The organism is Borrelia puertoricensis, from assembly GCF_023035875.1.
GTDB lineage: Bacteria > Spirochaetota > Spirochaetia > Borreliales > Borreliaceae > Borrelia > Borrelia puertoricensis.
This window is the reverse complement of record NZ_CP075398.1, coordinates 1-45,938: the sequence shown is the minus strand read 5'-3', so window position 1 is coordinate 45,938 and position 45,938 is coordinate 1. Positions and strand designations below refer to the sequence as shown.

31 protein-coding genes and 10 pseudogenes are annotated in these 45,938 nt (G+C 31.5%); 36 read left to right on the top strand and 5 right to left on the bottom strand.

What is annotated here, in order from left to right; translation table 11 throughout:
- Positions 1–208: 208 nt before the first annotated feature.
- A complete protein-coding gene (locus tag bpuSUM_RS09070) occupies positions 209–7,216 on the top strand; it encodes a BTA121 domain-containing protein surface lipoprotein (RefSeq protein ID WP_247068109.1) in 7,008 nt (2,335 codons plus the stop codon).
- A 346-nt stretch (positions 7,217–7,562) separates the two neighbouring features.
- On the opposite strand, the gene bpuSUM_RS10120 is transcribed toward bpuSUM_RS09070, so the two are convergent.
- The 5 genes from bpuSUM_RS10120 to bpuSUM_RS09045 all read right to left on the bottom strand — a co-directional run bounded on the left by bpuSUM_RS10120 (position 7,563) and on the right by bpuSUM_RS09045 (position 12,427).
- Entirely contained in the window at positions 7,563–7,700 is a 138-nt protein-coding gene (locus bpuSUM_RS10120; RefSeq protein WP_430644690.1) for a variable large family protein, read from the bottom strand.
- 1,739 nt (positions 7,701–9,439) lie between these two features.
- The gene (locus bpuSUM_RS09060) at positions 9,440–9,982 is read right to left on the bottom strand and encodes a chromosome replication/partitioning protein (RefSeq protein WP_247068107.1); all 543 of its coding nucleotides are present in this window, start codon (positions 9,980–9,982) and stop codon (positions 9,440–9,442) included.
- Positions 9,983–10,013: 31 nt separating this feature from the next.
- Positions 10,014–10,775, bottom strand: coding sequence for a ParA family protein (locus bpuSUM_RS09055; protein ID WP_247068105.1), 762 nt, complete (start codon positions 10,773–10,775; stop codon positions 10,014–10,016).
- A complete protein-coding gene (locus tag bpuSUM_RS09050; RefSeq protein WP_247068102.1) occupies positions 10,751–11,311 on the bottom strand; it encodes a DUF226 domain-containing protein in 561 nt (186 codons plus the stop codon). Before bpuSUM_RS09050 ends, bpuSUM_RS09055 begins: the two co-directional genes overlap by 25 nt.
- Before the next feature lie 9 nt (positions 11,312–11,320).
- Entirely contained in the window at positions 11,321–12,427 is a 1,107-nt protein-coding gene (locus bpuSUM_RS09045; protein WP_247068099.1) for a plasmid maintenance protein, read from the bottom strand.
- 198 nt (positions 12,428–12,625) lie between these two features.
- Here bpuSUM_RS09045 and bpuSUM_RS10115 point away from each other — a divergent pair, with 198 nt between their 5' ends.
- The 35 genes and pseudogenes from bpuSUM_RS10115 to bpuSUM_RS08870 all read left to right on the top strand — a co-directional run bounded on the left by bpuSUM_RS10115 (position 12,626) and on the right by bpuSUM_RS08870 (position 45,907).
- Positions 12,626–12,763, top strand: coding sequence for a hypothetical protein (locus bpuSUM_RS10115; protein WP_430644689.1), 138 nt, complete (start codon positions 12,626–12,628; stop codon positions 12,761–12,763).
- Positions 12,748–13,008 (top strand): annotated as a pseudogene (locus bpuSUM_RS09040) (variable large family protein); the annotation flags it as partial. The gene bpuSUM_RS10115 and the pseudogene bpuSUM_RS09040, both read left to right, overlap by 16 nt.
- Positions 13,009–13,296: 288 nt before the next feature.
- Positions 13,297–13,851, top strand: a complete 555-nt coding sequence (bdr, locus tag bpuSUM_RS09035) for a Bdr family repetitive protein (RefSeq protein ID WP_247068097.1) — start codon at positions 13,297–13,299, stop codon at positions 13,849–13,851.
- A 180-nt stretch (positions 13,852–14,031) separates the two neighbouring features.
- Positions 14,032–15,099: a variable large family protein gene (locus bpuSUM_RS09030; RefSeq protein ID WP_247068135.1), complete on the top strand. Its 1,068-nt coding sequence runs from the start codon at positions 14,032–14,034 to the stop codon at positions 15,097–15,099.
- A gap of 117 nt (positions 15,100–15,216) precedes the next feature.
- Positions 15,217–16,279, top strand: a pseudogene (locus tag bpuSUM_RS09025) (variable large family protein).
- A gap of 288 nt (positions 16,280–16,567) precedes the next feature.
- Positions 16,568–17,263, top strand: coding sequence for a Bdr family repetitive protein (gene bdr, locus bpuSUM_RS09020; protein ID WP_247068095.1), 696 nt, complete (start codon positions 16,568–16,570; stop codon positions 17,261–17,263).
- Between the two features lie 198 nt (positions 17,264–17,461).
- Positions 17,462–18,094: a Vsp/OspC family lipoprotein gene (locus tag bpuSUM_RS09015; protein WP_247068093.1), complete on the top strand. Its 633-nt coding sequence runs from the start codon at positions 17,462–17,464 to the stop codon at positions 18,092–18,094.
- Positions 18,095–18,318: 224 nt separating this feature from the next.
- Positions 18,319–19,377, top strand: a complete 1,059-nt coding sequence (locus bpuSUM_RS09010; protein WP_247068091.1) for a variable large family protein — start codon at positions 18,319–18,321, stop codon at positions 19,375–19,377.
- Positions 19,378–19,645: 268 nt separating this feature from the next.
- On the top strand, positions 19,646–19,804 hold the full coding sequence (locus tag bpuSUM_RS09005; RefSeq protein ID WP_247068089.1) for a hypothetical protein: 159 nt from the start codon (positions 19,646–19,648) through the stop codon (positions 19,802–19,804).
- Positions 19,792–20,124, top strand: a complete 333-nt coding sequence (locus bpuSUM_RS10110; protein WP_430644693.1) for a variable large family protein — start codon at positions 19,792–19,794, stop codon at positions 20,122–20,124. Before bpuSUM_RS09005 ends, bpuSUM_RS10110 begins: the two co-directional genes overlap by 13 nt.
- Before the next feature lie 410 nt (positions 20,125–20,534).
- Positions 20,535–21,047, top strand: a complete 513-nt coding sequence (gene bdr, locus bpuSUM_RS08995) for a Bdr family repetitive protein (RefSeq protein ID WP_247068086.1) — start codon at positions 20,535–20,537, stop codon at positions 21,045–21,047.
- A 218-nt stretch (positions 21,048–21,265) separates the two neighbouring features.
- Positions 21,266–21,895 carry a Vsp/OspC family lipoprotein gene (locus tag bpuSUM_RS08990; RefSeq protein ID WP_247068084.1) on the top strand — a complete coding sequence of 210 codons (630 nt, stop codon included), beginning with the start codon at positions 21,266–21,268 and terminating at the stop codon, positions 21,893–21,895.
- A gap of 178 nt (positions 21,896–22,073) precedes the next feature.
- Positions 22,074–23,055, top strand: a pseudogene (locus bpuSUM_RS08985) (variable large family protein).
- A 117-nt stretch (positions 23,056–23,172) separates the two neighbouring features.
- Positions 23,173–24,282, top strand: coding sequence for a variable large family protein (locus bpuSUM_RS08980; protein ID WP_247068134.1), 1,110 nt, complete (start codon positions 23,173–23,175; stop codon positions 24,280–24,282).
- A gap of 117 nt (positions 24,283–24,399) precedes the next feature.
- Positions 24,400–25,476, top strand: a complete 1,077-nt coding sequence (locus tag bpuSUM_RS08975; RefSeq protein WP_430644688.1) for a variable large family protein — start codon at positions 24,400–24,402, stop codon at positions 25,474–25,476.
- 59 nt (positions 25,477–25,535) lie between these two features.
- Positions 25,536–26,576 carry a variable large family protein gene (locus bpuSUM_RS08970; RefSeq protein ID WP_430644692.1) on the top strand — a complete coding sequence of 347 codons (1,041 nt, stop codon included), beginning with the start codon at positions 25,536–25,538 and terminating at the stop codon, positions 26,574–26,576.
- 117 nt (positions 26,577–26,693) lie between these two features.
- A complete protein-coding gene (locus bpuSUM_RS08965) occupies positions 26,694–27,743 on the top strand; it encodes a variable large family protein (protein ID WP_430644687.1) in 1,050 nt (349 codons plus the stop codon).
- Between the two features lie 300 nt (positions 27,744–28,043).
- Positions 28,044–28,598 (top strand): Bdr family repetitive protein, encoded by a 555-nt coding sequence (bdr, locus tag bpuSUM_RS08960; RefSeq protein WP_247068082.1) that lies wholly within the window; start codon positions 28,044–28,046, stop codon positions 28,596–28,598.
- 213 nt (positions 28,599–28,811) lie between these two features.
- Positions 28,812–29,429: a Vsp/OspC family lipoprotein gene (locus bpuSUM_RS08955; protein WP_347343316.1), complete on the top strand. Its 618-nt coding sequence runs from the start codon at positions 28,812–28,814 to the stop codon at positions 29,427–29,429.
- Positions 29,430–29,599: 170 nt separating this feature from the next.
- Positions 29,600–30,652 (top strand): annotated as a pseudogene (locus bpuSUM_RS08950) (variable large family protein); the annotation flags it as partial.
- A 98-nt stretch (positions 30,653–30,750) separates the two neighbouring features.
- Positions 30,751–31,755: pseudogene (locus tag bpuSUM_RS08945) on the top strand (variable large family protein); the annotation flags it as partial.
- A 105-nt stretch (positions 31,756–31,860) separates the two neighbouring features.
- Positions 31,861–32,501 (top strand): annotated as a pseudogene (locus bpuSUM_RS08940) (Vsp/OspC family lipoprotein).
- A gap of 124 nt (positions 32,502–32,625) precedes the next feature.
- A pseudogene (locus bpuSUM_RS08935) lies at positions 32,626–33,678 on the top strand (variable large family protein).
- Between the two features lie 125 nt (positions 33,679–33,803).
- Positions 33,804–34,847, top strand: coding sequence for a variable large family protein (locus bpuSUM_RS08930; protein WP_430644686.1), 1,044 nt, complete (start codon positions 33,804–33,806; stop codon positions 34,845–34,847).
- A gap of 59 nt (positions 34,848–34,906) precedes the next feature.
- A pseudogene (locus bpuSUM_RS08925) lies at positions 34,907–35,601 on the top strand (Vsp/OspC family lipoprotein).
- A gap of 188 nt (positions 35,602–35,789) precedes the next feature.
- Entirely contained in the window at positions 35,790–36,887 is a 1,098-nt protein-coding gene (locus bpuSUM_RS08915; RefSeq protein WP_430644691.1) for a variable large family protein, read from the top strand.
- A gap of 122 nt (positions 36,888–37,009) precedes the next feature.
- Complete coding sequence (locus bpuSUM_RS08910) at positions 37,010–38,068, top strand: variable large family protein (RefSeq protein ID WP_430644685.1); 1,059 nt, start codon at positions 37,010–37,012, stop codon at positions 38,066–38,068.
- A 124-nt stretch (positions 38,069–38,192) separates the two neighbouring features.
- Positions 38,193–38,828 carry a Vsp/OspC family lipoprotein gene (locus tag bpuSUM_RS08905; RefSeq protein WP_430644684.1) on the top strand — a complete coding sequence of 212 codons (636 nt, stop codon included), beginning with the start codon at positions 38,193–38,195 and terminating at the stop codon, positions 38,826–38,828.
- A 130-nt stretch (positions 38,829–38,958) separates the two neighbouring features.
- Positions 38,959–39,996 carry a variable large family protein gene (locus bpuSUM_RS08900; RefSeq protein WP_247068111.1) on the top strand — a complete coding sequence of 346 codons (1,038 nt, stop codon included), beginning with the start codon at positions 38,959–38,961 and terminating at the stop codon, positions 39,994–39,996.
- Between the two features lie 129 nt (positions 39,997–40,125).
- Positions 40,126–41,182 (top strand): annotated as a pseudogene (locus tag bpuSUM_RS08895) (variable large family protein).
- A 124-nt stretch (positions 41,183–41,306) separates the two neighbouring features.
- Positions 41,307–42,374, top strand: a pseudogene (locus tag bpuSUM_RS08890) (variable large family protein).
- 950 nt (positions 42,375–43,324) lie between these two features.
- The gene (locus tag bpuSUM_RS08885; RefSeq protein WP_247068000.1) at positions 43,325–44,212 is read left to right on the top strand and encodes a P12 family lipoprotein; all 888 of its coding nucleotides are present in this window, start codon (positions 43,325–43,327) and stop codon (positions 44,210–44,212) included.
- 160 nt (positions 44,213–44,372) lie between these two features.
- Positions 44,373–45,197 carry an FAD-dependent thymidylate synthase gene (thyX, locus tag bpuSUM_RS08880; RefSeq protein WP_247068007.1) on the top strand — a complete coding sequence of 275 codons (825 nt, stop codon included), beginning with the start codon at positions 44,373–44,375 and terminating at the stop codon, positions 45,195–45,197.
- A gap of 88 nt (positions 45,198–45,285) precedes the next feature.
- Complete coding sequence (locus tag bpuSUM_RS08875) at positions 45,286–45,492, top strand: hypothetical protein (RefSeq protein WP_247068078.1); 207 nt, start codon at positions 45,286–45,288, stop codon at positions 45,490–45,492.
- A 256-nt stretch (positions 45,493–45,748) separates the two neighbouring features.
- Entirely contained in the window at positions 45,749–45,907 is a 159-nt protein-coding gene (locus tag bpuSUM_RS08870; protein WP_247068076.1) for a hypothetical protein, read from the top strand.
- Positions 45,908–45,938: the final 31 nt, after the last annotated feature.

Below are 45,938 nucleotides of genomic sequence, written 5' to 3'. Positions count from 1 at the left end.
AATTAATTATTAATAGTACAAATCTCTTATTACTTATCTCCAATACCAACAATTTATCTCAATTGATCGTCTTAATGCTTACACTTAAATTATATTATCAATAAAAGGATCATAAATATTCCTCCAACCTATTTACTTATTTATTTATATGGTTTAATATTATCTTATATAATTAAATTGTTAATTTAAAAATTTAAGGAGTATATTTATGCAACAAACCAAAATTTTAAAAGGACTATTAAACGACGAAGAAAAAACGGCTCTGGCTTTTCTTCAATACTCTATCACAAAACCTAACCCTGATAACTATCAATTTCTGACTCTTGCACATGGAATACCTAGTAAGGTAATACTAAACTTAAATATTGATAAACTCAAATCAATACTATCAAATATCATACCAACATTAAAAGCAAAAAAAGAAGCAGAAGACTTTCTTGCAAATTACAATGGATTATTAAAAGACAAATTTATACAAATATTAAAAATTGCAACAACACAATATATCTATTTTGTAAAAACAACTTGTAGCAATCCAAATTTTGATGAAATATACCATAAGTTGACAACAATAAACAATTCGGATACATTTGAAAATATTATAAACACCATAAAAGATTATAATAACGTCACAGAACAATTAAGCAATGACGAAAAAGAGGCTTTAACTTTCCTTAACTCTATCACAAAACTTAATCCAAACAACCCAAATGATCAGAGCATTATAACTAATATAAATGAAAATCTTAATAAACTAATATTAAACCTAAGTACTGATCAACTCAAATCAATACTATCAAATATCATACTGACGTTAAAAGCAAAAAAAGAAGCAAAAGACTCTCTTGACAATTACAATAACCCATTAAAGGACATACTTACAAAAATATTAAAAGACACATCAATACAATTTACAGATCTTCTTATAAGCATATGTAACACTCCAAATTTTGATGAAATGCACCATAATTTGTCAAAAATAAATAATGCGGATACATTTGAAAATATTATAAATACCATAAAACATTATAATAACGTCACAGAACAATTAAGCAATGACGAAAAAGAGGCTTTGTCTTTCCTTAAATACTCTATTATAAAACCTAATCCAGATGACTCAAGTAACCATAGTATCATAACTAATGCACAAGTAAACTTACATAAGTTAATATTAAACACCGATATTGATAAACTCAAATCAATGCTGTCAAATATCATACTAATACTAAAGACAAAAAAAGAAGCTGAAAACTCTCTTGCAAATTATAATGGAACATTAAAAGACACATTTATACAAAGATTAGAAAATGCATCTACACAATTTACATATCTTCTTATAAACATATGTCACACCTCAAATTTTGATGAAATACATCATAATTTGTCAACAATAAACAACGCAGACATATTTGAAAATATTATAAACACCATAAAACATTATAATAATGTTATAAAACAGCATTTAAACAACGACGAAAAAGAGGCTTTGGTTATCCTTGGAAACTCTATCGAAACACAGATAAAAAGGATCAATAAAATTACAACTACAGAACAAATAAGTCTTAGTAAGTTCATAATAAACTTAAGTACTGATCAACTCAAATCAATACTATCAAATATCATACTAATACTAAAGACAAAAAAAGAAGCAGAAGACTCTCTTGAAAATTACAATGGGCCATTAAAAAACACATTTATAAAAAAATTAGAAAATGCATCAATACAATTTATAAAGCTTTTAAAGGGAACATATAATGCTTCCAATTTTGACACAATGTACCATCACTTATCGATAACAAATGCATATCTATTTAAAGATATTACAAGCAATATAGAAGGCTACAATAACGTCATAAAACAATTAAATAACGAGGAACAAGAAACTTTAACTTCCCTTGCAAATTTAATCACAAAACCTAATCCAAATGACCCAAATGATCATAATGTTATAACTAATACACAAGCAAGCCTTAATAAGTTAATACTAAACTTAAGTATTGATAAACTCAAATTAATACTATCAAATATCATACCAACATTAAAAGCAAAAAAAGAAGCAGAAGACTCTCTTACAAATTACAATGACCCACTAAAAAATACACTTACAAAAAAATTAGAAGATGTCACAACTCAAGTTATAAACACTTTAAGAAGTATTTATAATACTCCCAATTTTGATGAGATATACCATAATTTATCAACAACAAACAATACAGCACAACTATTTGAAAGTGTTGCAAGCGATATAAAAAACTACAATAACATCATAAAACAATTAAACGACGACGAAAAAGGGGCTTTAACTTTCCTAGAAAACTCTATCACAAAACCCAATCCAAATGACCCAAATGATCATAATATTATAACTAATACACAAGCAAGCCTTAATAAGTTAATACTAAACTTAAGTATTGATAAACTCAAATTAATACTATCAAATATCATACCAACATTAAAAGCAAAAATATATGCTGAAAACTCTATTATAAATCACGATGACCCATTAAAAAATACACTTATAAAAGTTTTAGAAGATGCAATAACACAATATACAAATACTTTAAAAAATATTTGTAATACTCTCGATTTTGATGAAATATACCGTAATTTATTGACAACAAACAATACAGCATACCTATTTGAAGCTATTGCAAGTGATATAAAAGATTACAATAACGTCATAAAACAATTAAACGACGACGAAAAAGGAGCTTTAATTTTCCTTCAATACTCTATTATAAAACCTAATCCAGATGACTCAGATGACCATAATATCACAATTGATGAACAAGAAAAGTTCGATAATCTAATACTGAATTTAAATGTTGCAAACATTAAAGTAATACTATTGAATATGATACCAACATTAAAAGCAAAAAAAGAAGCGGAAGACTCTCTTACAAATTACAATAGACCATTATTAAAAAATACTTTTATACAAATATTAAAAACTGTAACAACACAATACATACAGTATTTAAAAAATATGTGTTACTACACCGGTCTTAATAAAATGCACTGTAATTTATCAACAATAAACAAAACAACATACCTATTTGAAGCTATTGCAAAAGCTATACAACATTACAACAATAATATAGAACAATTAAGTGACGACGAAAAAGAGTCTTTAATTTTCCTTCAATACTCTATCACAAAACCTAATTCAGACGATTTAGATGACTATAATAGCACAATTGGTGAAAAAGAAAAGTTCAATAATATAATACTAAATTTAAATATTGATAGACTCAAACCAATACTATCAAATATCATACTAACATTAAAAGCAAAAAAAGAAGCAGAGGACTCTCTTGAAAATTACAATGGACCATTAAAAGACACATTTACACAAAGAGTAAACACTGCAACAACACAATACATCTATAATTTAAAAAATATGTGTTCCTACACCGGTCTTAATGAAATACACTGTAATTTACTAACAATAAACAATGCAAACGTATTTAAAAATATTGTAAATGATATAAAAAATTATAATAACATTATAGAACAATTAAACGACGACGAAAAAGAGGCTTTGTCTTTCCTTAAATACTCTATCACAAAACCTAACCCAGTTGACCCAGATGAATATAATATCACAATTAATGCACAAGAAAATTTACATAAGTTAACACTAAACTCCGATATTGATAAATTCAAATCAATATTGTCAAATATCATACTAACATTAAAAGCAAAAAAAGAAGCAGAAAACACTCTTGAAAATTACAATGGACCATTAAAAGACACACTTACAAAAATATTAGAAAACGCAATAGCATTATATGAAAATCTTTTAAAAATCATTTTCAATACTCCCGATTTTGATGAAATGTACAATAATTTATCAATAACAAACAATGCAAACACATTTGAGAACATTATAAATGATATAAAAATTTATAATAGCACTACAGAACAATTAAACGATGACGAAAAAGGGGCTTTGTCTTTCCTTAAATACTCTATCACAAAACCTAACCCAATTGACCCAGATTACGACAATTTCATAATTTATGCACAAATAAACTTACATAAGTTAATACTAAAATCCGATATTGATAAACTAAAAAAAGCTATATCAGACATTGTAACAACATTAGATTCAAAAAAAGATGTTGAGGATTATCTTAGGGTTTATACTGGACCATCAAAAGACACACTTACACAAATGCTAAAAGACACAATAGCATTATATGAAAATCATTTAAAAAGCCTTTGTAAAACTTCCTCTTTTGATAAAATGTACAATAATTTATCAACAACAAACAATGCAAACATATTTGAAAATATTGTAAATGATATAAAAAATTATAATAACATTATAGAACAATTAAATGATAACGAAAAAGGGGCTTTAACTTTCCTAGAAAACTCTATCACAAAACCTAATCCAGATGACCTAAGTGACCATAGTATCATAATGCATGCACAATCAAACTTACATAGGTTAATAATAAACTTCGATATCGATAAACTCAAACAAGCTATAGCAGGCATTGTAATAACATTAAATACAAAAAAAGAAGCAGAAGATTCTCTTGAAAATTACAATGAACCATTAAAAGATACACTTACAAAAATGTTAAAAGACACAACAACATCATATGCAAATCATTTAAAAAACCTTTGTAAGGCTTCCTCTCTTGATGAGATATACGGTAATTTGTCAACAGCAACAAACAATGCAAACATATTTGAAAATATTGTAAATGATATAAAAAATTATAATAACACTATAGAACAATTAAACGTCGACGAAAAAGAATCTTTAACTTTCCTAGAAAACTTTATCACAAAACCTAATCCAGATGACTCAAGTGAACATAATATCATAACTCATGCACAAGTAAACTTACATAAATTAATACTAAATTCTGATATCGATAAATTCAAATCAATACTGTCAAATATCATACCAACATTAAAGGTAAAAAAAGAAGCAGAAGATTCTCTTCAAAATTACAATGGACCATTAAAAGATACACTTACAAAAATGTTAAAAGACGCAACAAAATCATATGCAAATCATTTAAAAAGCATTTGCAATACTCCCGACTTTAATGAAATGTACAATAATTTATCAACAACAAACAATACATCACACCTATTTGAGAATATTATAAGAATTATAAAAAATTATAATAACACTACAGAACAATTAAACGTCGACGAAAAAGAGGCTTTAACTTTCCTTAAATACTCTATCACAAAACCTAATCCATATGACCCAAATAACCATAATATCATAATTAATGCACAAAAAAAATTTGATAAATTAATACTAAATTTCGATACTGATAAACTCAAATTAATACTGTCAAATATCATACCAACATTAAAGGTAAAAAAAGAAGCAGAAGATTCTCTTCAAAATTACAATGGACCATTAAAAAACACTTTTACAAAAAAATTAGAAAAGTCAATAACATCATATGCAAATCATTTAAAAAACACTTTTAATACCGTAGATATCGAATGGCTTGATCTTTATCTTTATATTACACCCCCAAAAGATCATACTTCTACATTTGAACATATTGTAAGCAATATAGAACTTTTTAATAGCGTTACAGAACAATTAAACGTCGACGAAAAAGAGGCTTTGTCTTTCCTAGAAAACTCTATCATAAAACCTAATCCAGATGACTCAAGTGACCATAGTATCATAACTAATGCACAAGAAAACTTACATAAGTTAATACTAAACACCGATATTGATAAACTCAAATCAATGCTGTCAAATATCATACTAACATTAAAGGTAAAAAAAGAAGCTGAAAACTCTCTTGCAAATTATAATGGAACATTAAAAGACAAATTAACTCAAAGAGCAAACAGTGCAACAACACAATACATACAGTATTTAAAAAACTCTTGTAATACTAGTCTTGATAAGATACACAGTAATTTGTCAACAATAAATAACACATCCCTATTTCAAGATATTATAAACAACATAAAACTTCTTAATAGCGTTACAGAACAATTAAACGACGACGAAAAAGAGGCTTTGTCTTTCCTAGAAAACTCTATCATAAAACCTAATCCAGATGACTCAAGTGACCATAGTATCATAACTAATGCACAAGAAAACTTACATAAGTTAATACTAAACTTAGATATTGATAAACTCAAATCAATGCTGTCAAACATCATACTAACATTAAAGGTAAAAAAAGAAGCTGAAAACTCTCTTGCAAATTATAATGGAACATTAAAAGACAAATTAACTCAAAGAGCAAACAGTGCAACAACACAATACATACAGTATTTAAAAAACTCTTGCAATACTAGCTCTCTTGATAAGATACACAGTAATTTGTCAACAATAAATAACACATCCCTATTTCAAGATATTATAAAAATTATAAAACATTATAACAACGTCATAGAACAATTAAACGACGACGAAAAAGGGGCTTTGTCTTTCCTAGAAAACTCTATTAAAATACCTAATCCATATGACCATAGGACCATAATTAATATGCAAGAAAAATTACATAAGTTAACACTAAAAACCGATATTAATAAACTCAAATCAATGCTGTCAAACATCATACTAACATTAAATACAAAAAAAGAAGCTGAAAACTCTCTTGCAAATTATAATGGAACATTAAAAGACAAATTAACTCAAAGAGCAAACAGTGCAACAACACAATACATACAGTATTTAAAAGACTCTTGTAATACTAGTCTTGATAAGATACACAGTAATTTGTCAACAACAAACAGTACATTATTCATATTGCAAGATATTATAAGAATTATAAAACATTATAACAACGTCATAGAACAATTAAACGACGACGAAAAAGGGGCTTTGTCTTTCCTAAAAAACTCTATCAAAAACCCTAACCCAAATGACCCAAATGACCATAGTATCATAATTAATTCACAAGAAAACTTACATAAGTTAATACTAAACTTAGATATTGATAAACTCAAACAAGCTATAGCGGGCATTGTAACAACATTAGATGCAAAAAAAGAAGCAGAGGAGTCTCTTGAAAATTACAATGGACTATTAAAAGACATATTTACAAAAATGTTAAAAGATGCAACAACACAATACATACAGTATTTAAAAAACTCTTGCAATACTAACTCTCTTGATAAGATACACAGTAATTTGTCAACAATAAATAACACATCCTTATTTCAAGATATTACAAGCAATATAAAACTTCTTAAGAGCGTTACATAACAATTAAACGACGACGAAAAAGGGACTTTGTCTTTTCTTAACAAACTACAAATATATAAATTTATGGAAAAAATAAATCCATAAAACAAATAAAATGATGAACTTTTTTCAAGTATCTATTAACTACCTTTAATTATGAGGCTGTGTTAATAGATGCTAATTGATATACTGTTTCAGTTAATGATATTAACGCTTTACTATGTTTATCCAAAAATTTATTATTCCTAACTCACTTGATAGATAAATTTAGTAGCAAAGCTTTCTCTTTTATTAATCTCTAACCAATACCTTTTAATGTTATCCAATCTTAAATCTACTGTGATTCTTATTGCTATTGTTAGCATACTCAATATCTGCAAAACTTTTCTTTCCTTGCCACAGCTCTTAATGCTATACTTCCTGCTAGAGTTGCATCCTTAGGTGTAGCAGAATTACCAATTGTTTCTTTAGTTAGTTTAGCAAAATCACTACTCTCTTTAACCATAGCTTATAATATGTCAGTACTGATTACCGCTCCAACAGATTTTACTGCATTAACAGTGCCAGCATTAGCAGTAGCAAATAGTTTTCCTGATTAGACCATCTGTAGCTTTTTTATTATCGCCAGCATCATGTTTACCCTCACTTAATATTGCTAATTACCCCTCACTAATAGATTAAACCAAAACTTCTTCAACAGAAACACTATGGCATAAACTAAACAATTGGTTCATAAAGTAAAAAAATTAAATTTTGAAGAATAGTACGTATAACTGCAAGGAAGTAAACTACTAAAAGAAAATACCTAATTAATAAAATTTCGTATTCATTTCTAACTTAAATGATAAACTACTGCAAAACAATTTCATTCTTCAAACAACCTTCAACTACATTTTCTATGTAGTTCTTAAACAAGAGCAAATACATGATACAAATATATTGCTAAAGGATATACAGAAAATATTCAAAACTAAAAATTAAGAATTGAAAGAAAATCACCTCAAATAATGGCTTTTTTTTCAATTGCATAAAGGCCCATATTTACTGATAAATAAACTTAAAATTTCCATCACTTGCTATATAACTAAATAATTTCAGTGAACCTTTTACCATAGTTAGGCTCTCTATATACTAAAAATTTGAAAAAAACTCCTACTATTTCTGAATTAATTACAGTCTTTATCAAAGAATGATTTACAAGTACAATCCAATACTCAGATGTTATAAGTTTTAGTTCCCCCTTCAAAATAATCACGTATACTAAAATTATGATTTTTCTCTAATTAAAGTAAAAAATTACCTATAATTTCTAGACTATCAAAAGGTGTTTTTTTTAATCTCACACACATCCTCTTAGATACTTGAAGCAAATTCCTATAACAAGAATATTTATTGGTGAACTTTTAGATGTTTTATTATCAAAAAGAACAAATTCATAATTAACAAACTGTATTTCAATACTTGCTTTAATATTTGCATTCTTTATTTGTCTTAAACCTCATTCCGCTTGGATATTTCACTTTTTGTTATACTACTTATAGTCTTACAGTTTACATACACATATTATTTATCGTATTTCACAAAAATTAATTTTTAATAAGTCAATATATAAGAATACAAAGACTTAGAGCTTAATTAACTATTCTATTAAGAATAGTTAATTAAGCTCTAAAGCTTTATTCGAATGAACCTAAATTAAGGTAGTCCTAAAATGAATAGCACTACTAACAACAATTAAAATACAATAAATTTTAAATAAAATCAACCACCTTTATTTTTTAATATCATTATCTCTTCTCAAAATAGTTTGTCATTAATATATACAAAAATAGAAATAATTATGAAAATTTTTATCAATTAAACAAAATTTAACATTCTGTTATTTATTTTAAGTTTCTCTAACAACATCAGATTATCTCTTTTTATTTTTTCTCTTGAGATAGCATTGTTATTTTGTTAAGTAAATTGCATTATAAATTATGCATGTATTTTTACAAAGTATTCTATACATAATCTATTCTGAGATCTAAATCAAATACGTCTTTTTATAAATTCTTATCTATATTAATTATTTGTTGTTTTAATGAATTCATCTTTTTTTTTTAAGATTTCAAAAGTATAAATTACCATTATGAAGTAAAATGGAATCCTCTAATTTTTTAGTAAGCCGTTTATCTTAAGAATTCTATCTTTATTTTCTGTTTTATATATTTTATGTGCCAAATTGTTCATAACCATTTTTTGCTAATCGCCTTTCAAACCTCTAAATTCTTTCATGAAATCTTCTAACAAATCTTTTTTACTTAAAAAAAGTTTATCTAATATAAATCCTGTAAATTTGGCATTTTTTTTATAAAAATCATAACTTTCTTGATTCTTAAGCTGAAACCTTAATGGCTTTATTGTATTTTGTTTTGATTTTTTTAGTGTTAAATTATCATTGGTTTTAATGAAAAATAAAGTTTGATTAAACCCATTTTTTAAAATAAAATCATCATTTATTAACCCTTTTTCCATTGCTGAGGCTATTTTTAAGTAATTATACACTTGTGTTTTTGCTAAATTAAAATTTAATATAAAATCAACGAAATTTTTGTAGCCATCTAATTTATAATACCCTTTATCCTTGATCTCCTTTAAAACTTTCATTGTTTCTATTTTAGAATAAATTTCATCTTTAAAATTTATAATCAGTTTTTCTTTTAATTTATTATAATGAGTTAATATTTTTTCGTGATCTGATAAATTTCTACCTTCTAGAGCCCTCTTATTTAATTTTATTTTCATATAAAAACTCCTCTTTTACAATATACGTTCACTAGTGAACATTTATTTTTTGATATATTTCTTTTAAGAAGATATCCAATGCCTTTTGATATTCATGTATATAGTCTCTATTTAAATCAAAAGTACTATCTCCTGCTATCCTTTTATTCAAATCTTCTCTTTCAGATATAGTTCCTAAAAAATTACTCTTAGACTTTAAAATATCAAGAAGATATTTGTGTGTATTATTTTTTCTAAATCTAGTAACTAATAGAAAAACAGAAAGAGATAAATCCAATTTACTGACAAAAAATTCAAATAAATCCAAACTTTCAACTGCCCATTTTTCTGCTGTCATCGGGACTACTATATAATCACTACAAACTAAAGCATTGATTAAAGTAAAATCTAAACTGGGATTCGTATCAATTACTATATAGTCATAATCAATTTCTAATTGTTTCAATTGTTTTTTAAGTTTCATTTCTTTGAAAGGAATTGGTTCTATGTTAAACTGATGCAAGCTTAAGTAACTTGGTATTAAATCTAAATTCTCATCAATAACAAACCTTGCATTATTAATGCTCAAATTGGTCTTTAAAACTTCGTAAATATTTTTATCTATAAGACTTACATCCAATTTTGCAAGCTTACCAGAATAATAACTGGTAGTAGAAGCCTGGGTATCCATATCTATTAAAAGCACTTTATATTTTTGGGCAAGTAGTGTTGCAAATATAATTGAGCTCACACTTTTTCCAACACCACCTTTAATTGATGCTAAAGTTATTACTTTTGTCTTTTTTGTATCCATTTATTTATAAGGCTCCCATCTTTCGAATTTTTACCATAAAATTCATATATTTGTTTCTCTAACTTGGCAAGTTTTTCAATTAAAGATTTAGAATACTTTGTGTCCGATTTATCTTTTTTGAGTAAGTAAGATATTTCTTTTAAATAGCAAAACACACTTCCCTTTTTAAATCTAAATTCTATATAATAGGCTTTTGAAAATGTAGATGTTTTCATGACACCATTCTCCTCATACCTTGTTATAACATTCTTTATTGGTTTTCTATAACCATAAAAAATACCTAAGAATTTATCATCATTTCTTAAAGAAAACAGATGAAAAAATTCTATCCTTTCTTGATTAAATAATTCCCTAAATGAAATGAAAAATTTGTTCTTTTGATTTTTGTTAATGCCGAATACATATAAGTCCTTCATTATTTTTGTGTGATAAAAAGTTTTGTTGTTTTTATTCTCGATCTTAACAAAAATAGGTTTATCTCTTTTTTCTTTAATTTCTAACTTCTTCTTTTTAAGACGTTCTAATACACTATCCACCATTAATCCTTAACTGTAATTTCTCTCAAATTCCCCTGATTTTAAATAATCTTTATTATCGTTTAATATATCTAAAAGCTCATAGTAATAATGGTTATTAAATACCTTGCTATATGTTAATATATTTTGTTTATTTAAATAATCTTTTAGTATTGGTATTAATACTGATGTTTTTATTTTATGTTTCAATTGATCAAGAAGTATACTAAACACGTTGTTTTTAATGTCTTTCCCATCTTCTTTTATGTTTGCTTTAATAAGTTCAGCTGAATTTTTAAGTTTGTCTAATATCTTTTTTAAGTCATTGTATTTTTCATTTTCTATTATAAAATGTGGTTTATGCCTATATTGATAGTATACATTTTGTATTTGTGTTTCTAACTGTTCACTGTTATATCCTTCATTTTCCAAGCTAATCTTTGTCTCCTTTAGTATTTTACTTAATTCTTGTTGTTTGTTTTTAAATTTGCCTATTCTTAACTTGGTATCTTTTTGTTTTTTATATATACTTTTCTCGATAAAATTTTCCGTCCTTTTGAGTACTTTAAGTACTTCAATTTTGGTATTTTTTTCTATTTTTAAGTTTAAAATAGAAAAGAAAGTATTTGATTTGAAGTTGCACTTTTTAGCATACTTCCCTATTTGTAATTTTTCTATAGTTTTTTTATTCTTATCTTCTTCTTTATTATTATAAGTATTATAATAACACTCCTCTTTTTCTACACTGCTATTTTTAGTGCAAGTCTTTTCAAAATATGCACTAACACGTTTTTGATGTCTCTTCTCTTTTTTTTCTCTAAAGTGTTTATTGATTATGCGGTAACATTCTTTTTTGGAGTATTTAAGCTTATAATGAATTTCAGTTCCCATGTTAACACCCAAATGTCTGTGATAGTTAATTGTGACTCCTAATACTTTTTCTAATTTGTAAAGATAATTTTGTATTGTTTTAATTTTAGTGGGTTTGTATCCATTTTTTTTCATATTATTATTGAAATAATAAAGTATGTCACTTTGAATATATTTTTTAAACTTTAAGTTCATGTAATTTAATGTAGATATTAAAACGATTAATTTGTGTTGATGTTTGTTGGTAGTTTTTTTTGTATCTTTCATTTGACACTCCTTAATTTAGGTATTATTGCAATTTATAATAACACAATTATTACTGGAAAGCAAACTTATTTTTAGCAAAAATATTTTTATTAAATTAACAAAAAATAAATAAGAGGAAAATAACGGTTGTGACGTTATATATCTTATAGTTCAAGGATATAAGACTGTTTTAGTGATATTGGCTCAGACCTACTTGAAATGTTGGGTGCTACTAATGCTGTTGGGATTGGAGTTGATAGTCTAGTAAAAGAGATGAAAGGTATTGTTGATGTAGTATTTAAAGAAAAGGGTAATTCTGGTGCTGATCCTAAAGATGGAGTATTGCAAGAGGTGTAGCTTTAATAGTTGCTAAGGGTGGTAAATTTGCTGCTAAGATTGAAGAGAAATCTGTTCATGCAGTTAATGGTGTTGCTGCTAGTGCTGTAAACAAAACATTAAGTACTCTAATAATAGCAATAAGAAATACTGTTGATAATGGGTTAAAGTCAATAAGTGAAGCGCTAGCAGCTGTTAAACAAGAAGATAAGTCTGTAGATTTTACTACACCTACAGATGTAACAGCTAGTGGACAGCAACAATAAATAATTATTAATATCACTAAATAAAGTCATTTGAGGAAAACTCTTCTTTCCATAAGAACCGTTTTCCTTTTAGCTATATCTTGTAATCATACTCAGGTCTAAATAGTATTGATAGCAATCCTTTAACAACAGATTGATTGTAAGACTACATTTGAGCTTTTTGATAAACTAAAGCAAAATAGACTAAACATTTATGTTATAGTTAGTGCCCTCTTAAATCACATTTTGTTAATATAAGGTTCCTATAACAGTTAAGATATTATATAATAATTACATAAGGAGACTTTCATGAGACTTGCTCAACCAGTTATTACTCAACAAATGGTTATAGCTGAACTTACTAGAGCTGGTATAAATAGAGATATTGCTATTGATTTATCTTACAGATATTATAAAAATGAGCTTACTTACAAGGATATTGAGTATTTAGAGACCACTTTTAACCTTAAGCTTGAAAAAGTTGAATCACTCTTACAAGCTGAGATTAAATCTGTCAAAACCGAACTTGATACCAAGATTGATACTAAATTCAATGACCTTGATAACAAGATTGACATTGTTAGGAATGAATTAAAATCTGATATTAGAGACCTTGATACCAAAATAGATAATGTCAGAAGTGAATTAAAGTCTGACATTAAAGACCTTGATACCAAAATTGATTCTGTTGAGAATAATCTTAACATCAAGATTGATACTAAATTCAATGAACTTGATAATAAAATTGATGTTAACAAAATGGAACTTAAGAGTACATTAAGACTTCATGGTTGGATGTTTGGTACCCTTATTACCCTTAATATAGGAATATTCTTAGCGTTAATGTCATTATTAGTAAAGTAAATTTATTTAATTAGTCCTTATTTAATTGATTTTTTGTTAGAGACAATTAATATCTGTTAATTTTCTCATTGTATTTAGTCTCTACAAGGTTATATTATCTATTTTTTAGCTTTTTTATTTTGTTCAGAGCTTGTTAACTATCTTGCTTCTTGCCCCCCTGAGTAAAAAAAGAGGCACGTGATAATGAAAAGAATTACTTTATGTGCGTTATTTTTGACTTTATTTTTACTTCTTAGCTGTGGCAGTGGTACTACTAGTGCTGAGGATCCTAAAACCACTTTCTTAAATTCATTAGTTAATATAGGTCATGGGTTTTACGAGATTTTTGGTATTTTTGGTAATGCAATAGGAGACGCTTTGGGACTTACAGCAGTTAAATCTGGTGACAAGAGAAGTAAAGTTGGTGAACACTTTAAGACTATAGGAAATGGACTTACAACTACTAAGAATAAGCTAAAAGAGTTATCAGATGAAATATCTGGAACAAAGAATGCTAATAGCAGCACAATTGATACTGTTAAGGGTGCAATTAGCAGTGCTAGTGATGTCTTTGAGCAACTAATTGAAGCTCTAACTACACTTGCTAGTGTAACTAATGATAGTGCTGAGATTGGTGATACTTCTAATAATGCTGCTGCAGTTGCTGCTGATGAAAATAGTGTAAAAACTATAATTGAGAATGTAAAAACAATTATTGATGTAGCAGATAAGTCTGATGTAAAGATAGAAAAGGGCAGTGAAGGTAATGCAGTAAATGCTGCTGCTAATACTGACGCACCTGCTGTACTGACACATAATGCTGCTGCTGGTGCTAATGCTGGGCCTAAGCTAGCAGCTGAGGTATCTAAAGCGGATCCATGGGCTATGATTGATAAAATAAAAGATTCTACAGTTAATACTGGTGTTCTTACTGCTGCTACCAATTATGGTGCTGGGGAATTGGCAACTGGTGGTGTTGTTGCTAATGGTGCTGGAGCTAAAACAAATGCTGACTTAGCAGCTGCTGTTGCTCTTAAAGCTATGACTAAGACTGGTAAATTTAGTGCTGCTGCTAATGAAGATGGTGCAGTTAAAGCAGCTGCTGTAAGTGCTGTAAATAAAGTATTAGGAATACTCGATATAATAATTAAGAAAACAGTAGCAAGCGAATTAGATAAAGTAGGAAAAGCTGTTAAGGGAATACAGTACTCTGAGACTACTACTGAATCAACTGAAGCTAGTTCTACTCAACATACTGCTACTAAATAAATTGTCTATTAAATAATCTAAATAAAGTCATTTGAGGAAAACTCTTCTCTTCATGAGATTCGTTTTCCTTTTATTTGTATTTTTGCCCCTTTTAGGTTAATAAGGAGGCACGTGATAATGAAAAGAATTACTTTATGTGCGTTATTGATGACTTTATTTTTACTTCTCAGTTGTGGCAGTGGGAGTACTAATGCTGAGGATTCTCAGAGTAGATTCTTAAAGTCTGTTATTGGTTTAGGTAATGACTTCTTAAATGTTTTCACTTCCCTTAGTGATATGGTTGGAGGGGTTTTAGGTTTTAATACTACTACTAAAAAGTCTGATGTTGGGAACTACTTTAAGAAAGTCCATGATACTCTTTCATCTACTAAGATAGCTCTTGAGAAAATTGTAGAAGACATGAAAACTGAGAATAATCCTAATGCAGAGGCTACTGATACCGCTGTAAAAGCTCTAATTACTAATACTCTAGATAAAATAATTGCTGGTGCTAAGACCTCTAGTGAGGCTATTGGCGCTGATACTAATGACCTGCTTGGTAATGTTGCTGCTCAGAATAACGGTGGTGCTTCTGGTACCGAAGTCGATAAATTAGTAAAGGGTATGAAATCAATTGTAGACTTGGTACTTAAAGAAGGTAAACATGATGCTGGTGGATAATAAAGCTGAGGATCTTAGCGCAAGGACAGCTAATGGTAATGGTGAAGCAGGTAAATTATTTGCTGCTAATGCAGGGGCTGCAGATGCTGCTAAAGCTGTTGTAGCTGTACCTGGTGCTGACATCCTAAAAGCTATTGCTAGTTCTAGTGATGCTGACAATGACAAAAATATTGAGGTAGCTGCAGATGCTGCAAGTATTGCTTCGGCTAAGTTTGAACAGGGTAAAACCCTTGATGCAGCACAAAAGGATGCAGTTATTGCTGCTGGTATTGCCTTAAGGGCAATGGCAAAGGATGGTAAGTTTGCTGCTAAGGCTGAAGAGAAATCTGTCAATGCAATCAATGGTGCAGCATCAAGTGCATTAAGTAAGACTTTAAGTATTTTAATAATAGCTATTAGAAATATTGTTGATAGTAGTTTAAAGTCAATTAGTGAAGCACTAGCTGCCGTTAAACAAGAAGATAAATCTGCAGATTCTACTACACCTGCAGAAGCAGCAATCGGTAGCCAGAAACAATAAAAAATTATTAATATCACTAAATAAAGTCATTTGAGGAAAACTTTTCTTTTCATGAGAATTGTTTTCCTTTTTTACTATCTGTAATAGTACTCAGGTCTAAATAGTATTGATAGCAATTCTTTAACAGCAGATTGATGGTAAGATTGCATTTAAGATTTTTGATAAACTAAAGCAAAATAGACTAAATACTTTATTTTATATTTAGGGACTCTCTTAAATCACATTTAATTAACATAAGGTTCCTATAAGAGTTAAAATATTATATAATAATTAAATAAGGAGTGTTTTATGGGACTTGCTCAACCAGTAGTTACTCAACAAATGGTTATAGCTGAACTTACTAGAGCTGGTATAAATAGAGATATTGCTATTGATCTCTCTTACAGATATTATAAAAATGAGCTTACTTACAAGGATATTGAGTATTTAGAGACTACTTTTAACCTTAAGCTTGAAAAGGTGGAAGCAACTTTACAAGCCGATATTAGAGACCTTGATAATAAAATTGACAACGTTAAAAATGAATTAAAATCTGATATTAGAGACCTTGATAACAAAATTGATTCTGTTGAGAATAATCTTAACATCAAGATTGATACTAAATTCAATGAACTTGATAATAAAATTGAGACAGTCAGAAGTGAATTAAAATCTGACATTAGAGACCTGAATAATAAAATAGATGCAGTTGAGAATAATCTTAATAATAAAATAGATGCAATTGAGAATAATCTTAATAATAAGATAGATACTAAATTCAATGAACTTGATACCAAGATTGATAACGTTAGAAATGAGGTTTCTCTTGTTAGAAAAGATATGGAAATTAATAGGGTGGAGCTTGATAGTAAACTTGATAAAACCGCATCTGAATTTAAGAGTACACTAAGACTTCATGGTTGGATGTTTGGAACTCTTATTACCCTTAATATAGGAATTTTTTTAACATTAATGACCATAGTCTATTCATTGTTGAATAAGTAAATTTAAGTTAAGTAAACCTTTTCTTTAATTGATTACATATCAATTATTTTTTTATCAAAATCATTTAATTATTCATTAATAACAATTAGCAATGTTTATTGTTGTATTATGCTCAATCTCTGTAAGATTATAGTGCCTATACTTTTAGTTTTTGTTTTTATCTTGCCTTCCCTTGAGGTAATAAGGAGGCACGTGATAATGAAAAGAATTACTTTATGTGCGTTATTAATAACTTTATTTTTACTTATATCTTGTAATAGTTCAGGGAATGCTACTAAAGATGGACACGCGGCTAAATCTGATGGTACTCTTATTGACTTATCTGCAATAAGCTCAAACATTACTGAGGCTGTTGCTTTTGCTAAGAGTGTTAAAGAGGTTCATACTTTAGTTAAATCCATTGATACACTAGCTAAAGCTATTGGTAAGAAAATTCAAAACGGAGATACTCTTGGTACTGATGCTAATCATAATGGTTCATTGGTTGCAGGAGCATATAGTGTGATAGAAGCTGTAGAGACTAAATTGACATCATTAGAGAAGAAAGTTGGGCTTTCTAGTGATTTGAAGGGTAAAGTTACTGCTGCTAAGAATGAAAGTACATCATTTTTGACCAAAATAAAAGGCCAAAATTCTGATCTTGGGAAAGAAGGTGTTACTGATGTTCATGCAAAAAGTTCTATAGATGTAACAGATAGTACAAAGGATAAAGGAGCTGAAGAACTCGGTAAGTTGAATACAGCTATTGATGCATTGTTAAAAGCTGCTGAGACTGCAGTAACAGCTGCTATTAAGGAGCTTACAAGTCCTACTAAACCTTCTAACACCTAAGAGATAAACATTTTAATTATTTATTATAAGATTACTTTTTAGTTAATGGTAATTATCTGATAAAATAAAGTCTATAAATAATAAGCTAGGAGTTTGCTTCTCTTAGCTTTTTTTTCTTTAATTCTATTCTCTCTTTACTTGCTTTACTACTTTACTTTTACTTCTTTAAGATTTCTTATGATTTCTTTTATCTTTTAGACTTATTTTTATTCATTGATTTTACCTTGGTTTCTTACTTTTGCTTACTTTTACTTCTTAGTTGTGGAAGTGGACAACAATCTTTTGATTCTGCCAAGGGTGGCGGGGCAGCTACAGGAGGGAGAACTTTAAGTTCAGTTCTAATGGATGTAGGTAGAAGTGCTGAGAATGCTTTTTATTCTTTTTTAGAATTACTCTCTGGTACATTAGGTTTAAGAGTAACTAAAGATACAAAGAAGAGTGATGTAGGAGATTATTTTAACAGCTTGGGTGCGAAAATTGGAGAAGCATCAAAAGAGTTAGAAGAGGTAGCAAAAAAATCAGAAATAGGTGTTGATAAAGGTGATTCATCTAAAAATTTAATTAAAGAAGCAGTTGATGCTGCTAAAGCTACTTTAATTACATTAAAAACACATTTAGAGTCTTTAGGAACAGTAGGTGATAGTCAAAAGGTAGGTGATGCAGCAAGTAATCAACAAGGAGTAGCAGCAGCTGATGTTGAATTAAAGAAAGCCTTTAAGGCACTTCAAGGAATAGTGGATACAGCTGGTAAAGAGGGTGTTGAAAGGCCAAGAGCAGGAGACATAGCGGTAAAAGTAGGTAATGGAACAGATAATAAGGATGGTGCTAAGATATTAGGTACTGATTTAGCAGCAACAGCAACAGATGCAGGTAAAGCAGCAGCAATACTATCAACAGTAAGTGGGGAGGAAATGCTAGCATCAATAGTTAAATCAGGAGAAAGTGATGTAGCGTTAACAGCTAATGCAACTGCACAGACAAGTGCCATTTCCTTTGCTAAAGGAGGTAATGCAGCTCACCTAGCAGGTGCAAATACTCCAAAAGCAGCAGCAGTAGCAGGAGGAATAGCACTACGCTCATTAGTTAAAGATGGTAAACTAGCAGCAGCTGCAGCGGATGCACAAGGAGGACAAGGAGAAGTACAAGCTGTAGGAGTAACTGCAGTAAATAAATTATTAGTAGCAGTAGAAGAGCTAATTAAAAAGACAGTGAAAAATGTTCTTGGGAAATCAAAAGAAAAAATAGATGAAGCAAGAGAGCCAAAATCAGCAAATCAGCAGTAAACTAGATAGTTAGATTAATTACTTAAAAATAAGATTAGAAGGCAAGCTTAGAGATAAATCTAAGATGCTTTCTATATTGTTGTAATTAAACTTAAGAAGTTAAATTGACTACTAAGTCTAAAATTTCTTTCTTAGATTCATTAGTTAAGATAGGATATGGGTTTTACGAGATTTTTGGCATCTTTGATAATGTTTTGGACTTACAGCAGTTAAATCTGATGACAAGAGAAGTAAAGTTTGTGAACACTTTGAAAAAATAAAAAAAGGTTTGGAAGATACCAATGGGAAGTTAAAAGGGCTGTCAGGTGAAATATCTAATGCAAAGAATTCTAATAGCAACACAATTGAGGCTGTTAAGAGTGCAATTGGCAGTGCTGGTGATTTCTTTGAGCAACTAATTAACTCTGTAAACAAATATCCGGTGTAACTAATTATAGTGCTGTTATTGGTGATAATGCTGATAAACTTCCTGGTGCTGCTGAAAAGGCTGGGGTTGATGCTATTATTTCAGGAGTTCAAACAATTATTAAAGCAGCAGAGAAATCTGGAGTAAAGATTGAAGCTGGAGCTGCTGGTGCTAAAAATAATGCTGACCTAGTAGCAGTTGTTGCTCTTAAAGCTATGATTAAGAGTGGTAAATTTGCTGGTTCTAGTGATAATGCTCATGCTGTTGCTAAAAAAGCAGTAGAGGGAGCAGCTATAAGTGCAGTAACTTACTCTAACTATAGTAATAAGAAACACTATTGACAGAGGATTTAAGGCTGTTAAAGAAGTTATGAAATTTAATTCTACTGATACTCCTGTAACTATTGATAAGCAAACCTCTGAAACTAAGCAGAACTAATAGTCAAGACTAAAGAGTATTTAATAACAATATACAATATACATAACTAAATAAAGTCATTTGAGGAAAACTCTTCTCTTCATAAGAATTGTTTTCCTTTTAGCTATATCTTGTAATAATTCAGGTCTAAAGCTTAGTGATAGCAATCCTTTAACAACAGATTGTAAGACCACATTTGAGATTTTTGATAAGATAAAAAAAAATAGACTAAACATTTATGTTTATAGTTAGGGACTCTCTTAAATTACATTTTACTGATATAAGGTTCCTATAACACTTAAAATATTATATACTAATTACATAAGGAGATTTTATGCAAGATTCATCACTACATTCTGTTGAGAGTACACAAATTTTTAATGGGCATATTACAGAGGAGATTATATATCAAGAATTTGTAAAAATGGGTATGCAAGATTTTATTGCAAATGATCTCTCTAAAAGATATTACCGTAATGAACTGACTTACAGGGATATTGAGTATTTAGAGAGTAATTTTAACTTAAAACTTGAAATGTTAGAACGTAGTTTAAAATCTGAGATTATTTCTGTTAAAACTGAGCTTGATAACAAAATTGACATTATTAGGAATGAGTTAAAATCTGACATTAAAGATCTGGATAACAAGATTGATATTGTTGAAAGTAACTTAAATGTGAAGATTGATACTAAATTTAATGAACTTGATACTAAGATCGATGTTAACAAAATGGAACTTAAAAGCACATTAAGACTTCATGGTTGGATGTTTGGAACAATTATTACCCTTAATATAGGAATATTTTTAACATTAATATCCATAGTCTATTCATTGTTAAATAGATAAATTTAAATTAAGTAAACCTTTTCTTTAATTGATTACATATCAATTATTTTTATTACCAAAACTAATCAATTTTATTGATAACAATAGAAATTTGTTAATTGTTATATCATGCTCAATATCTTTAAGATTATAGTGCCTATGTTCTTAGTTTTTGTTTTTATCTTATCAAATGTTGTTAGTCATCTTTCTCCCTTGAAGTAATAAGGAGGCACGTGATAATGAAAAGAATTACTTTATGTGCGTTATTTTTGACTTTATTTTTACTTAGCTCTTGTAATACTTCAGGGAATGCTACTAAAGATGGGCAGGCTGCTAAATCTGATGGTACTGTTATTGACCTAGTTACAATAACTAATAACATCAAAGACTCTGTTGCTTTTGCTAAGAGTGTTAAAGAAATTCATACTTTAGTTAAGTCCATTGACGAACTTGCTAAAGCTATTGGGAAAAAAATTAAAAATGATGATACTCTTGATACTATGGATGGTAAGAATGGATCATTGCTTGCAGGGGCATTTCAGATAATATCAACTGTAAAGTCTAAATTAGGAACATTAGCAAAAACAAATGAACTTTCTGATGAATTGAAGCAAAAAGTTAATGCTGCAACGGCTGCAAATACATCACTTTTAAATAAGCTGAAAGAGAAGAATGCTGATCTGGGTAAAGAAGGTGCTAGTGATGCTGATGCTAAAGCAGCCATACTTGTAAGTAATGGTACTAAAGATAAAGGAGTTGATGAACTTATTAAGCTCAATACAGCAATTGATGCGTTGTTAACGGCTGCTGATGCTGCAGTAACGTCTGCAATTAAGGAGCTTACAACACCCGCTAAACCTTCTAACTAAAGATAAATTATTATTATAAGATTAGTTTTTAATCAATCGTTATTTTCTTATAAAATAAAGTCTATAAATAATAAGCTAAGAGTTTGCTTCTCTTAGCTTTTTTTTCTTCTTTAATTCTCCCTTTACTTGCTTTACTATTTTACTTTTACTTCTTAGCTGTGGCAGTGGGATTACTAAGATGGAAGATCCTAAAACCACGTTTTTAAATTCATTAGTTAAGATAGGTTATGGGTTTTACGAGATTTTTGGTATTTTTGGTAATGCTATTGGTGATGCTTTGGGACTTACAGCAGTTAAATCGGGTGACAAGAAAAGTAAAGTTGGTGGACACTTTGAGAAAGTAAAAAAAGGTTTAGGTGATACTAAGTAGAAGTTAAAAGAGATATCAGATAAAATATCTGAAGCAAAAAATGCTAATGTCAGCACAATTGAAGCTGTGAAAAGTGCGATTAAAGATGCTAGTAATGTCTTTGAACAACTAATTTCTGCTTTAACTAAACTTGCTGGGGGTAACTAATGATGGGAACCCAATTGGTGATGCTAATGTAGGAGCTGCTCCTGCTGCAGCTGATAAGGATGGAGTTAATACTATAATTAAAAGTGTAAATTCAATTATTGATGTAGCAAAGAAATCTGGAGTAGAGATTGAAACTGGAGATGCTGGTGGTCAAGTAGAAAATGCTAATGGACTTAAAGTAGTGGTTCACAATGCTGCTGCTGATGCTAATACGGGTTCTAAACTTGCTGAAGAGGTAGCTAAGGCAGATTCATGGGCTATGATTGATAAGATTAAAAATGCTAAAACCGATGGAAATGCTGTTGATGCTGCTGGTGCAGAATCTGGTCCACTTGCTCTTGGTGGTAATACTCAGAATGATAATGGAACTGCAAAAACCAATGCTGACCTAGCAGCTGCTGTTGCTCTTAAGGCTATGACTAAGGGTGGTAAATTTGGTGCTAATGCAGCAGATGCAGAAATAGTTAAATCAGCTGCTGTAAGTGCTGTAAATAAGGTTTTAGGAATACTTGATTTTATAATTAGGAAAACAGTATCAAGCAATCTAAATAAGATAAAAGAAGCTGTTAAGGGAATACAATATTCTGAAACTACTATTGAATCAACTGAAGCTGGTGCTGCTCAACCTACTGCTACTAAATAAATTATCTAATTAAATAATCTAAATAAAGTCATTTAAGGAAAACTATTTCTCTCTTTATGAGATTTGTTTTCCTTTTATTTGTATTTTTGTCCCCTTGAGGTAATAAGGAGGCACGTGATAATGAAAAGAATTACTTTATGTGCGTTATTAATGACTTTATTTTTACTTCTTAGTTGTGGCAGTGGCAGTGGCAGTGGCAGTGGCAGTGGCAGTGGCAGTGCTAGTGCTAGTGCTGAGGATCCTAAAACCACTTTCTTAGATTCATTAGTTAAGATAGGTCATGGATTTCAAGAGGTTTTTGGCATCTTTGGGAATGCTATTGGAGACGCTTTGGGACTTACAGCAGTTAAATCGGGTGATAAGAAAAGTAAAGTTGGTGAACACTTTAAGACTATAGGTGATGGGCTTTCAACTACTAAGGAGAAGTTAAAAGCGCTATCAGATAAAATATCTGAAGCAAAGAATGCTAATATCAGTACAATTGATGCTGTTAAGAGTGCAATTAGCAGTGCTAGTGATGTGTTTGAACGACTAATTAGCTCTGTAACCAAATTATCGGGGATAACTAATGATGGTGCTGACATTGGTGATAATGCTAATGCTGTTCCTGGTGCTGATGAAAAGGCTGGGGTTGAAGCTATTATTGCAGGAGTTAGAGATATTATTGGAGCAGCTGATAAGTCTGGTGTAAAAATTGAATCTGGAAATTCTGGTGGTCCAATAGCTACTGCAGCTAATACTACTGATGCTCTTGCTGTTCTTGGAGGTAATACTGCCAATGCTTCTGCTGGAGCTGGTGATAAGCTAGCATCTGAAGTAGCTAAAGCTGATCCGTGGGCTATTATTGATAAGATTAAAAATGCTAAGGCTACTGATGGTATTCAACTTGATGCTGGTGAGAAAGATGCTGGTATATTAGCCGCTTCTAATAATAATGCTTCTGCTAATGCTGGTGCTAAAAGTAATGCTGACCTAGTAGCTGCTGTTGCTCTCAAAGCTATTACTAAGGGTGGTAAATTTAGTGCTAATGCTGCAGATACTGATGCAGTTAAAGCTGCTGCATTATCTGCTGTAAATAAAGTATTAGGAATACTCGACTTGATAATTAGGAAAACAGTTGCAAGCGAACTAGATAAGATAAGAAAAGCTGTTAAGGGAATACAGTACTTTGAGACTACTACTGAATCAACTGAAACTAGTGCTATTCAACCTACTGTTGTTAAATAAATTATCTATTTAAATAATCTAAATAAAGTCATTTGAGGAAAACTCTTCTCTCTTTATGAGAACCGTTTTCCTTTTATCTATGTCTTACCCTCTTTAGTAATAAGGAGGCACGTGATAATGAAAAGAATTACTTTATGTGCGTTATTGATAACTTTATTTTTATTTCTTAGCTGTGGCAGTGGACATCAGTCTGCTATGGGTGGCGGGGCTGCTACAGGAGGGAGCAGTTTAAGTTCTGTTCTCATGGATATAGGTAGAAGTGCTGAGAATGCTTTTTATTCTTTTTTAGAGTTACTCTCTGATACATTAGGTTTTACTGCTAAATCAACTACAAAGAAAAATGATGTAGGAAGCTATTTTAACGGCTTGGGTGAAAAGCTTGGAGTAGCGTCAGAAGAGTTAGAACAAGTGGCAGTTAAAGCAACAGCAGGTGTTGATACAAGCGATGCATCTAAAGATCCTATTAGAGTCGCTATTGAGACAGCTAAGGCTACTTTAATCACATTAAAGACTCATTTAGAGTCCTTAAAAGATATAGGTGATGGTAATATAGTAGGTCATGCACATAATGCTCAAGGTGCGGGGACAAAAGCAGATGATGCTGAATCAAATAAATTCCTTAAGGCTTTGCAGGAGATAGTAAAAGTTGCAACAGATGTAGGTGTTACAGCCTTAAAAGCAGGAGCTACAACATTACAAGCAAATGGAGGCGAAGATAATAAAGATGGGGCTAAGATATTGGCTACAAGTGCTGGTAATCCAGCAGCAGCAGATGTAGCTAAAGCAGCAGCAATACTAGCAACAGTCAGTGGGGAGGAAATATTAGCTTCAATAGTTGCATCACAAGAAGGAGATGTTAAAGCAGTAACAGCAGCTGCAACTGCAAATACAACCTCATTGGAATTTGCTAAAGGAGGTACTGCAGATAATTTAGCAAAAGATACAGCTAAAGCAGCAGCGGTAGCAGGAGGAATAGCATTACGTTCTTTAGTTAAAACAGGTAAATTAGCAGCAGGTGCTGCTGATAATGCTACAGGGGGAGAAAAAGAAGTACAAGGCGTAGGAATAACCGCAGTAAATAAGTTATTAGTAGCAGTAGAGGATATAATTAAAAAGACAGTAAAGAATGTTCTTGAGAAAGCAAAAGGAGAAATAGATAAAGCAAGAGCACCAAAAACAGCAGCTCATCAGTAAAATAGATAGTTAGATTAATTACTTAAAATTAAGATTAGAAGGCAAGCTTATCTCTAAGTCTGCCTTCTTTTTTTCGTTGTAATAGAGCTTATGAAGTTAAATTAGATGCTGAATCTAAAACCACTTTCTTAAATTCATTAGTTAAGATAGGTCAAGGATTTCAAGAGGTTTTTGGTTTTTTTGGTAATGCTATTGGTGATGCTTTGGGACTTACAGCTGTTAAATCGGGTGATAAGAGAAGTAAAGTTGGTGAACACTTTGAGAAGATAAAAAAAGGTTTAGGAGATACTAATAATAAGTTAAAAGCGCTATCAGGTGAAATATCTAATGCAAAGAATGCTAATAGTAGCACAATTGAATCTGTTAAGAGTGCAATTAACAGTTCTAGTGATGCTTTTGATAAATTAATCGATTCCTTAACCAATTTGGCTGGTGTAACTAATGATGGTAACCCAATTGGTGATTCTAGTGCTGGTAATGCTGTTGCTGCCGATAAAGATAGCGTTGAAACTGTTATTAAAGAAGTTAGGAATATAATTGGAACTGCCGAAAAGTCTGGAGTAAAGATCGAATCTGGAGATGCTGGTGGTGAAGTGGCTAAAGGTGCTGCTACTGCACCTGCTATTATTAATGCTACTGGAGCAGCTGGACAGGGAGCTGGTCCTAAACTTGCTGAAGAAGTTGCTAAGGCTGATCCATGGGCTATTATTAATAAGATTAAAAATGCTACAATTAATACTGCTCAACTTAATGGGGATAATAATGATGCAGGAGTTTTAGCTACTGGTGCTAATGTGGGTGATGCTAATGGTGCTAAAGCTGCTACTAATGCTGACCTAGCAGCTGCTGTTGCTCTTAAAGCTATGATTAAAGATGGTAAACTTAGTGCTAATGCTGCTGCTAATGATGCTGAAGCAGTTAAAGCTGCTGCTGTAACTGCTGTAAATAAGGTACTGGGAATACTTGACTTGATAATTAGGAAAACAGTAGTAAGCAATCTAGATAAGATAAGAGAAACTGTTAAGGGAATACAGTACTCTGAGATTACTACAGAAACAACCGAAGCTAGTACTACTACTCAACCCACAGCTGCTAAATAAATTATCTAATTAAATAATCTAAATAAAGTCATTTGAGGAAAACTCTTCTTTTCATAAGAACCGTTTTCCTTTTATTTGTATTTTTGCCCCTTTAGGTTAATAAGGAGGCACGTGATAATGAAAAGAATTACTTTATGTGCGTTATTAATGACTTTATTTTTACTTCTTAGTTGTGGCAGTGGTACTACTAGTGCTGAGGATCCTAAAACCACTTTCTTAAACTCTATTGCTAATTTAGGTAAAGGGTTCTTAGATGTTTTTACTTCTCTTTCTGATATGGTTACTGGGGCTTTTGGTATTAATGCTGAGACTAAGAAATCTGATATTGGTAAGTATTTTACTTCTATTGAAAAAACTATGACATCTGTTAAAAAGAAATTAAACATTGTAGTGGCAGAGAATGGTAATTATCCAAAGGTAAAGGAAGTTGTTGATAACTTTATCACTGACACATTAGATAAAATTGCAGAAGGGGCTAAGATTGCTGCTAGTGGTGCTACAACTGATACTGATATTGGTGGTGCTCCTAAAGAAGGTCAAAATGCTGCACCGGCTGATACTTCAAGTGTCAACGCTCTTGTTAAAGGTATTGGACAAATAGTTGAGATCGTGCTAAAAAAAGATGAGGGTAAAGCAGATGCTACTAAGACTGGTGACACAGAGAAAAAATCAATTGGTAAGTTGTTTGGTACTAAAGACGCTGATGGTGCAGAAGCACATGCTGCTGCAGCTAGTGCTTCTATTGGGGCTGTAACTGGTGCTGACATCTTGAAAGCTATTGCTAGATCTGGAGAGACTGCTGATAATAGTAAAAATATTGAAGAAGCAAAAGACGCTGCAAGTATTGCTTCAGCTAAGAAGGAAGATGATAAAAAAGAGATTAAAGAGGCAGCAAGGAAGGATGCTGTTATTGCTGCTGGTATTGCACTGAGGGCAATGGCTAAGGATGGTAAGTTTGCGGCTAATCAAAATGCTAAAGATGCTGATGCAGTCAATGGTGTTGCTGCTAATGCTGTTGGTAAAACTTTAAGTACTCTTATTATTGCTATTAGAAATACTGTTGATAGTGGGTTAAGGTCAATTAGTGATGCTCTTGCTACAGTTACACAAGAAGATAAGTCTGCAGAAATTACTACACCTGCAGACTCAACAGCTAGTGGACAATAATAAATTATTATCAATAAAATATACATAACTAAATAAAGTCATTTGAGGAAAACTATTTCTCTATTTATGAGAACCGTTTTCCTTTTTTACTATCTGTAATCATACTCAGGTCCTAAATCATAGTGATAGCAATCCTTTAACAACAGATTGATTGTAAGACTACATTTGAGTTTTTTTATAAGATAAAAAAATAGACTAAACATTTATGTTATGGTTAGGTACCCTCTTAAATTACATATTACTAACATACGGTTCCTATAATACTTAAGATATTATATAATAATTACATAAGGAGATTTTATGCAAGATTCATCGCTACATTCTGTTGAGAGTACACAAATTTTTAATGGGCATGTTACAGAGGAGATTATATATCAAGAATTTGTAAAGATGGGTATGCAAGATTTTATTGCGAATGATCTCTCTAAAAGATATTACCGTAATGAACTGACTTATAGGGATATTGAATATTTAGAGAGTAATTTTAATCTTAAGCTTGAGATGTTAGAGCGTAGTTTAAAATCTGAAGTTATTTTTGTGAAAACCGAACTTGATAACAAAATAGACTCTGTTGAGAATAACTTAAATGCGAAAATTGACACTAAATTTAATGAACTTGATAACAAGATTGATACTAAATTCAATGAACTTGATAATAAGATAGATAATGTTAGAAATGAGGTTTCTCTTGTTAGAAAAGATATGGAAATTAATAGGATGGAGCTTGATAATAAACTTGATAAAACCGCATCAGAATTTAAAAGTACATCAAGATTACATAATTGGATGTTTGGAACCCTTATTACTCTTAATATAGGAATATTTTTAGCATTAATGTCATTATTAGTAAAGTAAATTTATTTACCTACCCCCTTATTTAATTGATTTTCTGTCAATTATTTTTTTACAAAACACTAAATTGTAAAATACAATTTAACTTCATTAATCGTTGAATCACACACAGCCTCTGCGATGTTAAAGTACTTATTCTTTTAGCTTTTGTTTTGTGCTTATCAAAGCTTGTTATCCATCTTGCCCCTTTTTGAGGTAAAAAGGAGGCACGTGATAATGAAAAGAATTACTTTATGTGCGTTATTTTTGACTTTATTTTTGCTTATTTCTTGTAATACTTCAGGAAAGAATCTTACAGATGATGAAGTGGCTAAATCTGATGGCACTGTTATTGATTTAGCTAAAATAACTAAGAACATCAAAGACTCTGTTGCTTTTGCTAAGAGTGTTAAAGAAATTCATACTTTAGTTAAGTCCATTGATGAACTTGCTAAAGCTATTGACCAAAAAGTTGATAACGCAACTCATCAACTTGTGGATGGTGCTGGTGAAAAAAATCATAATGGATCTTTAATTGCGGGAGCATTTCAAGTAATATCAACCGTAAAAGTTGCATTAATAGCATTAGAAACAGAAGTTGGAATCCCTGATACACTTAAGAAAAAGCTTGGTGAAGCTAAGGCTAAAAGTAATGAATTTTTAAATAAGTTAGAGGAGTCAAAAGATCAGGCTGATGCAGCAAAAGCTATAGATATAATTAAGGGTGATGGCAGTAAAGGTGGTAATGAACTTAAGGCTCTCAACCAATTAGTTGGCGAGTTGTTAAAGACCGCTGAGGATGCAGTAGAATCTGCAATTAAGGAGCTTACAACTTCTGTTAAACCCTCTAACTAAAGATAAATTATTATTATAAGATTAGTTTTAATTAATGATAATTTTCTTATAAAATAAAGTCTATAAATAATAAGCTAAGAGTTTTCTTCTCTTAGCTTTTTTTGTTTCTTTTATTCTTCCTTTACTTCCTTTAGCATTGATTTTATCTTGTTTTATCATTTAGTGATAATTTATATTGCTTATTTTTACTTCTTAGCTGTGGCAGTGGACAACAATCTGTTGATGCTGCTAATGGTGGCGGGGCAGCTACAGGAGGGAGAACTTTAAGTTCAGTTCTAATGGATGTAGGACGAAGTGCTGAGAATGCTTTTTATTCATTTTTAGAATTACTCTCTGGTACATTAGGTTTAAGAGTAACTAAGGATACAACTAAGCAACAGGTAGGAAATTATTTTAACAGTCTAGGTGATAAGCTTGGACAAGCATCAGACGAATTAGAAGAGGTAGCAAAAAAATCAAAAACAGAGCTTGATAAAGGTGATCTAAACAAGGTAATTAAGGAAGCTGTTGATGAGGCTAAGACTACTTTAAACACATTGAAAACACATCTAGAGTCTTTAGGTCAAGTAGGCAATGAAGATGTAGTAGGTGAGGTACCAAGTGCTAACAAACAGGGAGCCTCAGTGAGTATAAATGAATTAAAAGCAGCATATAAAGCGTTAAAAGGAATAGTGGACACAGCAGATAAAGTAGGTGTTGGAGAGCTAAAAGAGGGTAATGTTCAAATGAATGCAGGAATAATAGGAGTAGATAATCCAGAACACGGAGCTAAGGTCTTAACAACAGGTGCTGCCGGAGCAGCTGTGGGAGATAAAGCAGCATTAATAGTAGCAGCAGTAAGTGGTGAGGAAATATTAGCATCAATAGTTAAGTCACAGGAAGGAGATGCGGATAAAACAATAGGAAATAATGCAGATGTCAACACAAGTGCATTAGAATTTGCAAAAGGAGGAAATAATTCAGCTCATTTGGCCCAAGGTGCAGTAAAGCCGAGTGCAGTGAGTGGAGGAATCGCATTACGTTCATTAGTTAAAGGTGGTAAATTAGCTTCACATAATGCAAATAATGACGAAAAAGCAGTACAAGCGGTAGGAGTTACTGCTGCAAATAAACTATTAGTAGCAGTAGAGGATATAATTAAGAAAACGGTAAGGAATGTTCTTGAGAAAGCAAAAACAAAAATAGATGAGGCAAGAGCTCCAAAAGAAGCAGCTCAGCAATAAAATAGATAATTAAATTATTAAGTAATTAGAGTAGAAGGCAATCTTAGAGATAACTTTAGGATGCCTTCTATATTATTTGTAATTAAACTTAAGAATTTAAATTGGCTGCTGAAAGTAAGAATACTTTCTTAGATTCATTAGTTAAGATAGGTCAAGGATTTCAAGAGATTTTTGGTATTTTTGGTAATACTATTGGGGATGCTTTGGGACTTACAGCAGTTAAATCAGGTGACAAGAAAAGTATAGTTGGTGAACACTTTAAGATTATAGGTGATGGACTTACAACTACTAAGAATAAGTTAAAAGAGTTATCAGGTGAAATATCTGGAGCAAAAAATGCTAATAGCAGCACAATTGAATTTGTTAAGAGTGTAATTAACAGTGCTAGTGATGTCTTTGAGCAACTAATTGCTGCTCTAACTAAACTTGCTGATACTGCTAAAGAGGCTGGTAATACTGATATTGGTGATACTGCTAATAATGCTACTGTAGTTGCTGCTGATAAACCTAGCGTTGAAGCTATTATTGCAGGGGTTAAAGATATTATTGGAGCAGCAGAGAAATCTGGAATAGAAATTAAATCTGGAAACGCTGGTAATGCAGTAAATGCTGATGCTAATACTGACGCACCTGCTGCGATTGCTGCCAATGCTGGTGCTGGTCAAGGAGCAATTGCAAAACTAGCAGCTGAAGTATCAAAAGCAGATCCGTGGGCAATTATTGATAAAATTAAGAATGCTAAAGCTGATAATGCTCAACTTAATGCTGCTACCAATTATGGTGCTGGGGAATTGGCAACTGGTACTCCTAATCAAGCTAATGGTTCTAAAGCAGCTACTAATGCTGACCTAGCATCTGCTGTTGTTCTTAAAGCTATAACTAAGGCTGGCAAATTTAGTGCTGCTGCTAATGAAGATGGAGCAGTTAAAGCTGCTGCTGTAACTGCTGTAAATAAGGTATTAGGAATACTTGACTTGATAATTAGGAAAACAGTATTAAGCAATCTAGATAAGATAAGAGAAGCTGTTAAGGGAATACAGTACTCTGAGATTACTACTGAATCCACTGAAACTAGTTCGATTCAACCTACTGTTGCTAAATAAATTATCTATTAAATAATCTAAATAAAGTCATTTGAGGAAAACTATTTCTCTATTCATGAGATTCGTTTTCCTTTTATCTATATATAAAACCTCCCTTAGTAAAAAATGAGGCACGTGATAATGAAAAGAATTACTTTATGTGCGTTATTTTTGACTTTATTTTTGCTTATTTCTTGTAATACTTCAGGAAAGAATCTTACAGATGATGAAGTGGCTAAATCTGATGGCACTGTTATTGATTTAGCTAAAATAACTAAGAACATCAAAGACTCTGTTGCTTTTGCTAAGAGTGTTAAAGAAATAGAAACCTTAGTTAAATCCATTGATGAACTTGCTAATGCTATTGGGAAAAAAATTAAAGACTCTGATACTGAACTTGCTGATAATAAAGACAAAAACACTTCATTGATAGCAGGAGCATTTAATATTGTGTTACATGTGAAGATTAAATTGACACAATTGGAGAAAAAGGAAGGAATCTCTGATGAGCTGAAAACAAAAGTTACTGCAGTTAAGACCGCAAGTACTGATTTATTAAATAAATTTAAAGACAAAATGCTGATCTTGGTAAGGCAGATGGTGCTGCTACTGATGCTCATGCAAAAGAAGCTATAGATAGAACCGATGCTTCTGCTACTGACCTTAAAAAATTAAATACAGCAATTGATGAGTTGTTAAAAGCCGCTAATGATGCAGTAACATCTGCAATTAATGAGCTTACAACTTCTGTTAAACCCTCTAACTAAAGATAAATTATTATTATAAGATTAGTTTTTAATCAATCGTTATTTTCTTATAAAATAAAGTCTATAAATAATAAGCTAAGAGTTTGCTTCTCTTAGCTTTTTTTGTTTCTTTAATTCTTTCTTTATTTGCTTTATTACTTTATTTTTACTTCTTAGCTGTAGTAGTGGGAGTACTAGTGCTGGGGATACTCAGAGTAGATTCTTAAAATCGGTTATTAGTTTAGGTAATGACTTTTTAAATGTTTTTACTTCCCTTTCTGATATGGTTGGAGGGGTTTTAGGTTTTAATACTACTACTAAAAAATCTGATGTTGGGAACTATTTTAAGACTATAGAAAAAAGCTTAACAACAACTAAGACATCCCTTGAGAAAATTATTGCTGATATGAAGACTGAGAATAATCCTAATGCTGCTACAGCTGAGACCGCTGTACAATCTCTAATTACTAATACTCTTGATAAAATAATTGAGGGTGCTAAGACCGCTAGTGAGGCCATTGGTACTACAGGTGATGAGCTGCTTGGTAATATTTCTGATAAGGGTGCTGGTGATAATACTTCTCATGGTGCTGGTGCGAGGTCTGATAGTGTTGAAAATTTAATTAGGGGAGTCAAATCAATTGTAAACGTGGTACTGGGAGATAAAGGAAATCCTGATGCTGGTACTGATAAAAAAGCTGAAGATGGCGGGCAAAGGTCTGAGGGCAATGCGGGTGATGGTTAAGCAACTAAATTATTTGTTGGTGCTGGTAATGCTGGGGATGCCGGTCAAACTAAGAAATCAGTAGCTGATGCCTCTAAGGCTGTTGGAGCAGTAACTGGTGCTGACATCTTGAAAGCCATGGTTAAGGATAATGTTGCTGCTGCTAAATTAGCTAAAAATAATGTTGCAGCTGTTAACGCTACTGGTAGACCTAAAGATGCAATCATTGCAGGAGGTATAGTACTGCGGGCAATGGCTAAGGATGGTAAATTTGCTAATGCTAGTGCTGATGATCAAGGGGCAGTTGCTTCTGAAATTAAAGGAACAGCATCAAGTGCAGTAACTAAAGCATTGGGTACTCTAACTATAGCAATAAGAAATACTATTGACAGGGGGCTTAAGACTGTTAAAGATGCTATGAAATTTAATCCTGATTCTACTACACCTGCAGACTCAACAGCTAGTGGACAATAATAAATAATTAATAACAAATACATAACTAAATAAAGTCATTTGAGGAAAACTTTTATCTCTTCATGAGATTCGTTTTCCTTTTAGTTATATCTTGCCTTCCTGAGGTAAAAAGGAGGCACGTGATAATGAAAAGAATTACTTTATGTGCGTTATTAATGACTTTATTTTTACTTCTTAGTTGTGGCAGTGGTAGTGCTAGTGCTGAGGATCCTAAAACCACATTCTTAAACTCTATTGCTAATTTAGGTAAAGGGTTCTTAGATATTTTTACTTCTCTTTCTGATATGATTACTGGGGCTTTGGGTATTAAGGCTGATACTAAAAAGAGCGATATAGGGAAATACTTTTCTGATATTGAAAAAACTATGACATCTGTTAAAGAGAAGTTACAAGATGAAGTTGAAAAAAATGGGAATTACGTAAAGCTTAAATCGGTTGTTGAGCACTTTATCACTAACACATTAGACAAGATCGCTGAAGGGGCTAGAGAAGCTGCTAAAGGGGCTGAAGGTAATGACCCAATTGCTAATGTTGCTGATCAAAATGCAGGTGCTGCTGGTGAAGAAGCTTCGGTTAAGTCTCTTAGTGAAGGAATTGGAAAGATTATAGGTGTAGTGCTTAGAGACAAAGGTAATCCTGAGGCTGGGACTGATAAAAAATCCGATGGTCTTACCGTAAGAACCGCTGCTGCTGGAGATGGTGAAGCAGGTAAATTATTTGCTGCTAATGCTGGCACTGCTGAGAATGCAAAGAAATCAGCGGCTGATGTAGCTAAGGCTGTTGGGGCTGTAACTGGTGCTGACATCTTACAAGCTATGATTAAGAATGATGGTGTTGCTGCTAAGTTAGCTAAGGGTAATGATGGTAATGCTGGAGCTGCTCCTAAAGATGGAACTATAGCAGGTGCTGTAGCTTTAAGGTCTGTGGCTAAGGGTGGTAAATTTGCTGGTCCTAGTGATAATGCTAATGCTGATGCGAAGAAAACAGTAGAGGATGCGGCTTTAAGCGCAGTAACTAAGGCATTGGGTACTTTAACTATAGCAATAAGAAATACTGTTGATAGTGGTTTAAAGACAATTAGTGAAGCACTAGCAGCAGTTAAACAAGAAGATAAATCTGTAGATTCTACTACACCTGTAGAAGCAGCAACTGGTGGACAGCAACAGTAAAGAATTAATAACAAATACATAACTAAATAAAGTCATTTGAGGAAAACTTTTCTCTCTTCATGAGATTCGTTTTCCTTTTAGTTGTATCTTGCCTTCCTGAGGTAAAAATGAAGCACGTAATAATGAAAAGAATTACTTTGTGTGCGTTATTAATGACTTTATTTTTACTTATTTCTTGTAATACTTCAGGGTCTGCTACTAAAGATGGGCAGGCTGCTAAATCTGATGGCACTCTTATTGATTTAAAATCAGCAAGTTCGAAAATAAAATCAGCGAATGATCTTGCAGTAAGTATTAAGGAAATAGAGGGATTAGTTAAGTCCATTGATGAGCTTGCTAAGGGTATTGGAAAGAAGGTTAAAAATACTGGAGAACTTGAAGATAATGCAACACATAAGGATAAGAATAGTGCGGTAGTTGCAGGAGCATATAGTATAATGTTACATATAAGCACTAAATTGACAGCATTGAAGTCAAAATTTGATTATGATGAACTGAAGGCCAAAATTGGTGCTGCTGAAAATTTAAGTACAGCATTTTTAGAAAAAGTAAAAAGGACAATGATCTTTGTAAAGATGACGCTACTGCAGAGCATACACAACAAACCATACTTAAAAATCATGGAACTAAAACTAAAGGAGCACAAGAGATTGATGATTTAAACACAGCAATTACTGATTTATCAAAGGCCGCTAAAGAGATTGTAGAATCTGCAATTAATGAGCTTACAAGTCCTGTTAAATCCTCTAACTAAAGATATATTATTATTATAAGATTAGTTTTTAATTAATAGTAATTTTCTTATAAAATAAAGTCTATAAATAATAAGCTAAGAGTTTGCTTCTCTTAGCTTTTTTTTGTTATTTTATTTCTTTCTTTATTTCCTTTACTACTTTGTTATACTTCTTATGATACCTTTGATTACTTTTGTCTTTTAGACTTATATTTATATCTTGTTTTTATCTTGTTTTATCATTTAATGATAATTTAGATTGCTTATTTTTACTTCTTAGTTGTGGCAGTGGTACTACTAAGATGGAGGATCCTAAAGCCACATTTTTAACTTCTATTGCTAATTTGGGTAAAGGGTTCTTAGATGTTTTTACTTCCCTTTCTGATATGATTACTGGAGCTTTGGGTATTAAGGCTGAGACTAAGAAATCTGATATTGGTAAGTATTTTACTTCTATTGAAAAAACTATGACATCTGTTAAAAAGAAATTAAACATTGTAGTGGCAGAGAATGGTAACTATCCAAAATTAAAAGAAGTTGTTGATACTTTTATTACAGGCACATTAGACAAGATCGCTGAAGGAGCTAAGACAGCTGCTACTGGGGCTGCAGGTAATGCTATTAGTGAGGTTGTCAAATCTAATGCTGCTGGTGATGGTCCTGATGCAGAAAGTGTAAAGAACCTTGTTAAAGGGATTAAACAAATTGTTGATTTGGTAATAAAAGAAGGTAATGGACAAGCAGATAAAACTACCCCAGCTGATGATGATAAAAAGAATATTGGTAAGTTATTTGGAGCTGAAACTGCCGATGATAAGGGTGCTGAAGAGAAACATGTAGCGGCTGCTAGTGCATCAATAGGGGCGGTAACTGGGGCTGACATATTACAAGCTATTGCTGCTGCTAATGCTGATGCTACGAAGGGTGGTAAAGTTAAGGAAGTGAAAGATGCAGCAGGTTTGGCTTTAGCTAAGGGTACTTCTACTGCTAATGATGATCAACTTACTACTGCAGAATCCAAAAAAGATGCAGTGATTGCAGCAGGAATAGCATTAAGAGCTATGGCTAAAGATGGTAAATTTATTGTTAAGGATACTGCTGAAAAGAAGACTGAAGCTGAGTCTGCTAAAGGAGTTGCTGCTAGTGCTGTAGGCAAAGCATTAAGTACTCTTATTATTGCTATTAGGAATACTGTTGATACTGGTTTAAAGTCAATTAGTGATGCTCTAGCAGCTGTTAAACAAGGAGATAAGTCTGCAGATTTTACTACACCTGCAGAAGCAGCAACTACTGGACAACAACAATAAAGGATTAATAACAATATACATAACTAAATAAAGTCATTTGAGGAAAACTTTTATCTTTGTGAGAATTGTTTTCCTTTTGTTTGTATTTTTGCCCTTGTGATGTAATAAGGAGGCACGTGATAATGAAAAGAATTACTTTATGTGCGTTATTTTTGACTTTATTTTTACTTCTCAGTTGTGGTAGTGGCAGTACTAGTGCTGAGGATCCTAAAATCACATTCTTAAACTCTATTGCTAATTTGGGTAAAGGGTTCTTAGATGTTTTTACTTCTCTTTCTGATATGGTTACTGGGGCTTTTGGCATTAATGCTGAGACTAAGAAATCTGACATTGGTAACTATTTCACTTCTATTGAAACAACTATGACATCTGTTAAAAAGAAGTTACAAGATCAAGTTGCTAAGAATGGGAATTACTCAAAACTTAAAACAGTTGTTGATACCTTTATCACTAACACATTAGACAAGATCGCAGCAGGAGCAAAGGAAGCTGCTAAAGGGGCTACTGGTGATGTTATTGGTAATGCTACTGCAACTGGACATGGGGCTACTCCTGCTAGTAAGGATTCAGTTGTTTCTCTTGTTAAAGGGATTAAGACTATTGTTGAAGTGGTTCTAAAAAAGGATGAGGGGGATGCAGGAGCTAATAAAACAGGGGATGATAAAAAGGACGTTGGTAATCTTTTTATTAATGATGCTGGTAAAGATGGTTCAAAAGAAGAAAATATTGCAAAGGCATCAGCTAGCATTGGAGCTGTAACTGGTGCTGATATTTTACAAGCTATTGCTAACTCTAAAGAAGATCCTCAAGTTGATAATGCTAATGGAATTGAAAAAGCCAAAGATGCAGCTGAGATCGCTATTGTTCCTGCTGTTAACAAGACGGAAATTAAAGAAGATTCAGCAAAGAAAGACGCTGTTATTGCTGCAGGTATTGCACTGAGAGCTATGGCTAAGGATGGTAAATTTGCTGCTAAGAATGAAGAGAAATCTGCCAATGCAGTCAATGGAATAGCAGCTAATGCTGTTGGTAAGACTTTAAGGACTCTAATAATAGCAATAAGAAATACTGTTGATAGTGGTTTAAAGACAATTAGTGATGCTCTTGCTACAGTTACACAAGAAGATAAATCTTTAGATTCTACTACACCTGCAGACTCAGCAACCGGTAGCCAGCAATAATAAATAATTATTAAAATATACATAACTAAATAAAGTCATTTGAGGAAAACTTTTATCTTTGTGAGAATTGTTTTCCTTTTGTTTGTATTTTTGCCCTTGTGATGTAATAAGGAGGCACGTGATAATGAAAAGAATTACTTTATGTGCGTTATTAATGACTTTATTTTTACTCTTATCTTGTAATAATTCAGGAAAAAATCTTAAAGATGATGAAGTGGCTAAATCTGATGGTTCTGTTATTGACCTAGCTAAAATAACTAAGAACATTACAGATTCTGTTGCTTTTGCTAAAGATGTTAAAGAAGTTCATTCTTTAGTTAAGTCTATTGATGACCTTGCTAAAGCTATTGGAGCGAAAATTAAAGATTCTTATGAGCTTGATACTACCAATTCTGGTCATAATGGAGCGTTACTTGCTGGGGTGTTTCAAGTAATATTGACTGTAGAAACCAAGTTGAAATCATTAAAGCAGTCAGCTAAACTCCCTGAGTCACTTAAGGCAAAGGTTACTGCTGCTGAGCAATCAAGTAAAAAATTCTTAGACAAATTGAAAGGTGAGAATGCAGCTCTTGGTAAAGAAGATGCTTCTGATGCTGATGCAAAAAAAGCTATAGATAAAAATGATAATACTGGAGGTAAAGGTAAGGAAGAGCTCGGTGAACTAAACACAGCAATTGATGCATTGTTAACAGCTGCAGACGCTGCAGTAACAGCTTCAATTAATGAGCTTACAACTTCTTCTAAACCCGCTAACACCTAAGGGATAAACAAGTTAATTAACTATTATAATGATTACTTTTTAATCAATCGTTATTTTCTTATAAAATAAAGTCTATAAATAATAAGCTAGGAGTTTGCTTCTCTTAGCTTTTTTTGTTCCTTTATTCTCTATTTACTTCTTTTACTTCTTTATTATACTTCTTAGTTGTGGCAGTGGTACTACTAGTGCTGAGGATCCTAAAACCACATTCTTAAACTCTATTGCTAATTTAGGTAAAGGGTTCTTAGATGTTTTTACTTCTCTTTCTGATATGATTACTGGGGCTTTTGGTATTAAGGCTGAGACTAAGAAATCTGATATTGGTAACTATTTCACTTCTATTGAAAAAGCTATGAACACAGTTAAAGAGAAATTACAAGATCAAGTTGAAAAGAATGGTAACTATCTAAAGATAAAGGAAGTTGTTGATAACTTTATCACTAACACATTAGACAAGATCGCTGATGGGGCTAAGACTGCTGCTACTGGGGCTACTGGTAACGATGCTATTGGTAATGCTACTTCGGCTGGACATGGGGCTACTCCTGCTGACAAAGACTCTGTTATCTCCTTAGTTAAAGGAATTAAAACTATTGTTGATTTGGTTTTAAAAGATAAGGGTGATGCAGGTGCTACTAAAACAGGAGAGGATGATAAAAAGGATGTTGGTAATCTATTTGCTGATGCGAATGGTAAAGATGATGCTAAAGAAGAAAATATTGCAAAGGCATCAGCTAGTATTGGTTCAGTGACCGGGGCTGACATTTTGCAAGCTATTGCTAAATCCACAGAAAATCCTACTGCAAATAGTACTGATGGAATTGAAAAAGCTACAGATGCTGCTGAGATTGCTATTGCTCCGGCTGTTAACGGCAAAAAAGAAATTAAAGATGCTGCAAAGAAAGACGCTGTTATTGCTGCTGGTATTGCACTTCGGGCAATGGCTAAAGATGGTAAGTTTGCTGCTAAGAATGAAGCAAAATCTGCTCATGCAGTTAATGGGGCAACTGCTAGTGCTGTTGGTAAGACTTTAAGTACTCTAATAATAGCAATAAGAAATACTGTTGATAGTGGTTTAAAGACAATTAGTGATGCTCTTGCTACAGTTACACAAGAAGATAAATCTGTAGATTCTACTACACCCGCAGAAACAGCAATTGGTAGGTAATAATAAATAATTATCAATAAAACATACATAACTAAATAAAGTCATTTGAGGAAAACTCTTCTTTTTATAAGAATTGTTTTCCTTTTATTTATATCTTGACTTCCTGAGGTAATAAGGAGGCACGTGATAATGAAAAGAATTACTTTATGTGCGTTATTTTTGACTTTATTTTTACTTCTTGGCTGTGGCAGTGGTACTACTAAGATGGAAGATCCTCAGAGTAGGTTCTTAAAGTCTGTGATTAGTTTAGGTAATGATTTCTTAAATGTTTTTACTTCCCTTTCTGATATGGTTGGAGGGGTTTTAGGTTTTAATACTACTACTAAAAAATCTGATGTTGGGAACTATTTTAAGACTATGCATGATACTCTTTCATCTACTAAGACATCTCTTGAGAAAATTGTTGCTGACATGAAATCTGATAATAATCCTAATGCAGAGGCTACTGATACCGCTGTAAAATCTCTAATTACTAATACTCTTGATCAAATAATCCAGGGTGCTAAGACTGCTAGTGAGGCTATTGGTACTGATAGTAATGACCTGCTTGGTAATGTTGCTGCTCAGAATAACGGTGGTGCTGCTGGTAGTGAAGTCGATAAACTAGTAAAGGGTATTAAATCAATTGTAGATGTGGTACTTGGTGAAAAAAAAAGGAAATTCCGATGCTGGGGATGATAAAAAGGCTAGTGATGGTTCTACTGCAAGAACCGCTGCTGCTGGGGATGGTGAATCAGGTAAATTATTTGCTACTGGTGCGGGAGCTGTTGGTGATGTTAACAATTCAAAAAAGGTTGCAGCTGATGCTGCTAAAGCTGTTGGGGCTGTAACTGGCGCTGACATTTTACAAGCTATGATTAAGGATGATGGTGATGCTGTTAAATTAGCTACTTCTCAGAATGCTGGAGCTGCCCCTAAAGATGCTACTATTGCAGGAGGTATAGCACTGCGAGCGATGGCTAAGAATGGTAAATTTGCTGGTCCTAGTGCTGCTGCTGATGATGCTGTTACTGCAGTTAAAGGTGCAGCAATAAGTGCAGTTACTAAAGCATTAGATACTTTAACAATAGCAATAAGAAATACTATTGACTCAGGCCTTAAAACTATTAAAGATGCTATGAATATTAATCCTACTGATACTACTTTAACTAATGATAATCAGGCTTCTGAAGCTAAGAAAAACTAGTTAGAATTTAATAACAATATACATAACTAAATAAAGTCATTTGAGGAAAACTTTTCTTTTCATAAGAATTGTTTTCCTTTTGTGTTTATATAGTCTTTCTGAGGTAAAAAGGAGGCACGTGATAATGAAAAGAATTACTTTATGTGCGTTATTTTTGACTTTATTTTTACTTCTTAGTTGTGGCAGTGGACAACAGTCGGTTGATTCGGCTAATGGTGGCGGGGCAGCTACAGGAGGGAGCAGTTTAAGTTCTGTTCTCATGGATGTAGGTAGAAGTGCTAAGAATGCTTTTTATGCATTTTTAGAGCTACTTTCTGGTACATTAGGTTTTACTGCTAAATCAACTACAAAGAAAGAGGATGTAGGAGGGTATTTTAACAGCTTAGGTGCTAAGCTTGGAGACGCATCAACAGAATTAGAAAAGATAGCAAAAAGTCAGAGACAGAGCTTGATAAAGGTGAGCTAAACAAGATAATTAGAAGTGCAGTTGATTCTGCTAAGTCTATTTTAAACACATTAAAAACTCATTTGGACTCTTTAAAAGATATCGGTGATGCTAAACCAGTAGGTGAGGCTGCAAGTAATGCTCAAGGCACAGCACCAACTGATGTTGAATTAAAGAAAGTATATAATGCATTGAAAGGAATTGTAGAAGAAGCAGGTAAGGTAGGTGTTCCAAAGCCAGAAGCTGGAAATGTAGCAGTAAAAGTAGGTAATGCAGATAATAAAGATGGAGTAAAAGTCTTAGCTGCAGGTGCTAATGCAGGAGCAGCTGTGGGAGATAAAGCCGCAGCAATAGTAGCAGCAGTTAGTGGTGAAGAAATATTAGCTTCAATAGTTAAGTCACAAGAAAGTGATGCTGATGCAGCACTAGCAGTTGATGCAACTGCACAGACAAGTGCACTAAAGTTTGCAAGAGGAGGAAGTGATACAGGTCAGTTAGCAAAAGATGTAGCTAAAGCAGCAGCTGTAGCAGGAGGTATAGCATTACGTTCTTTAGTTAAGGATGGTAAATTAGCTGCGAATAATAATGATGATGACAAAGTAGTACAAGCAGTAGGAGTAAGTGCAGTAAATAAGTTATTGGTATCAATAGAGGATATAATTAAGAAGGCAGTAAAAGAATGTTCTTGAGAAAGCAAAAGAAAAAATAGATAAAGCTAGATCCCCAAAACCAGCAGCTCAGCAGTAAAATAGATAGTTAGATTCATTACTTAAAATTAAGATTAGAAGGCAAACTTATCTCTAAGTCTGCCTTCTATATTAGTTGTAATGAAATTAAAAAGTTGAATAGTTCGGTAGTAATGCAGAGAATCTTCAAACCGTATTTTAACCTCTTATAGTTAATTTAGTTTATTTGTTCCTGTAGCAATCTTGTTTAATGTTAAGAAAGGTTAAGATAAATCTGTTTATGCAGCTAATGGTGTTGTTATTAGTGCTAATTCTAAGACATTTAATCTATCGCAAGAACTGTTTTTAGTGCTTGTAAAGTAATTTCAACAGTATTTTTAATAGCAATTAGAAGATATACTAAACGATTAAATAATAAAATAAATCTTGAAATGCTATTACACCTGCAATTTTAACAGTTAACATAAATAACTAGTACAAAATAAATATATAACTAAATAAAGTCATTTGAGGAAAACTATTCTTTTTATAAGATTCGTTTTCCTCAAATGACTTTATTTATATAGATATTTGTACTAAAGATAAGACAGTAACTTTTATTCAGTTCCATATTAATTAGGTGTAAGTAAGTATTATGAGATTAGTTTTGATTAGTAAGTGAGTAAAATTATTCTGAAAGTAAAGGTAGGAACCAGGTTTCTTAGTTTTTGTTTTTATTGAATGATATGTTTACTTTAGTTAATTGTTTTTTGATTATTTATTTTTTTAAGTTTAAATTGGATGTGATTGATTACAAGTTTTAGATTAAGATTATATTTTTGTTCTTTATTGTATAAATTTACTTATTAAAATAATTTTGAATTACCTTTAATTATTACAGAATAGAATAATTGAGGTTTTATGGAATTTATTTTTGTTATTTAAAATAAAAGGGTGTACATTTGTCAGTAATTATTGTATTTCAATATCGAGATTCAATAATTAAATAATCTAATATCCCAGGAGGGAGATATGAAGAGAAATATTTTATCAGTATGTATGTTAGCATTATTATGTTTGTTATCATGTGATATGAATGCCCTTAATGATTTATTAAATGAAGTAAGGGAAAAGGTTTTAGATGAAAGCAAAGATAATAAATATTTAAACCATGAACAAGGAAATCAGGAACAAAAAGAAGTTGTTATAGATTCTCTTGAAGAAGGAGTAGAAATACAACAAGACATGGAAGTAAAACCTGTTAATGCGGGATTTGAGGTGTTTAGGCAAGAGTATCCATACTATCCTCAAGAAGAAGTAATAAAAATAGAAGAAAAAGATTTAGTTCCAAGTACTGAATCCGAAAAAGAAGCACAAGCAGAAATTGAAAAAGTAAAAGGTGCTCTTGGAGATTCTGGATTCCAGCAATTAATTAAGAATGCACTTGAGCTTAAAGATAGATGTGAGCGAGGAAGAGCTGATTTTTATGATATAATGGGAAAAATTCAGAGTGAAAGAATATCACTAACCAAAAAGCGTAAGGAAAATATAGAAAAGATAAGAAAGTTAACTCAATTGCAAAATAAGTTAAATGATGAAAGGTCTAATCTCGAGAGGCTTATGAATGAAGTTGAGGTTGGACTTAATGAAAGAAGTTCTGCAAAATATTTTTTTGAAGATTCTGAAAAGATTTTAAAAGAAGCTATTACTGACAGATTAAGAAATAACAAACGTAGAAGTTACTGGTCAAGAAGAGGGAATGGTGATTTTCTAGCTAGAAAGGCACGAAGTAATGCGGAAAGTTCTTTAGAACAACTAGAATCTTCTTCTGTGAAGTTAATTGAAGCAATGGCAAAGATAAAAGAAATAGAAGAACTTATTAGTGAGGCAAAGTCTGCTCTAGGTAATCTTTCAAGATAGAGACTGAAAAATTTAAATATTTTATAATATTAGTATTTTCAAGAAGAGTTCCTTTATAAGGGACCTTCTTTAATTTTATTTAAATAAGTTTCTAAAAACTATATAATGATTTAAATTGAATAACTAGTGAATTATTTTAAGGTGTTGAGGTGTAATTGTTTTGAATACTGATATTGAGAGAGAAGATTTATTAAATAAGGAATATAAGGTTTTAGATAAAGGCTTTATCAAACTTGTTGATTATATGGGTAGTGAGGAGAGAATATTGAATGCAGCAAGGATTTCATATCGAGGTGAGAGAATTAGGAGGACAGATGCTGAACTTATAGATTATTTAGTTAGAAATGAGCACACAAGTCCATTTGAACAAGTGGTTTTTACATTTTATATTAAGGCTCCTATATTTGTTGCAAGGCAATGGATGAGACATAGAACAGCAAGGATTAATGAAGTATCTGGTTCATATAGTTTTCTTAGAGAAGAGTTTTATGTGCCTTTAGAGGAGGATCTAAAAATACAAAATATTGAGAGTAATCAAATTGAAGCTAATTTTGCAAAGAATGTGTTAAGTGATTTAAGAGAGAGTCAAAAAACTTGTTACAAGTTATATCAAGATATGATAAATAGTAATGTTTCAAAAGAAGTTTCTAGAATAGCTTTACCTTTAAGCTTGTATACTGAATGGTATTGGCAGATTGATTTAAATAATCTTTTTCATTTTATCAAATTAAGGTTGGCATTAAATGAATCGAAAGAGGTTAGTGAAAATTCATCAAAAGAGATGAGTGAATATGCCAAAATATTGCTTGATGTTATTGAAAAGCTTGTGCCTATTGCTACTAAAAGTTTTAAGAATCATATCTTAAAAGGGTGTAGGTTGTCTTATGAAGAGATAATAGCTATTTCTGGTGCATTAAATATTAGTAAACTCAAATTGGATGATAAGGCATTAAATAGATTAAAAGATAAGCTTAATATTAAATAATAAAAATAAAGTTTTTCTATTATTCTGTTGAATAACAGTAATAATGAGATATACTTTATAAAAAGTAAGTTGATGTTGGATTTTGTGTGTGAGAGAGAAGATAAATTTTATATATAGAATTGTATTTATATTTTGTATAATTTGTTTTGTAAGTTGTGAATTATTTAAAAATTCTGATAATAAAGGTGATTTATTTCAAAATCTAGGGCATGTTAATTTAAAGTCAGATTGGAGAGATAATCTTAAGCTTAATAAAGAAGAGTTTGATACATTAACTTTTTTGTTAATGCGTTAAAAAATGAATTACCTAAGGGTGGTTCAAGTCATTTTGATATTTATTTACAAGGAGATGTATCTAAAATAGAGGGATATATTAAAAGGTTTTTATTAAAACTGAATGATAAGGGAAAAGTTAAAGAATTACTTAAGCATATTAAATATGGCAAAGATAATCCACTTAATATAGAGGGTAGAGATGAAAAGCTTAATATAGATGCAAAGATTATTATAAAATAGAGAAAAGACTCACTGATGTTTTTGATAATTATTTTATGTTTTTAAATCCTCCTAGTTCTCCTTCAGGACCACCTCCTCTTATTGAAAACGATCCTGAAGAGAAAGTATTTGAATCAATTAAAAAGTGTGTTATGAGCATAGACATAGAAATAAAAACTAAATCGTACAGAATGAGATTTTTAAGATTAGCTTAACTAGTATTTTATACTATTAAAAACTAAACTA

Bases quoted from the DNA above. Each gene is read 5' to 3' on its own strand.
- bpuSUM_RS09070 (WP_247068109.1), top strand. From the start codon at position 209: ATGCAACAAACCAAAATTTTAAAAGGACTATTAAACGACGAAGAAAAA.
- bpuSUM_RS10120 (WP_430644690.1), bottom strand. From the start codon at position 7,700: ATGGTTAAAGAGAGTAGTGATTTTGCTAAACTAACTAAAGAAACAATT.
- bpuSUM_RS09060 (WP_247068107.1), bottom strand. From the start codon at position 9,982: ATGAAAATAAAATTAAATAAGAGGGCTCTAGAAGGTAGAAATTTATCA.
- bpuSUM_RS09055 (WP_247068105.1), bottom strand. From the start codon at position 10,775: ATGGATACAAAAAAGACAAAAGTAATAACTTTAGCATCAATTAAAGGT.
- bpuSUM_RS09045 (WP_247068099.1), bottom strand. From the start codon at position 12,427: ATGAAAGATACAAAAAAAACTACCAACAAACATCAACACAAATTAATC.
- bpuSUM_RS10115 (WP_430644689.1), top strand. From the start codon at position 12,626: ATGTTGGGTGCTACTAATGCTGTTGGGATTGGAGTTGATAGTCTAGTA.
- bdr (WP_247068097.1), top strand. From the start codon at position 13,297: ATGAGACTTGCTCAACCAGTTATTACTCAACAAATGGTTATAGCTGAA.
- bdr (WP_247068095.1), top strand. From the start codon at position 16,568: ATGGGACTTGCTCAACCAGTAGTTACTCAACAAATGGTTATAGCTGAA.
- bpuSUM_RS09015 (WP_247068093.1), top strand. From the start codon at position 17,462: ATGAAAAGAATTACTTTATGTGCGTTATTAATAACTTTATTTTTACTT.
- bdr (WP_247068086.1), top strand. From the start codon at position 20,535: ATGCAAGATTCATCACTACATTCTGTTGAGAGTACACAAATTTTTAAT.
- bpuSUM_RS08990 (WP_247068084.1), top strand. From the start codon at position 21,266: ATGAAAAGAATTACTTTATGTGCGTTATTTTTGACTTTATTTTTACTT.
- bpuSUM_RS08975 (WP_430644688.1), top strand. From the start codon at position 24,400: ATGAAAAGAATTACTTTATGTGCGTTATTGATAACTTTATTTTTATTT.
- bpuSUM_RS08965 (WP_430644687.1), top strand. From the start codon at position 26,694: ATGAAAAGAATTACTTTATGTGCGTTATTAATGACTTTATTTTTACTT.
- bdr (WP_247068082.1), top strand. From the start codon at position 28,044: ATGCAAGATTCATCGCTACATTCTGTTGAGAGTACACAAATTTTTAAT.
- bpuSUM_RS08955 (WP_347343316.1), top strand. From the start codon at position 28,812: ATGAAAAGAATTACTTTATGTGCGTTATTTTTGACTTTATTTTTGCTT.
- bpuSUM_RS08930 (WP_430644686.1), top strand. From the start codon at position 33,804: ATGAAAAGAATTACTTTATGTGCGTTATTAATGACTTTATTTTTACTT.
- bpuSUM_RS08910 (WP_430644685.1), top strand. From the start codon at position 37,010: ATGAAAAGAATTACTTTATGTGCGTTATTTTTGACTTTATTTTTACTT.
- bpuSUM_RS08905 (WP_430644684.1), top strand. From the start codon at position 38,193: ATGAAAAGAATTACTTTATGTGCGTTATTAATGACTTTATTTTTACTC.
- bpuSUM_RS08885 (WP_247068000.1), top strand. From the start codon at position 43,325: ATGAAGAGAAATATTTTATCAGTATGTATGTTAGCATTATTATGTTTG.
- bpuSUM_RS08870 (WP_247068076.1), top strand. From the start codon at position 45,749: ATGTTTTTAAATCCTCCTAGTTCTCCTTCAGGACCACCTCCTCTTATT.